The organism is Brucella gallinifaecis, from assembly GCF_006476605.1.
Classification (GTDB): domain Bacteria; phylum Pseudomonadota; class Alphaproteobacteria; order Rhizobiales; family Rhizobiaceae; genus Brucella; species Brucella gallinifaecis.
Genome location: NZ_ML636800.1, coordinates 57,672 through 115,342 on the forward strand (window position 1 = coordinate 57,672; position 57,671 = coordinate 115,342).

Genomic DNA, 57,671 nt, shown 5'->3' on the forward strand with positions numbered 1-57,671 from the left:
ACGCCGGCATCGGTCAGTGCTTCGATAAAGTGGAACACATAGGCGGGACCAGAGCCGGAAACAGCAGTTACCGCATCCATCTGCGCTTCATCGTCAATGGATGCGACCTTGCCGGAGGTCTTGAGAAGGCTTTTCACAAAAGCCGCATCGTCTTCTTTTACATTGGCATTTTTATAGGTGACAAGCATTCCCTTGCCAATGGCGGCTGGCGTGTTCGGCATGCAGCGTATGATCCGCGCTTCGCTGCCAAGATGTTGTTCGAAGAATGAAACGGGAATACCTGCGGCCACACTGACGAAAGTTGCAGTGGGTGCAAACCGTTTATAATCAGGCAGTACATCGCCCATCACCTGCGGCTTGACAGCTACCAGCACCATACGCGGATTAAGATCATCTGACAGGGAGTCTGCACTTGAACAGGCATTGACACCGGCAAGCGCTGCGCGTGTTTGCAGATTTTCGGAAGGTTCAACCACGTGAACATTCTCGGCTTGCAAAATGCCACTGTCGAGCCAGCCTTTGAGCATGGCGAAGCCCATATTGCCACAACCAACAAGAATGACTGTATCCTGCATGAGAAAGTTCCACCTTCATGAATTGATTGTTCGTACATTGTCTTTTGCCGGACCCGGTATAGCGTTGTAAGTAGCCAGTCTGCAAGCAAGTCATTTTAAGTTAGCTTAGAAAAACATGGAGGCAATGCGATCATGGCAGATTGCGCTGTGTGGTATATGCGGTGAAATAAAAATATAGCAATTTATTGAATGCTGATCTTTTATGGAGCAGATTTAAGGTGCTTTATTGAGGGGAACAATGGATCCGCTGCTAACAACAGGTGTACCGCCCGCGGAAGCTTTTACACATGTCCGTATTATTATTGGCATTATTCTTGGCCTGAGTGTGTCACGCCTCTTAAGCGGGCTTGCACGCTTCATTCAGCATCCGGGTAAGCAGAGCATATATCCGGTCCATATTGCATGGGCCGCTTTTCTGCTGTTGTCGGTTATTCATTTCTGGTGGTTTGAATTCAACCTGCGTATGATTCATACTTGGACATTTGAAATCTATTTCTTCGTGATTTTTTATGCCGGGCTGTATTTTTTGCTGTGTACTTTGCTGTTCCCCGACAGTATGGGCGACTATACTGGCTATCGTGACTACTTTATGTCGCGGCGAAAGTGGTTCTTTGGTATTCTGGCACTTCTTTATGGCGCTGATATTGTTGATACTCTTCTCAAGGGAATGGATCATTATAATCTTTACGGAATAGAGTATCCTATTCGCATTGCATTGCTGATTGTGGCAAGTCTTGTGGCCATGTTTACCGACAATCGAAGGTATCATACGGTTTTTGTGACGATTGCGCTTCTCTATGAGATCGCTTTCACGCTCCGGCATTTTGCGACTTTATCCTGAAATTTTACTGCCCGGAGTTGTCATCTTCGCTGATGACGCTTATTGGCATGTTTTTAGAATTAAGGCGGGCTAAACCAAGGTACCGTCTGTTTAAAACGGAGCATTCCCATGGCCCAACTGATTGATGGCAAGAAGCTCGCCGAGGACGTCATTTCCACGGTAAAAAACGAGACTGCAAAGCTCGTGGCTGCAACCGGGGTCGTGCCCGGAATCGCCGTAGTGATTGTCGGAGAAGACCCGGCCAGTCAGGTCTATGTTGCCTCAAAAGGCAAAAAAGCCAAGGAATGCGGCTTTGTTTCTGTCCAGCATGACCTGACTGAGAATGCATCTGAACAGGAACTTCTGGATCTGATTGATAGCTTGAACAATGATCCGGCGATTCACGGTATTCTGGTTCAGTTACCGTTACCAAAGCATATCGATTCAGGCCGTGTGATCCAGACAATCGCACCGGAAAAAGACGTTGATGGTTTTCATTTCATCAATGTTGGCAAGCTTGGCACCGGCGAAATCGATACGGCCTTTGTTCCATGCACACCCGCAGGTGCAATGATTATGATCGAGCGTGTTCATGGCCGTGATCTGTCGGGCCTCAATGCTGTTGTGATTGGCCGTTCCAATATTGTTGGCAAGCCAATGTTCAATCTTCTGCTTGCAGCCAATGCGACTGTGACCGTTGCACATAGTCATACCAAGGACTTGCCAGCAATTGCACGCACCGCCGATATTCTGGTTGCTGCTGTCGGTCGGCCACAAATGGTCAAGGGCGATTGGATCAAGCCCGGTGCAACGGTGATCGATGTGGGTATTAACCGTATTCCAGCACCTGAAAAGGGTGAAGGCAAGACCCGTCTGGTTGGAGATGTCGATTTTGCCGATGCTGAAAAACTGGCTGGTGCCATTACACCGGTGCCGGGTGGCGTAGGGCCGATGACCATTGCCATGCTGATGGCCAACACATTAACGGCCGCTTGCCGCAGCGTTAACTTCAAGAAGCCCGAATTTTGAAATCATTGAGAGGCAAAACGGCGTAAAAACCGTTTTGCCTTATTTTATGATATGCGTGTTCAGAACACCGAGGCGCCCTCATCGGCGCGTCCGGCAATGTTACGAAAGGCGCGGAAAAGTTCGCGACCCATGCCATGCTCATTGGCCGATAGATCAGGGCAGCGCTCTATGCGCTCATCAAGAACTGCGTCATTGATCAGGACTTCCAGAGACCCGTTTACCGCATCAAGACGAATAATATCATCATTGCGGATTTTTCCGATAGCTCCGCCATCGAGTGCTTCCGGTGTTACATGGATTGCGGACGGCACTTTGCCGGAGGCGCCGGAAAGACGGCCATCGGTAACAAGCGCCACGCGCTGTCCACGATCCTGCAAAATGCCCAGAACGGTCATCAGCTTATGCAGCTCAGGCATGCCGTTGGCTTTCGGTCCCTGATAGCGCACCACTGCGATAAAATCCCCTGTGAGATCGCCAGCTTTGAATGCAGCCTGCAATTCAGTTTGATCATTGAAGACTTTCGCCGGTGCTTCAATGATATGGCGCTCAGGTTTTACAGCGGAAACCTTGATGATAGCATTGCCGATATTGCCAGTCAGAACCTTGATGCCGCCACTTGGCTGGAAAGGATTGTCGATCCTGGCCAGAACCTTGTCATCGCCGCTTTTTTCAGGTGCTGGTTCGCGAATAACGGTGCCATTGGCACCAAGTTTCGGTTCAATAGCATAAGGGCGCAGGCCTTCGCCCCAGACTGTGCGGACATCTTCATGCAGAATGCCACCGTCGAGCAACTCGCGGATCATAAAACCCATGCCGCCAGCAGCGTGGAAATGGTTCACATCAGCAAGACCGTTTGGATATACACGCGCCAGCAAAGGCACCACGTCTGATATCTCGGAAATATCTTTCCATGTCAGTTTTATGCCGGCAGCCGCTGCCATGGCGATCAGGTGAATGGTGTGATTGGTTGATCCGCCTGTAGCATTTAACCCGATGATACCGTTCACGAAAGACCGCTCGTCAAGCATTTCCCCAACGGGTGTATATTCGTTGCCGCATGCAGTAATTGCCAATGCACGTTTGGCCGCTTCGCGGGTCAGGGCATCGCGTAATGGCGTGCCGGGATTGATGAAAGAAGCGCCTGGCAAATGCAGCCCCATGATCTCCATCAGCATCTGATTGGAGTTGGCCGTACCATAAAAAGTGCATGTCCCGGGACCATGATAGGATCTGGACTCGGATTCGAGCAATTGCGCACGACCGACCTTGCCTTCTGCATAGAGTTGACGGGTTTTTGCCTTCTCATCATTTGGCAAGCCGCTTGTCATCGGACCAGCCGGAATGAAAATTGCGGGCAGATGCCCGAAGCTCAAGGCGCCGATCACAAGTCCGGGAACGATTTTATCGCAAACGCCAAGATAAACAGCAGCATCAAACATATCATGCGACAGGCCGACTGCCGTTGCCATCGCTATCACGTCGCGTGAGAAAAGCGAAAGCTCCATTCCGGCAAAGCCTTGCGTGACCCCATCGCACATCGCAGGTACGCCGCCTGCAACCTGTGCGACACCACCTGCTTCGCGTGCAGCTTTGCGGATCTGATCGGGATAGGTTTCAAAGGGCTGATGCGCTGAAAGCATATCATTATATGCGGTAATGATGCCGAGATTTGGGACAACATCGTCGGTGAGCGCTGATTTGTCATTGGGACCACAGGCCGCGAAACCATGCGCGAGATTGGCGCATCCAAGGATCGAGCGGTGCGGCTTGCGCGATGCCGCTTCGCGAACACGTCCAAGATAGGCTTCGCGGGTTGGCTTTGATTGCTCAACAATACGCTCGGTGATGGTCTTTATGCGGGTATGCGCAGTCTGCGTTGTCATGGGTATCACCTGCTGAAATAATGCCAGGCTTGCCTGTGGTTAAATAGAAATATTCACAGTCCCCAACGCAAACGAGCGCGTTTCAAGGAACCGTCAGCTTGTCCAGTAGAGTTGTATTGGTTTGCGTGCGTGATGGAACACAGCGCGCACCGGCATTTCGTTTTCGTCGTCGCTGGCCAAAGCTTTTTCCAGTGTTGCCTGTTTGGCAGCACCTTCGATATGCAGGACCAGCATGTCTGCTTCCACCAGCAGTGGCAATGTCAGCGTCAGGCGCTTCTCTCCGGCACCTTCTGCGTGAATTGGTAAGACAACGGCTTTGGTTTTCGGATCAATTGCCTGATCGAGCCTGTCTGCATTGGGGAAGAACGAGGCGGTATGACCATCATTGCCCATGCCAAGTACAACAACGTCAAACGGACGGCGCAATGCATCTATGCGGCTGGCCGCAGCAAGCGCCGCAGTTTCAACAGTTGCCGCGGGATTATAAAGACCGACAAATTTCGCAACGCCAGCATGATCGCGCAAAAGATGATCACGCACCAGCTTTTCGTTTGATCGCTCATTGGTTGGTGCGACGAAACGTTCATCAACGAGCGTGATGGTGACGAGTGTCCAGTCGATCATCTTGCGCGAGAGAATATCGAACAGCTTAAGCGGCGTCGTGCCGCCGGAAACAGCGATTGTTGCCTGCCCCCGTTCAGCGATAGCGTTTGAGAGCTTGTCCGCAATTGCTTCTGAGAGCGATTGCGCCAGTTCTGTCCCGCTGGTAAAATCGTGCCGTTCGATGCTCATGCCGTACCTTTCAAGTCCATATATCCAGCGCGAACACGCTTTCATCAGATACGCGCGTTCGCCCTTTCTTTTCTGGCACAAAGACTGATCCGGAAATGTCTGTCAACGTCTCCGGTCTTTGCATTCTCAGCTTTCGTGCCAGGTCCGGCCATCGCGCTCGATAAGTGCGATCGACGAAGATGGACCCCAGGTGCCTGATGTATAGCCTTGAACCTGCTGGTTGTTCACATCCCAGCCATTGAGAATAGGATCAACCCAGCGCCATGCCGCTTCCACTTCATCACGACGCATGAACAGCGTCTGATTGCCGCGCACAACATCCATGATCAACCGTTCATAGGCATCCGGGTTGCGTTCATGAAACGACTCGGCAAAGCTCATATCCAGTGGAACATGACGAAGACGCATTCCGCCCGGACCCGGATCCTTGATCATCAGCCATTGCTTGACGCCTTCATCCGGTTGCAGGCGGATCACGAGCTGGTTGGCCACGACCTTGCCTGCATTGTCACCAAAGATTGAATGCGGGATTGGTTTGAAAGTGACGACGATTTCCGAAACACGCGATGCGAGACGCTTGCCCGTACGCATGTAAAACGGAACGCCAGCCCAGCGCCAATTATTGATTTCAGCCTTGATGGCAACAAAAGTTTCCGTGTTGCTGTCGTCGCTGCCAAGGTCTTCAAGATAGCCTTTGACAGGGCCGCCTGCAGATGCACCGGCACGATATTGCCCGCGCACTGTGACTTCTTCCACATTGGCTGCTGTGATTGGCTTGAGGGAACGCAGTACCTTGACCTTTTCGTCATGTACAGCATCGGCTTCGAGCGACGAAGGAGGTTCCATGGCCACGAGGCAAAGAAGCTGGAGAATATGGTTCTGCACCATATCGCGTAATGCGCCGGCAGTGTCGTAATAACCGGCACGGCCTTCAAGGCCGACAGATTCAGCAACCGTAATCTGCACATGATCAATATGTGCGGAATTCCACAGCGGTTCATAAAGCGCATTGGCAAAGCGCAGGGCCATCAGATTCTGAACGGTTTCCTTGCCCAGATAATGGTCAATACGGAAAATCTGATCCTCGCGGAAGACACTGCCAATAGTGTCATTGAGAGCATTGGCGGATTCAAGATCACGGCCAATCGGCTTTTCAACGATGATGCGTGTGTCGCGGGTGATAAGGCCATGCGTTTTGAGACGGCTTGCAATATCGCCGAACAAAGACGGGCTGACAGCCAGATAGAATGCACGAATCTTTTCAGGCTTCTTGCCAATTGCATCTTTCAGAGCCGCCCAGCCATTTTCAGATTTTGCATCAACTGCAACATAGGTCAGGCGAGCAATAAAAGTCTCGACTTCCTTTGCATCAATTTCGGCAGGCTTTACATGCTCATTGATGGCATCGCGTGCAAATTTGCGATATTCTTCATCACTCATGGCGCTGCGCGAAGCGCCGATGATGCGCGTTGGTTCACTGAGCTGACCGGCACGCTGGCGCTGATACAGTGCAGGAATCAGTTTGCGTTCGGCAAGATCGCCGGAACCACCGAACACAATACAATCGAAAGGCTCTACCGGTATTATCTGGCTGGTCATATATTGCTCTCTTCTACTTCTGACGCAAATCACTTTGCTCATAGCAGATTGTGATTTTTACGCAGCATTTGTCTATGATCTAATCGATTTAAATTCAATTGTCCAACATAAGATTCTCGTGAGTGCTGCCAATTATGGCTGTCTTTGCCTTCCAGTTAACCGCATATGCATAGATGACATGTTCAACATAGAGTCATATTCATGCATGAACATATCTGTGCTGAAGAAAACTTTACTGATTTGACAGGCGGATCATATCTTTCATCCGCAAAAGGAGAATGACATGAAGAGGTTGCAGGATAAGGTTGCGATTATTACAGGTGCGGGATCTGGTTTTGGTTCTGCCATAGCGCGACGCTTTGCAACCGAAGGTGCAAAGGTTGTGCTGGCCGATGTCAATGTCAAGCGTCTTGAAGACGAGCTTGCCAGCATTGGCTCAAATGCCTTGTCAGTGCAGGCTGATGTTTCACGCAAGGACGATATGGAACGGCTGGCGCGTGCAGCTTTCGATAAATTCGGTCGCATCGATATCATGGTCAATAATGCTGGTTTCACCCATCGCAATATGTCTTTGACAGATGTGGATGAGCACAATTTTGATCTTATCAATGCGGTCAATATGAAAGCGATTTATCATTCCACATTGCTTGTCGCACCGATCATGGAGCATCAGGGCAGCGGTGTGATCATTAATACTGCTTCCGCCATGGCACAACGCCCACGTAAGGGGCTGACGTGGTTTGCAGCTTCAAAGGGCTGGGTGGTGAGTGCGACGAAGGCCATGGCACTGGAGCTTGCAGAGAAAAATATTCGCGTCAATTGCATCTGCCCAGCCGAAAGCGACAGTGAATCCCTGGGCTTGTTTCTTGCAGAAGATACACCTCAGGCTCGTAAAAATCTGAAAGAAACCATTCCTTTGGGTCGGTTTTCAAAGCCGGAAGATGTGGCCGAAGCCGCGCTCTTCCTTGCTTCTGATGCGTCATCCATGGTGACAGGAACGGCACTCAACGTTGATGGTGGCTACTCGATCTAGTAGTCATTTTGGCTAGGGTCAGGACCCATTAATTTGACGGGAATGGTGTGAGGCCATCCGTTCGGATACGAGAAGGAAAGGCGAAGGAAATGTGGTTCATTTTCAAGACTTTACGACGAAGTAGGCCGGGTGGATGGGCCACATCCTTCGGACATCGAAATGACGTGACGATCTGCTGCGTCGAGCCGCTCAACCGGGGGGAACACCCCGGTCCTCACGTCTCTCCTTGCATATCTTGTCATTTCAGATGCCATTCTCATCAAATTAATGGGTCCTGACCCTAGTAATCCTTCTGGGTGGTGCGTTTGAGTGCCACCCAGTTATACACTGCACCAGCTGCAATCAGTATACTGGTGCCAATGAATACGGACGGCATACCCATTTGCCCACCGACAAAGCCACCGGCAACCGGACCCGCAACCTGCCCGACATATTGTGCGGAAACGGAAAGTCCAAGGACACTGCCAGCGATGCGATCAGGAACATTATGCCGGATGACGCTGCTGATGCAGGGCAAAAGACCGCCCAATGCCAGCCCCATCAGGAATCGTAAACCAATCAGCTGCCAGGCTTCAGTTACGAAGGCTTGCGGAATTAGCAGCAGTGCTGCAATCATCAAAGCACCAGTGATAACGCGGATATGGCCGATGCGATCTGCCAGTCGGCCAATGCGTGAGGCCGACAGGATGCTGCCGAGCGCTGCCGCGGCCATTACGATACCGGAAATCAGTGTGACTTTGCTTTGATCATCCATCAGCTGCATTACATAGACGGTAATGATCGGCTCGATCGACATATTGGCGAACATCAGCAACATACCTGTTGCCAGCATGGCTATAACCGGTCTGCGGTCGGGAACTGCCGCCCATAGCGATTGCTTCTTTTGTTCCTTGCTCCGTTTGGGTGGTTTGCGATCTTCGCGTATCAGAAATGTAGTTCCAAGAAATGTCAGGAAAATCACGCTGCCAGCCAGCCAGAAAGTTGCGCGGATACCGATGAGTGGCGGCAAGGCACCGCCCAGCAAAGGGCCGGCGAGATTACCGGCCATGATGCCGGCTGAAAGCGCACCAAGCGCCCAGCCGGTCTTGTCCTTGGGTGTTTGGGTGGCGACGAGGATCATGGAGCCGGATGAATAGCCTCCCGCAATACCGACGAACAGGCGTAGTGCAACCAGTTGCCATATATCCGTGACCATACCCATCAAAGACATGGCAATCGCCATGCCAAGGCTCGCACGGATCAGCATCAGCTTGCGTCCATAAAGGTCACCAAGCTTGCCCCAGAACGGTGCTACAATTGCTGCCGCCAGAAAGGTCGCGCCATAGGCAATACCGGACCATTGCACGATTGCAGCTTCATTGGTTACGCCCAGCTGAGCAACATAAAGTGGCAGGAATGGCAGAAGCAGTGACATGGCAACAAGCGTGGTGAACGAACCGATCAGGCATATGAGAAGGTTCTGCTTCCAGTAGCGTTCTTGTGTTTCGTTTGCTTCGATAGTGGCCATGCCGCCGTTTGAGGCGTGCTGGGTGCTCATGCAATGTTCCGTATCTTGGATGTATGGTTGAATTGTATTCTATTTTGGGATACCAAATTGGAATACACACATGCGCCCGTTCTGATTGCTTGTCAATCAGGCGTTTGCCAGAATATCGAGGGTCCAATGTCACAGATGCGTCAAGTCGAAGAACAGCTCCGCGATATGATCCTTGGACTGGATCTGGGGCCGGGAGAGCGGCTGACCGAGCGCTGGATCGAGGCGCAGTTTAATGCATCGCGCACGCCGATCCGGGCGGCGCTGTTGCGTCTTGAATCTGAGGGGCTGGTCGGGCGCGAAGGGCGTGGCTGGACTGTCTCGCCGATCAATCTTGCTGAAATTGAACAGATTGGTGTCTATCGTGAAGCCTTGGAAATTGCGGCTTTGAAAATTACGTGTGCACTGGAAGATCGTAGCGGCGCCGAAGCGATTGCTGAAATGCTTGATAGTTGCGATGCTGCGAGCACACGCGCAGAATGGCATCGTGTAGGTATGGATTTTCACATTGAGCTTGCACGTCTTTCTGGCAATGACTTTTTAAGCCGTGGTGTTCGGGATGCCATGCAGCGACTATCCCGGGCGCGTTGGCTTGAAGTCCGGGACACCGATGCGTTGGCGCGTGCCTGGCAGCAGCATCATGCAATTCTTGATTCCGTGCGCGAAGGAAATGCAGCACATGCCACAAATCTGATGATGTCGCATTTGGGCGGAAGCCGGTCTCGCCTGATCGACAGTCTTCGGGAAGACCGGCGCGGTTTGAAGGCACGTGGCTTTGCGGTGGTCACGGGCTAAAATATTTCCAGCAAAAGTGCGAAGCGGTTTTGCGTAGGATAATGAGCAAAACAGGTAATTATTACCATTCGGGTAACTTATGTCCGCCACCGTCATAACGAGTTGGCCGTCCATCTTTAATGCCCACGTCGTGTAGCAAATATTCTGGAGAGTATTTGCTGAGAACATAATGGTGGCGCTTGCGCCTGAACAGGCGCGTAATCCACGCACGCAAACCAGAAGACGGCTTTTTTTCAGGGCAAGCAACGGTAACTGCTGATGAGTGCATCTCAACATCACGCATGGTCGATCTCGATTTTTTGATAGTCTGGTTAATCTATGGCTATGTTTATTGCCGATTAACGCGTTGTCTTCCAATCGAACTTCGATTATAATGCATAAGGAGAACTTATGTATTATGGCACTGTCCTTACCGCCGCTCTCAGCTGTTCGTGTTTTTGAATCCGCGTCCCGTCATATGAGCTTTACGCGTGCAGCGAAGGAACTTGGCATGACGCAGGCTGCTGTCAGCTATCAGATCAAACTCTTGGAAGAGCGTGTGGGAGCACCGTTGTTTTTGCGCAAGCCGCGGCAGGTTGAGCTTACAGAATTGGGTAAGCGCCTTGCGCCTCAGATTAACGAAGCCTTTGATACGATGCGCACTGCATTTGCATCAGCGCGTGAAGACACACAGGGTATTTTGACAATCAGCGCTGTAATATCATTCGCATCAAACTGGCTTGTGCAGCGATTGGGATCGTTCCAGATGCAGAATCCGGCGCTTGCAGTTCGCTTGGACACTTCCAATGACGTGGTCGATTTCTCAACCTCGAATGTCGATATGGCCATTCGCAGTGGAAGGGGGAACTGGCCGGGACTTGAGGCGCATGAACTGATCAAAGCGCAATTTTCACCGATGCTTAGTCCCAAGCTTATAGACACGATCGGAGGTGTTGAAGAACCTGCTGATTTGTTGCGTCTTCGCGCGGTTGACCCCACCGATCCCTGGTGGAAAATCTGGTATAAGGCTGCCGGGATTGACAACCCATCAATACAGGGGCAGTCATTCAGCCGCTATGGTGCACAGCATCTGGAAGGGCGGGCAGCCGTGGCCGGGCAGGGAGTGGGTATCCTGACGCCTGCTTTTCACACGGCTGAACTGGCGTCAGGGCAGCTTATCCAACCTTTTGATCTTCTTTGCGATGACGGACAGGCTTATTGGCTGGTTTATCCCAAAGCACGAAGAAATATGCCCAAAATCCGTGCTTTCCGGGAATGGATTTTGGGTGAATTGTCGCAAAGGAATTAGCCCATTATATAACGGAAGAAGCCAGCCGAGCAGATGCCGATGATGACGGTTGGCAGCATTGAAAAGCGTGTCGCAGCAAAAATCGTGATTGCAAGAGCAATCAGATCAGCAGGTTTGTCTGATACGAAATCCGGTGCAATAATCGAAATCAGTACGCAGCCTGGAGCTGCTTCCATAACGGCTGCGGCCCGTTTGCTCAGCGTGCGATTGCGCAGCAGTATATAGCCTCCGATACGTGTGAGATAGGTGACGCTGGCCATCGCAAGAATGGCTATCAAGGCAATGGGATCAATCATTTTTGCCACCTGCCAGAACATAGGCGGCAATCAGGCCGGAAATAGCACCGGCTGCGACATACCAGGCGCCGGGAATTGTAAGATAGGTGAGGGCGGCAACTATAAGGCTCACCAGCCAGGGGCGAGCTGCTGCCACACCTTTCCACATACCTGCAAGCAACACAAGAAAGACAGCCGGGAAGGCCATGTCGAAACCATATGGACGCATGTCGCCCATCATCGGTCCCAAGGCTGCGCCCAATGTGGTGAAGAATATCCATGCGATGTAAAACGGAATCGCAACGCCGACATAGAATTTGAGGCTCAGGGCAGGATTAATACCTTTCGCCTTGCGGCGTCTGGCGTCTGCAATACCGATAGCCCAGTTTTCATCACACATCAGAAACAATGTCGCAAAAGCCTTGCGCTTGGGCAGATGCCGGATGAATGGAGCAAGTGCAGCCCCCATCAGCAGGTGACGACTGTTAACGAGAAATGTAATGGCGGCGATCAGCAGAATATGCGGTGGAGACGTCCAGAGCTGAATTGCTGCAAATTCGGACCCGCCCGCAAAGTTGAGGCCGGTCATCAGAGGAACTTCAACAATCGTCAGGCCTTTCTGGGCCGCTTGAGCACCAAGAACAAGCGCATAGGGAACAATGCCGAGCAAAACCGGAAAGCCGGTAGCGGCGCCCCGGCGAAATTCCGAGTTTCGCCAGGTCTTGCTTTTCCGTGGCGCGTAGGCTTGTGAAATATCCATAGAGTTACCGTTTGCGAGCCTTTCAGCTCCCCTCATGCATTGCCTGATCTATCTGACCATTGAGCAATATAGCCAAATTCCTGCGCAATCGGATTGCAAATATCGTTTATATGCATCATTGTTTGGCAGAATATGCTACAAATTTTTGCGTAAATGGAATCAAGAGCCAATGAAGCTGGATGATATTGATCGACGGATTCTTCGCGTTCTTCAGCGCAATGGCCGTATTGCCAATAATGATCTGGCACGGGAAGTAGGGTTGTCGCCGTCACCTTGCCTGCGCCGCGTAAGGCTGCTTGAAGAGGCTGGTGTTATTGATCGTTATGTAGCGCTGCTCAATCCGGCAAAGATTGGCAAGGGGCTGACTTTTTTTGTACGCATTCGTCTGGATCAGCAGGATGAGGAAACATTGCAGACTTTTGCTGCGGCAATCCTGAAATTGCCGCAGGTTGTTGAGTGCTATTTCATGCTTGGCGATTTTGATGCGATGATCAGGGTTGTGGCGGCCAATATTGAAGATTACAGGCGCTTTCAATCAGAGCATCTCAGTCGTATCAAAGGCGTTCAAAGCTTGAAAACAGATGTTCCAAGCCAGACTGTCAAACAGGTTTCTGAAATTCCCGTTTAGTATTCTGGTGGTTTTGCCTCTATTTTAGATATATTTCTTCAAAATTTGTTTTACTCTTTTCAAAGTGTATGACCGGTTTCAGGTCGTTAATCTCAACAAAGCTGCATGGCTTTGTTGAGGTTGGAAAAATTACTTTTATTGTTATGCCTTTAGGGGTCGCAATAAATAATTTAGATGGTTAGGGTCAGGACTCATTAATTTGACGGGAATGGTGTGAGGCCATCCGTTTGGATACGAGAAGGAAAGGCGAAGGAAATGTGGTTCATTTTCAAGACTTTCCGACGAAGTAGACCGGGCGGATGGACCACATCCTTCGGACATCGAAATGACTTGGTGATCTGCTGCGTCGAGCCGCTCAACCGGGGGAACTACCCCGGTCCTCACGTCTCTCGCTTTGAATACTTGGGCATATCTTGTCATTTCAGATGCCATTCTCATCAAATTAATGAGTCCTGACCCTAAGTTGCAACCGCCCTTTTAGAATTAGAATGTAATGAAGACTAAGTGAGTTTCGATGCAACAAAACCCTGTCGGATACACGAATAAAGATTGGCTGAAACAACTTGTTGAATTCAAGCCTGCAAAATGGGTGTGGGGTCGCTCGATAAGAACGGCAATTGGTGTGGGCCTGCCATTGACGATAGGCATTGCAACCAACCATGTTCCCGAATCTTTGTTCGTTTCTTTGGGTGCCATGACCTTGGCGCCTGGTGAACGCGATGAGGCTTATCAGTTCACGATTCTAAAGCTCTTTATTGCGGCGATATGTGGCGCTCTTGGGCTGATGCTTGGTTATCTTGGCTTTTTGCCATGGATTGTCATCATTGGCATTATGATGGTGCTCGCATTTTTTTCGACAATCATCAGTTTTCATAACAGCGTGCTGTCTTCAGGCTGCATGATGATTTTGATGCTCGGGACAATTGCCTTGTGTAACTCGGACATTAAATCATACATGCCCTTGGCTGCGAGCTTTATGCTGGGTGCAGTATTTTATGCATTGATGCTCGGCATAGAAGCGCTGCTTACTGAAAATTCGCCGCGTCGTAAACTTCTTACCAATTTGCTGAGTGCACTGCAAAAACTGGCACAGGCACGCGCTGATGGAACCATGGTTGAGGCGGATAGAGAACAAGTTACGACTTTGCTGAATGCGCTCTACCAGATGATGTTGCATACCCGTTTCAATGCCTGGGGAACCAGTCCACAAAGCGAACAGACCGCTGCAATTGTGCAGAAAGCAGACGCACTTTTCACGCTGATACTTGGTACAGATAAAACCGATATTTTGAATAAGACCGCAAGCAATCTCGGCCTTATGCATGATATGTTGCTGGCAAAAGGGAGTATTGACCAGCATAAGATCGTTACGAATGAGGGGCGGGTGGGTAATGCTGTTAATCAGCTTGCTGAGAGCATTACCAACAAGGGCACTTTTCTCTTGAATAATATGAATGTACAGACACCAAAGGCAGCGCCTTTCTTTGAAAGGGTGCGCATGACGGTGGATGTTATGAGTGTTGGAAGAGATACAATTCTTTCTGCACTGGCCTTTGCGATATGCTTGGGGATTGGTCTTTCATTTCACTTTGTTGACCGGGTGACGCATTGGTACTGGATACCAATGACCATCGTGATTGTCATGCGTCCAGATCTTGGCTCCGTGTTTGGACGCACAGTTTTGCGCTGTATTGGTACCAGCGCAGGCGTGCTGATCGGAGCTGCAATTCTAATTTATGTTCCGCTCGGGGTAACTTTTGTTGTGATCCTTACGGCGATAGCTTTTCTCATACCATGGGCAATCCAGAAGTCCTATGCAGTATTTTCGCTTGTATTGACGCCTCTCGTTCTGGTGCTGATCGACTATGTGAGCCCTGAAACCAAGGAAGCTAATTATGCGATCTGGCGGCTTGTCGATACACTGACTGGTGGAGCGATTGTTATTGTCTTTGGCTACCTTATCTGGCCGAAAAGAAAATATGAAACTTTTGAACGCTGTTTTAGTGCGGCAAGAGAGGCTATGGCTCATTATCTTGAGCAGGTGCTCAAGAGTGCAAAACCGGCTGACGAGAAGAGCGGGCCTGTCAATCTCGTTGCTGCACGCAGGCTTGCTTATGGTAAACTTGCTGAAATGCGTGCCACTTTGCAAAAGACCCTTGGAGACCCACCGCCGGCAGGTGTGCAGGCTATGGTCTGGTACCCGGTTATCACATCGATGGAGCGGTTATGTGATGCCATAACATCCTATTCGATAACGGATATATCAGCTGAATATACATCGCATGGTCCAATGCTCGATCAGCTTGTTGCTGAACTCAGGGCTGTCGGAACCAATAAACATCTAAACATGCCGTCCTCTGCGTCAGATGACGATTCTAACGACGTTGCTGTAAAATTCATTACAGATATGCACTCAGAGATCGCACATCTGAATGATTGGCACCATAAGGCGCTTGCTGGAAAGGCTTTATGAGTCCTGACCCAATTTTTGTTAAAACTCCGCCAGCGTTTAAAAGCGTTGGCGGAGTTTTGAGTTAAAACCTGTGATAGTTGTACAGGAGGTCATATAGATAACAGTTAGATACGATCCATCAGCGCATACCAGGACAGTGCTGCAAACAGAAGCGGTGCGCGCAATATGCGACCGCCCGGGAATGCAGGAATGCGCAAATCTTCAAAAAGCTTAAGCTTTTCACGCTGACCACTCATCGTTTCCGCATAAAGCCTGCCCATGTAATTGGCGAGTATGACGCCATGACCGGAATACCCGCCTGCGGATATGACCCCGGGCATTACTTCGCGCACAAATGGCTGGCGTGGTATGGTGATGCCAACTGAACCACCCCATGCTTGTGTAATTTCGACTTTGTCGAGCGCAGGATAGATTTCCGTAATCTGTCGGCGGATATGTTCGCTGATGTCACGCGGGTTGTCTGCTGTATAGGCTTCACGCCCACCAAACAGCAGGCGTCCATCCTTTGATTTGCGGAAATAGCGCACGACAAAGCGTGAATCATCGACCGACTCGCCACCGGGAATGACCGGACTGTTATCGCCCAAAGGCGCGGTGGCGCCCATAAAGGACCGGATCGGCATGACATGGGCGGCACTTGTTGCTTCAAGAGTGCCGCCATGGGCATTGACCGCAAGAAAAGCGTTCTTTGCTGAAATAGTGCCACGAGGGGTTTGAACTTCAACGCGACCGCTTGCTGCCGTTATCTTCGTGGCTTTGGTATTTTCAAAAATATGTGCACCAGCGGCTTTTGCCGCTTTCGCCAGCCCTATTAGCAATTTCAGCGGATGAATGTGGCCCGTAGCTGCATCATAAATACCGCCATGATAACGTTCTGATCCGAGAAGCCTAGACATTTCATTGCGTTCAACATAGCGAATATAGGGGTAATTGAACCGCGTTGCCATCACCTCCGCATGGGCCTGATACTGCTTCAGATAACGCGGTTTGTGCACGGCTGATATCTGACCGGGCATATATTCCATATCGATGTCATGGGTGCGGGCAAAGTCAAGCAAATGGAGTTTGGCTTCTTCCGCGACATCAAACAGAGCTTTTGCACGCTCAAATCCATATTGCACTTCAAGGTCTTCGGCCCAGGTGCGTTGTCCTGTGCCGAACTGACCTCCATTGCGGCCTGAGGCTCCATCACCAAAACGGGCGGCCTCAATCAGAACGACATCGGCTCCCTGTTTTGCAAGATAATAAGCGGCTGAAAGTCCTGTATAGCCACCGCCAATAACGATGACATCTGCTTGCTGCGCACCATCAAGCTCAGGATATTGTGGGCGTTCTGAAACGCTTGTTTCATACCACGACAGGCCGGGTGAAATTGGGCTTTGATAGGGTTGCTGATTGGACATGCGGGAACGCTCAGACGTTGAGCAGCAGGAATTCGCGTTCCCACGGGCTGATAACTTCCATGAAAGTTTCAAACTCGGCCCGCTTGATTGCCGCATAAGTGGTCACGAATGAATTGCCGAAAAGATTGCGCAATTCCTGATCATTTTCAAACAGTTGCACCGCTTCGATAAGGCCACGCGGCAGATCGATTTCCTTGGTGTTGACGCTGGTCGATGCCGGCTGATCTGCTTCGATCTTGTTGACCAGGCCGATCAACCCGCAGGCAAGCGAGGCAGCCAGTGCCAGATAAGGGTTTGCATCAGATGATGGAATCCGGTTTTCAACACGGCGGCCACCCGGTTCCGAGCGGGGCACGCGGAAAGCAGTGGTCCGGTTGTCATAGCCCCATTTCACATTGACCGGGGCGGACGCATCCGGCGTCAACCGACGATAGGAGTTGACATAGGGCGCAAACATCACAAGCGCATTGGGCACATGGCGCTGCATGCCGCCGATGAAATGACGGAAGGCTTCACTTTCGCTGCCATCTTCGTTGGAGAAGATGTTGCGTCCGGTTTTCTTATCGACAATCGACTGATGGATATGCATGGCAGAACCGGGCTGGCCCTGAATGGGCTTGGCCATGAAGGTTGCATACATATCATGTTTTAAAGCAGCTTCACGAATTGTCCGCTTGAACATGAAAACCTGATCGGCCAGCTCAACCGGATCCCCATGGCGCAGATTGATTTCAAGCTGTGCCGCGCCTTCTTCGTGGATCAGCGTATCGATCTCAAGTCCCTGACCTTCGGAAAAATGATAAATGTCATCGATCAGTTCGTCGAACTCATTGACCCCAGCAATAGAATAACCTTGTCCGCCGCCAATCGCACGGCCAGACCGACCAACCGGCGGGGTCAGCGGATAATCCGGGTCGGGGTTTTTGCGCACCAGATAAAACTCGATTTCAGGCGCTACGACAGGCTTGAGGCCACGTTTGTTATAGGCTGCGACAACTGAGCGTAGCACATTTCGCGGAGTAAATTCGACCGCTCGTCCATCCTGATAAACCAGATCACAGATAACCTGTGCTGTAGCATCGGATTCCCATGGTACAGCGGAGAGGGTGGAAAGGTCGGGCATCAGTTTCAGATCGCCGTCATTTTCCGGGTAATGGAAACCATGACCATCTTCAGGGTAATCTCCCGAGATGGTGGTCATGAAAACAGCCGATGGCAGCGCCAGAGAAGTATTCGATGTAAATTTTTTGGATGGCATCATCTTGCCACGGGCAACGCCGGCCTGATCGGGGGTGATGCACTCGATGTCTTCAATGTCACGCCAGGCCAGCCACTCTGTAGCTTGCTTCCAGTTCTTCACACCACGAAGCGATTTGACATAAACAGGCGTACGGCGACGCTGCGCGCGCGTTACCTTCTTTTCCGTCGTATCAGCAGACATCCAACACCAAAAAATGATTTCTTATGAGACTATGATAGCTGCGCAAGCCCGCATTGACAAATGAAGCTTGCGTAAAATAGCAAGTATATTCGGGGATTACGGTGCTTGCGATATTCTTTTGCCATGATTGACAAAACAATCTGTATTTAAAGAATTTGAGGAATTTCGTCATGTGGAAAATGCGTGCGTGGTTTGCCCGTCTGATTGTTGCGCTCTTGGGTGTGTCTCCGATAATGGGCATTCAGGCACATGCTTATGAAAAGACTATGGCCTGTATGCTGGTTGTTGAGCCAGAGAGCGGCAGGGTGCTGGTGAAAGAAGGAGAGGGTTGCGCAACCCGCGTCAGCCCGGCATCAACTTTTAAAATACCTCTGGCTGTGATGGGTTTTGAAAGTGGTATTCTTGAAAATGCGCATCAACCAGTCTGGCCTTACAGGCAGGAATATCCGTCTTGGCGTCCGTCATGGAAGCAATCAGTAGATCCGGCATATTGGCAGGACCAGTCAGTGGTATGGTTTTCGCAGGAACTGACCCGCAGGCTTGGGGAAAATAATTTTCAGAAATATACAGATCAAATCAATTACGGCAATCGTGATCTGAGTGGCGATCCGGGTAAGAACAACGGTATGCAGCGCGCATGGATCAGTTCCTCGCTTGAAATATCGCCAGAAGAACAGGTTGCATTCATGCGTAAGCTTGTAAATGGGCAATTGCCGGTTTCTGCGCAAGCAGCAGAAAAAGCCATGCAAATTCTACCTGTCAATGCTCTGGACAATGGCTGGATTGTGCATGGAAAAACCGGTTCCGGCATGGAGCGGAATGTAAAAGGTGAAATCAACCGCGAACGACAATTTGGCTGGTATGTTGGATGGGCAGAAAAAGATGGCGAAAAGGTCGTCTTTGCACGATTGAACCGCAATGCTGAGCGACAAAAAGGTGGCATGGGTGTGCCAACCAGGAATGAGGCATGGAGTGAGCTGCAAAAATTGTTAAACTAAGGCTGGTGGAACGCCAGATTTTGGGAGTATAGGCAATGCTTCCAATCGTGTTCTGGACAAAATGTCATGATCATTCGGCCGCGCCCGGCTTTGTGGAAATTATTCTTCATCCTTAAAGGTTCTATTGTTACGCGGATACTACCTCAGATTTTTGCGGTCTTTGCTCTGTCGATGGCTGTTGTCTGGGCGCATCGTGTCTTTCCTGGATGGGTTCCATCATTCAATAATGGCACTGCATTTGCGCTGCTTGGCATTGCTCTTTCGATCTTTCTGGGGTTCCGCAACAATGCCTGTTACGACCGCTGGTGGGAGGCGCGCAAGGTTTTTGGCAAACTGGTCTATGTTACACGAAGTTTTGCACGTGAGACGCTGGTTCTTGATCAGTTGCCGGGTATGGAAGGGAAGCGTGAAAAGCTGCTTCATTATATAATCGCTTTCACGCAATCCATAGTGCCCCATTTACGCCCCGATGATAAACAGGAAAAAGCCTGCAAATGGTTGACGCGTGATGAGCAACAAGCCTTTGAAGCAAGCCGTAACGGGCCTGATTTTATCTTGCGCAAGATTGGCGTAATGCTTGCAGAATTACGTGGTAGCGGACGCATTGAAGCGATTGATTTTCAGACATTGAATGCATCTGTAAATGCCCTTTCTGAAGTGCAGGCTGCTTCTGAGCGATTGCGTTTTACGCCCGTGCCTTTCGGATATACGTTGCTCTTGCACCGCACTGCCTATCTGTTTTGTTTTTTCATTCCATTTGGCTTTGCAGATATGCTTGGCTGGGGTACGCCTTTCGCAACCACACTGGTCGCTTACACATTCTTTGGCCTTGATGCGCTGGGGGATGAGCTCGAAGAGCCGTTTGGTACATTACCCAATGATCTGCCAATTGGAGCAATTGCTGACACGATCGAAATCAATCTGCGTGAAGCAATGGGTGAGACGAACCTGCCTGAACTGCCAGAGCCCAAAAATTACCTGCTTATGTAAAAAAACACCCGACTGGCAAAGCCAGCCGGGGAGGTCAGTGCAGTCAGTTCAACATGAATGAACTGGTATATCAAGCTATTATCTGTTTTTTTGGCGCATCATGGGTTTCGGGTAACAATAACTGGAATCAGAAGGTCACCCCAGTTCCCTTCGCCGCCATGATGTCGGGCAGAGCGAACCAGTTCCACTGAAACGCCAGCCTCAACCGCTTTCATGACCGACTGATTAAGACGATGCAGATCGTTGGCCAGCATACGGATGGCACTTTGCTGGTCGGTGCTCATCAATGTTGATTGCTCTTCTGCTCTTTCTTTAACACGTGCAATCGATGCCATAATATGTCTCCCTTTTTTACTCAGCAGCCGGACGGAACTGGGCTGTTTCGGTGGATTCCTTCATAGCGGTTGTCGAAGACTGGCCGCCGGTTATTGCGAGGGATACGGCATCGAAATAACCTGTGCCGACTTCACGCTGGTGTTTGGTTGCAGTGTAGCCATTGGCTTCTGCCGCAAATTCTGCCTGTTGCAGTTCAGAGTAAGCTGCCATTTGGCGGTCCTTGTAGCCACGTGCCAGTTCGAACATGCCGAAGTTGAGCTGATGGAAGCCTGCAAGCGTGATGAACTGGAACTTGTAGCCCATCGCACCCAGCTCACGCTGGAACTTCGCAATTGTTGCGTCGTCGAGGTTCTTTTTCCAGTTGAAAGACGGCGAGCAATTATAAGCAAGTTTCTTGCCCGGATGGGCCTTGTGTACGGCTTCTGCAAAACGCCTTGCCTGTTCGAGATCGGGCTTGGATGTTTCCATCCAGATCAGATCACAATAGGGCGCATAGGCAATCGCACGGGCGATACAGGGCTCGATGCCGTTTTTCACCTGATAGAAGCCTTCCGCCGTGCGGCCTGCACCATAATCAACAAAAGGCTGATCGCGCTCGTCAATATCCGAAGTCAGAAGCTTGGCGGCTTCCGCATCCGTACGGGCGATGACCAATGTTGCTGTGCCCATCACGTCAGCAGCCAGACGTGCAGCATTGAGGTTGCGAATATGGGCTGCAGTCGGAATCAGAACCTTGCCGCCAAGATGTCCGCATTTTTTCTCAGATGCCAGCTGGTCTTCATAATGTACGCCTGCGACACCTGCCTCGATAAAGGCTTTCATGATCTCGAATGCATTCAGCGGTCCGCCGAAGCCTGCTTCCGCATCGGCGACGATTGGTGCAAACCATGTATCAACTGATAGACCTTTGCCTTCTGCGGTTTCGATCTGGTCGGCACGCTGCAACGTCTTGTTGATGCGTTTTGCCAGCTCAGGCGCAGCATTGGCCGGATAAAGTGACTGGTCGGGATACATGGCTGAAGCCGTGTTTGCATCTGCTGCAACCTGCCAACCGGAAAGATAGATTGCCTTCAGGCCAGCACGAACCATCTGCATGGCCTGATTGCCGGAAAGTGCACCAAGCGCATTGACGAAATCTTCTTCATGGATCAGTTTCCACAGACGGCTTGCACCCATCTCGGCCAGCGAATATTTGATCTCTACCGAACCGCGCAGCCTTTTCACATCTTCGGCTGTATGTGCACGCTGGATACCGTCAAAGCGGCCTTTGGGTGCCGAAGGGATCAGGCTGTAAAAATCTGTCATTTCGGTGTCTCCTCACACTTGGATCAGGTTTTGTAAAAGCAGATTATCGCCGCTCTTTCTGTGACCAGATTTACAATTCAAATGCTTGAACAGCCAGTAAAAGCAGTAAAACAGGCAAATAATTGAGGTCACGCTGTCTGAAAATTGACTGCGACGATCTGTAAATTTGTAAATATTGTAAAATATGGGTTTTACAGGTATTTTGTCATGAATTGTAAAAATTACTGTTTTGGTTCGGGAGGGCTGGATGAGCGAACGCAAGATATTTGCCGGTCCACGCATAAGACGTATCCGCAATGAGCGGGGGCTGACGCAGACCTCAATGGCTGAAGCGCTTGGAATTTCGCCCTCTTATCTCAATCTCATTGAGCGCAACCAGCGTCCGTTGACAGTGCAGCTGCTGTTGAAACTTGCCAGCGTTTACAAGCTCGATCTCGACAGCCTCCAGTCAGAAAGCGGCACGATGATTGCCGGTCTGAAAGAGGTCTTTTCCGATCCTTTGTTGACGGGGGAGCTGCCGGGCGATCAGGAGCTGGTGGAGATCGGTGAGGCCGCACCCAATGCAGCCAGCGGTATCGTCAAGCTTTACCGTGCCTATCGAGAGCAACAGCAGCGCCTTTCTGATCTGTCACAACTGCTTTCGCATGAGGGGAGCGATGCGCAGCTTTCTGCAACACGTTTGCCGCTTGATGAGGTGCATGATGTCATGGCACGGCGGCCCAATCATTATCCGCGTATCGAAGAAGAGGCGGAAAGCTTTTATGGCTTGCTCAAACCCGATGGTGACTTGCTGGGTGCGTTGAAAAACTGGCTTCAGCGCGAACATGGCATCACCGTGCGCACGCTGCCTGTTGCAACCATGCCAAACTGGCGCAGACGTTATGACCGTCATTCTCAGCGATTGTTTATTTCTGAACGATTATCGCCGTTTGATCAGTTGCAGGAAATTGCCATGGAAGCAGCGCTTATTCGCATGCAGGTGATGATCGGTGCTGAAACGGAAGGGTTGAAACTCTCCTCCAGTGAGGCCAGGCGCATCGCGCGTTTTGAACTGGCGCGTTATGCGGCACAGGCATTGATGATGCCCTATCGACAGTTTCGCGATGCGGCGGTGCGAATGCGCTATGATGTTGACGTGTTGCGTTCGCGCTTTGGCGTGTCGTTTCAGCAAGCGGCAAACCGGCTGACAACGCTGCAACGGCAGGGTAATGCAGCTTTAGCATTTTTTCTGATGGAAATCGATCATGCTGGCAATCGTTTGCGCATGGTGGGTGCTGAAGGTTTTCCGGTTCGTTTTGGTGGTCAATGCCCCAAATTGCCGGTCTATGCTGCTTTTACGCAGGCCGGGCAGGTGTTGGTCGAGCCTGTTGAACTGCCCGATGGCTCCGCTTTCCTGACGATTGCACGAACGCTTGAAGGACCACAAGGCGCATTCAATGAACGCCCCCGGCGTACGGCTATTCTGCTTGGCTGTTCAATTGATGCCGGTGCCGAGACAATCTATGGCAGAGGTGATCATTCGCGTAACGAAATTGGTCTGGCCGAAATTGGTCCGGCGTGTCGGCTTTGCGAGCGGCAGGGCTGTATTACACGTGCGGAGCCGCCGCTTACTCGTCCGTTGGGACTAGATGAAATGGTGGCGGGATTGTCGGCTTTTGACTTTCAATAGTGCCTTGATATTTCAGCACCAGAGCACTTGGGTGGCATTTTTTATGTTTGTCTTGTCATCTACCGGTTGACGAATGCTGCGCAATCTAAAAAGGTGCAGCTGAAACAGTTTACCCACCCTTGAGCTGTACCGGAAAATATGGTGCAGAATGGAGCACGCGATGAGGATGAAATCCTTTCTTCTGGCGACAACCATGGCGTCTTGCCTTGCAGTCGCTGCATTTCCCGCAAGCGCGCAGGAGCGGGTCGTCAATATTTATAACTGGTCGGATTACATCGACGATTCGATCCTTAAGGATTTCACCAAGGAAACCGGCATCAAGGTCGTTTACGATGTTTACGATTCCAATGAAATTCTTGAAACCAAGCTTCTTGCCGGTGGCAGTGGTTACGATATTGTCGTGCCATCGGGTGAATTTCTTGGACGTCAGATTCCTGCGGGCGTGTTTCTGAAACTTGATAAGGACAAGTTGCCGAACCTCAAGAATATGTGGGACGAAATTTCAAATCGTGCTGCAATCTATGATCCGGGCAATGAATATTCCATCAACTATATGTGGGGAACGACCGGTATTGGCTATAATAAGGCCAAGATCAAGGAAGCACTCGGAACCGACACGATCGATTCCTGGGACGTGCTATATAATCCTGAAATATCTGCAAAGCTGAAGGATTGCGGTATTTATCTTCTGGATACATCAAGTGAAATGCTGCGTCCGGCGCTGAATTATCTCGGCCTTGATCCAAATTCTCCATCGGCTGATGATATGGAAAAGGCGCAGGAGCTTTATCTGAAAATTCGTCCAAATATTCGCAAATTCCATTCATCAGAATATATCAATGCATTGGCCAATGGCGATATCTGCATGGCGGTTGGTTATTCGGGTGATATTTTCCAGGCGCGTGATCGTGCGGAAAAGGCCAATCAGGGCGTAGAGATTGGTTATTCGATTCCGAAAGAAGGCGCTTTGATGTGGTTTGATCAGATGGCGATCCCGGCTGATTCAAAGCATGTGCCGGAAGCGCTTGAATTCATCAATTATATAATGCGCCCGGATGTTGCTGCCAAAGCATCGAATTTTGTCTTCTATGCCAATGGCAACAAGGCCTCGCAGGAATTCATCGACAAGGAAATTCTCGATGATCCTGAAATCTATCCAAGCGAAGAGGTTCTGGAAAAGCTTTTTGTGCCGACACCTTACGATTCAAAAACGCAGCGTTATGTTACGCGTGCCTGGACCAAGATCGTCACAGGCCAGTAACAGACGGATAATAAGACGGTTTTGTTTGGCAGATCGGGAATGATCGCGTCAAATTATGAAGAGCGGCTCACTGTGCATAAAGTGAGCCGCTCTGCGTCTTGTTCATGCATTTTATGCATCAATGGCAGGCTATGCCTGTAAATGTCAGGTTCCTGATAAGTCGATAGGGGAACGGAATGGAATCTTTTGGCAGTTTTCGCCGCAAATTCGCGCCCTGGAATGATCCGGCAGCGAAGCCTTATATTTCTTTTGAAAATGTGACGAAAATTTTCGGTGATTTTACTGCCGTTGATAGTCTGTCGCTTAATGTCTTCCATCGTGAGTTTTTCGCGCTGCTTGGCGCATCGGGATGTGGCAAGACTACGCTCATGCGCATGCTGGCGGGTTTTGAAGAGCCGACCTCCGGTCGCATCACGCTTGATGGGCAGGATATGCGCGGTATTCCGCCCTATAAGCGTCCGGTGAACATGATGTTTCAGTCCTATGCGCTGTTTCCGCATATGAGCGTTGAAAAGAACATTGCCTTTGGTCTCAAACAGGACGGCATGGCGAAGTCGGAAATTGATGCGCGCGTTGCTGAAATGCTTAAACTCGTAAAGCTTGAGCAATATGGCAAGCGCAAGCCGCATCAGCTTTCTGGTGGTCAGCGGCAGCGTGTGGCTTTGGCTCGTGCGGTGGCGAAGCGTCCCAAAGTATTGCTGCTTGATGAACCGCTTGGTGCGCTCGACAAGAAGCTGCGGGAAGAAACCCAGTTTGAGCTTATGGATTTGCAAGTCAAGCTTGGTTTGACCTTTATGGTTGTCACGCATGATCAGGAAGAAGCCATGACCATGTCGGATCGTCTTGCCGTCATGGATAAGGGCCGCATCATGCAGGTTGCAACTCCTGCAGAAGTTTATGAAGCGCCGCGTTCAAAATTCGTGGCTGACTTTATCGGCAATGTTAATATCATTGAAGGTGAAGTGGTGAAGGCTGCGAATGGTGAGGCCGAAATCGCCACAGAAAAATTTGGGTTCCACATTCAAACCGAAACACGCGAGCAGCTTTTTGCTGGCCAAAAGGTCTGGTATGCGGTGCGTCCTGAAAAAACTCGCATTACACGTGAAAAACCGGAAGAAACATCCGTTAATGCGATTGAAGGAGAGCTTTGGGATATCGCCTATTTTGGCGATATGACGGTTTTCCATGTGCGTCTTGATAATGGCCGCACCATCAAGGCTGCAAGTTTGAATGCCGTGCGCAAGACCGAAAATCCGCTGACTTATGATGAGCGTGTATGGGTTTCATTTGATACCGATGCCGGTCTGGTGCTGACTGCTTAAGGAGGGGAAGCAAATGCAAAAGCTGATTGCTTCCATAACCAGCCGTCTTGTGATCGCAGTGCCTTATCTTTGGCTGCTGATTTTCTTTCTGGTTCCATTCTTCATCGTTTTCAAGATTTCCTTGTCTGAAGTGACGATGGCAATCCCGCCTTATCAGCCGGTTATTGATCTCACACAGGGCTTTGGTCTTGCATGGGAACGTGTGAAGCAGCTGTCTGTCGACAATTATCTTTGGCTGATAGATGACCCGCTTTATATAAAAGCATATCTATCCAGTGTTCGGATCGCGGCCATATCGACATTGCTGGCATTGTTGCTCGGTTATCCTATGGCTTATGGTATGGCGCGTGCGCCGCAAAGCCTGCGGCCGACCTTGCTGATGCTGGTTATTCTGCCGTTCTGGACGTCGTTTCTTATCCGTGTCTATGCGTGGATCGGTATTCTGAAGCCGGAAGGCCTGCTCAACCAGTTCCTGATGTGGCTCAATGTCATTGATACGCCGCTTAATATTCTGAACACGGATACGGCAATCTTCATTGGTATTGTTTACTCCTATCTGCCGTTCATGGTTTTGCCGATCTATTCGTCGCTTGAAAAAATGGACTATTCATTGATCGAAGCGGCACAGGATCTTGGCTGCACAGCATTTTCAGCATTCTGGAAGATCACTTTCCCATTGTCACTTGCGGGTGTTGTTGCAGGTTGCTTCCTTGTGTTCATCCCGGCAGTTGGGGAGTTTGTGATCCCTGATCTTCTTGGTGGATCGCAGACGCTGATGATCGGTAAAACCATCTGGAGCGAGTTCTTCTCCAATCGCGACTGGCCGGTTTCGTCGGCAGTAGCAGTGGTTCTGTTGCTTTTGCTTATCGTACCGATTGTGATTTTCCAGCAGGTGCAGGCACGCCAGCAGGAGAAGGGGAAATAAGATGAACAACAGTTGGTCCCGCTTTAATATTGCCTCAGTCGCACTCGGTTTTGCCTTTCTTTATTTGCCGATTGTTCTGCTGGTTATTTATTCATTCAATGAATCCCGCCTTGTAACTGTCTGGGCGGGGTTTTCGACCAAATGGTATGTTGAACTTTTCCGTAATCAGGCCTTGATGGATGCGGCATGGGTCACATTGCGCGTCGGACTTTTGTCGGCCACGATTGCAACTGTGCTTGGCACATTGGCAGCGCTTGCGCTGACCCGTTATACGCGGTTTCGTGGGCGCATCCTGTTTTCAGGCATGGTCTATGCGCCGCTGGTCATGCCGGATGTCATTACCGGTCTATCGCTGCTGCTATTATTTGTGGCGATGAATTTTGACCGCGGGTTCTGGACCGTAACGCTTGCGCATATTACCTTCTCAATGTGCTTTGTGGCGGTGGTTGTGCAGTCACGTCTGTTAAGCTTTGATCGTTCGCTGGAAGAGGCGGCGATGGATCTTGGTGCTCCACCTGTTACGACCTTTATGAAAATTACCCTGCCGGTCATCCTGCCTGCCGTCGTTTCAGGCTGGATGTTGGCATTCACGCTTTCACTTGATGATCTGGTTATCGCAAGCTTTACGTCGGGCCCGGGAGCAACCACACTGCCAATGAAGATTTATTCGCAGGTGCGGCTGGGTGTGACACCAGAAATCAATGCGGTCTGTACCATTTTGATTGCACTGGTGACGACGGGAGTCATCATTGCCTCAATCGTAAACAAGCGCCGTGAAGTACAGCGCCGCCGTGATGAACAGGCGACATTCCGCATCGGTTGATTTTTATCAAATGACAAATGGGGCAGGTTATTGCCCCATTTCAATGCCTGCCGTTGATGGGGAGATGAATGGCCGGTCCCATGAGCCGCCAACAAAGAAATGCAATGGTGGTTTTATTGGCGCTGTCTGGACCTGTTCGCCATCTGTGTTTTCCTGCTGTTGCGGCAATTGACTATCAGGAAAGATAACCTCGCCGCTCAGTGCCAGACTGCGATCGACGAATGGCACGATGCCAGCAAGCTTGAGTGTGCCTTGTGCCGTGACCAATGTTGCGTTTTCCAGCGATGCAACACCATCCGAAAGGTTTGCTTTCAGATCAAGACGATTAAAAGCTAGAGAAACATTTTCCTGTCGTGCAAGGGCAAAAAAGCCCTGACTTTGCGCTTTGGAGAGAAAATCCTGAACTGAAAAGCCCTGCATCTGACCATTGTTCAACTGCACAGAAACATTACCCTGAGCATTGTCCAGCAAGCCCGACCAGCGATTGGCCGGGCCCTTCATAAACAGTGAAACATTGCCCTTCCCATTGATGAAAGGCTTGTCAAAACCAAGTGCTGCAAAGAGCTGCGAGCTATCGATGTCGGAAGCGTTGAATCGCAATTCTCCACTTGCCGTTTTGAGATCGCGTACGATCTGGAGATTGGCCTGAAGGATACCATTAAATGCCTTGGCATCACCAATATCGAACATTGCACGGCCACCTCTGATCTGCACTGCCGCAGCTACGCCAGCCATTGATACGGGGCCGGCAGTTGCAGTTTGTGCGGAAAGGCGCAGATCCAGTTCGGAGCGATTGATGAAGCTGGTATTGATTATGTCACGTTCATTCAGATCCCGTTCGCTTGGTGAACGCGGCTGGTTTTCGGGTAAAGGAACGAAGATCGAAAAAAGGCGGCGCAGGTCCAGCTTTTCAAAGGCCAGTGTTCCGGTGATTGTCGGCGTATCCTGTTCAAAGCCAACCTCGATAACACCTTTTGCCGGGCTTTCATCCGTTGTCATTTCGACATTATCGAACTTAAGGCGATGGGCGGTTGAAGTGATTGTTGAATTGAGTGAAAAACTGCCAATTTCTGTGCTGCCTGCGACGGGCGGTAGAGCGAACCAGCGCAGCGTATTGCTTAAGGAAGGCATTTTGACGCTTAAGGCGCCTTCAAAGAAACGATTATTGGAAATGTTGGCCTTGCCTTCGAATGTGATGTTCAAAGGCGTTGACAAGAAGCTTGCATTTACATCGGATGTGCCGCCAGCCAGCAGTGGCAATGCCTGTGCGGCTGTCAGGTTGAATTGGGTATTTTCACCACGCCATAATGCATTGCCGCGAAGTGTTGCAGCACTTGATGTGCGCGGCCATTCAAGGGTGGCATTGAGCTTTGTGATCTGCTGTTCTTCTTTTCGTGCAGGCTGTTGCTTTTCCGGGTAGAACGAAATCGTGCCATCACGGATGACAACACGTCCGAAAGGCTGGGAAGCCTGCTGGGTGGCAATAGTTTTGTTGTCTGCACCATTTTGCTGCAAACTGCGCTGGGCGCGTATTGCTGTGCCCAGTCGACCATTCGAATTTGCGATTGCATTCAGAAGTTCTTCAAAATTATCGACCGGGCCGCCAATATTGAAATGCGGCCTGACAATCTGGGTCTCGGAGAATGACAGCCTTCCCATGATAGCATCAAGCGGCGAAAGCTCGATTTCAATGCGGTCGGCACTCATAAAGGGTTTGCTGCTCTGGTCGGACATTTTGCTCAGTGTGACGCCGTCAAGCGAAGCACGCAAAACCGGGAATACGCGCAGCCGTGGTGCTTCGCGCAACTCAACACTATAGCCTGTCCATGCACTGATCTCCTGCGCAACACGAATACGGATAGCGTCAGTGGAGACGATGAAAGGTATGATCGCAAGCAGGGTTGCGATCGCCGCAGCACCCAGAATAACGAGCGCGATAATAAGGCGCATAAATCGAGGCCAGCGCATCAATCATCCTATCAGTGAAACATATTGCATAATTTAGCTTAGCACTTTGGCAAAGCAAAGCCACCTATGCTGATTCCTGCATAGGATTAAATGAGATTTTCCTGCTGATAGATGCTGGCATTTTGTCTGGGCTTTAAATCTTGTCCAGATCATTATGCCAGATCATTGAGCAAGAACACGTGTGGGTGGAAAAATGATTTCCACGACAGTGCCCTGACCCGGGGTAGAGTCAATTGCAAATTGTGCACGATTGGCCTCGACCATCGCCTTGGTCAGAGGCAGACCAAGGCCGGTACCTTCATTGCGCCAGTCTTTTGCACTTTCGGCCTGACGGCGTTGCAATGTGTTGACCTGACGGAATGGTTTAAGCGCCTGTTCGATTTCTGCCTTGGTCATGCCAATACCCGTATCGCGCACACGCATCACGACATCGCCATTCAACTCGTAATTGGTTGAAACAATGACCTGTCCACCTGTCGCCGTAAAACGCACGGCATTGGAGAGAAGATTGAGAGCGACCTGTTTGATCGACCGGGCATCGGCAACAATATCCGGCAGGTTTGACTGGAAGCTTGAGCGGATAATGATGCGTTCGCGATTGGCCTGTGGCTGCATCAAAGCGATGGCTTCGTCAATTGCATCATTGAGTGAAACCGCTTCGAATTGCATATCAAGCGCACCAGCTTCAATCTTGGAAATGTCGAGCAGATCATTGACCAGTGCCAGCACATGATTGCCTGAACGGTTGATGTCGCGCAGATAGTCGCGATAACGCTCATTACCGATTGGGCCGAATTTTTCATCAGACATCAGTTCGGAAAAACCAATGATTGCGTTCAGTGGGGTACGAATTTCATGGCTTATGCGTGCAAGGAATTCTGTTTTTTGACTGGATGCCCGCTCGGCCTCACGACGCGCATTGGTCAGCTCTTCCTCGGTGCGTTTCCACTGGGTTATATCACGCAAAACGGCGCAATATCCATTTGTATGAGGGAGCTTTCCCATAGTCATGAAGAGCGGAATAAGTCCGCCCTGTGCTTCGCGGCCAATCACCTCGCGCCCATCATTGAGGACACTGAGCACGCCATTATCGGAAAGACTATGGAGATAGTCCATTGCCGCCCGCTGGCTTTCGATCGCAAACAGCATTGAGAAGAACTTGCCTTTTGTCTCAGCCTGATCATAACCAAAGAGAGCTGCCGCAGAATGGTTCATCGAACGCATTCGCCCTTCAGGATCAATCAGAACCACACCATCCGTGGCTGTATCAAGAATGGTCTTGAGTTCTTCTATATGCCCCTGGAGAGCCTGGGTTTCCTGGCTGGTCGTATTTTCAACCTCTGATAATGCCGGGTTATTTGCCCGTGGCAAAAGGCTGAGCATCAAGGCGCGGCCATTACGCCAGTTAATGGCATTCAAATGCGCTTCTACCGGTTCTTCACTGCCATTTGCATGGCGCAGAACCATACTCTCAGATTTGTCGCCGTCATCAATGTTACTGTTAAACAGTGCAGCAATGCCGCCAGCTTCCTGAATTTCTGGCAGTGCGCGATAACCTGTCCGGTCTAGAAGAGCCTGATTGATATAATGAATCACATCACCAGAATGAATGATGACAGGAATGGGCAGACTGGCGAGAAGGGCTGTTTCGTCAGTGTGTTGTTTTTGGGCCGATCCTGCATCTTTTATTGCATGCTCATCGGATGATGGTGCCTCAGACACAAGGGTTACATGTTCGATGCGCTCTGCCGTCGGTTTTGGATGGCTGACGTCCTCTACCGAAGCTTCGTTTTCCTGATGCGCATTGGCAAGCCCCTGTTTGCGCAGACGATCTGCGATTTCGCGAAACGCATTGCGTTCTGTGGCGGTTAAGCCACCTTCCGGCCGGTGCTCTTTTTTATGCTGCTTTGCGTGATCAGCTTCTACTTTTCCGCGAGCGGCTGCATTGAGCAACTCGATAACCTTGTCAGATTCACGACGGCCCGGATTAGGGGTCAGTTCAAACGGAAGTGTAGGTGAGTCTGTCTCATTACGCCTTGCTTCGGGGTGGTCATCATTGGCAATTTCTTCTGATAGAGCCAGAATGTCGTCATCATCATCGGCGCTCAGCATTTCCTGGACAGTCGGCGCCGCTTCACGCTTCAAGGGTTGACCACCTGCAAGCACCATGCCGATTGCCTCAGGGTCGTCTTCTGCATCCTGTGGTCGAACGAGGCCAAAACCGCGAAAACCAACGAACTCACGATTGCGCGAGTAAACGGGCAATGCGGCAAGCTCGACCGGCACGCGCAAGCTGGTTCCTTCAACCGGCCATAATAGTTTCTTACCAGACCATGTGCTGCGCTGTTCCAGAAGTTCAGCAATGTCACCAGATGCGTCGAAACCAAAAACATTGGCGACTTCTGTAAAGCGCCTGCCAATAATATCTGCCGCATTGGGGCCAATGATATTGCCCAGTTCCGGTGATACTTCTGTAAACATCCCAGCAGCATCAATTTTCCAGATGAAACGGGCAGGTGCACCCGTAGGGTCAAAAACAAAGTTTTTGGGAGTAACGGGCGCATTATCCTGTATGACTGCCGCCAAAGCTGGCGCAGATGCCGGCGTTTTCGTGTCTACAGGCGTGAGCGTTTCTTCAAGAATGCAAATCAAATATATGGCTGGATTATCCGTAAGCCGGGTAATTGCTCCAGGTACCGATTTTTTACCGGCGCGAATGCGGCGTTTCACGATGCGCTCGGGTGCGTCATGCGTTTCGATGATCAGATCTTCAAGGGTTGAAAGAGCAATATCGAGCATCGCAAAGCGTTTGCTTGCAGAAATCATCTGGGTTTTGGCATCAAGCATGGCAATATGCGTTGTTTCACTGCCAAAGCCAGCAATAATAGCTTCAGGGGGAGATGCCTCTTTCTCCGATGCAAGCAATAGTGCTTCGACGCCATCAGGCATGGTAATGCTCGAAACATGAAGACGTACGAGTTCGGAACGAAGTCCTGCATTCAGGCGCACTGATACAATACGCGAGGCACCATTTATCTCGGTGCTGGAATCTGTGATCTGACGACGCATTGTAACGGGCAGTTCAAGTTCACTGCCAATAATATCTTCAATATGTTCAAATCCGAACAGCCTGGCACCGGGGCCATTGATCCAGAGAACTTTCGACAGGTCGCGCGTCAACACGAGCTGCGCATCGCCTCTGGCAAAGCCTTCGCGGATATGATCCAACGCGGCTATATCTATGAAGGGGTATGATCCTGACATACCGATCCTTTAACTGCTCTTCCAATGCCCCATATTAGGCTTTAACAAACTGTTAATAAGCTTCTTCTGGGCTCGGGTCCATATTTCCATTCGATATGGGCCTGACTTTCTGTTCCATTAGTTAATATGGCTATGGCAATTTTATGTGCCAGGCCATTATCAGGGCATTATTCAGCGTCGTGTGCAGTCATGCATAAAATATGATGAGCATAATCCTTACAATTTTAATGATTATTGAGTTGTTGCTAACAAACGGGGATTTCTTCGAAAAGATTATTATAATGGCTTGCAATATGGATCGATTCTCCGTATGTGACCCCTAGTTGACGCGCATCACAAGAATGTTCGTTGAGATTTAGGTACGCGGTCGTAGCTCAGTTGGTTAGAGCGCAGGATTGTGGCTCCTGAGGTCGGTGGTTCGAATCCACCCGTCCGTACCATCTAAATTCCCCTAACTTATTAATTTTATTACATAAAAAGCACTTGCGAGAAATCGCTATTGTGCTTTTCTCGGTTTTTGTTCCACATTTTGCGCCACACACGCCTTTGGGGAACGTCTTAATGTCACCTAAACACGAAGATAAACGGCCTGACAGGCACCTCCAGTAGCGCAATGGAAACTATTTTATAAGCGTCGCGTCCCCCGCGAAGTTGCTGCACTTGATGCGCCGGGTGAGCATATACGGATATCCTTCAAAATAAATGATCTGTCAGTTGCTCGTGCCAAATGTGATAAAGAGGGGACAATTCCACATCGATCATATTTCAAATCCCAACTGAAAACATTTTGCAGTTGGATACAAATCACCAATCCGATTTGAGATCACGAACTGAAAATTAGTTCCAGAAACTCTGTATTAAATCAGGAAAATTTATTTCAGCATACCGCGAAAATGCAACACTAAAGGTGCTTGTCGACCTTTTGCCTTCTATTTTGTCGGCGATCTTCTTGATGGCTATACCAACCTTGAGCTTATCAGCACGATCAGCACAATGGAAACCTTTCAGAAGATCTATCGGCCCGAGATTTACAATGCAAATTCGGTAGCTGGGGCCTGCTTTCAGCCAGATATTCAGTATCAGGACTACTCATTGACGCGCATTGTTTATGATCGTGAAGAGCGTAGCCGCCTTGCTGTTGAGCAGGGAAAACTCGCTCAGGAGCACTTCATTAAACCTTATAAGACCGTCCTTGAGCAATGGTCTGCCAATTACCCCCTTTGACGAGCCAAAACACAAGGTTACCTATCATGAAAAGACTATTGCCCACGTCGACCGCTGCCAGTTTGCCAAAGCCTTCCTGGCTTGCTGAAGACTTAATGCCAGTATTCATGAAGCTGGAATATCGAGGTGATTATTTTATTGCTTGAAGAGGATCCGTAACAGAGGCGTATTGTCCATGGTTTCGGAGAAGCTCGGTTGCCTTTTCAAAGTTGACGGCTTTGGAGAAAACATAGCCTTGTCCTAGCAGGCATCCCATTTCTTTTAGCCTCTGAGCAAGTTCCAGTGTCTCTATGCCCTCTGCAACCAGTCTTATGTCAAGGTCTTTTGCGATTTGTAAAATGCCTTTGACAATTGCCATGCTGGGATCACCGGGCGCTAAACGGGATATGAAAGATTTGTCGATTTTGATGATATTTACTGGTACTGTCAGCAGATGCGCTAATGCGGCAAAACCAGTACCAAAATCGTCGAGTGCGATGCGAACGCCTTGTTCTCTCAAGCGTTTAATGCCGGAGATTACAACGTCGTCCCGACGCCCGATATAGGCGTTTTCTGTTATTTCTATAATCAGGTGTTTTAACGGAACATGGTAGTTGCCAAAGGTTTCGGCGACAAAGTTGGAAAGATTGCCGACATAGAAGTCTGCGGCCGTTACATTTACCCCTACATGTTGAACAGGTAGATCAAGGTCAAGCCAGCGTTGAATGTCCTGTGCAACGACTGTCAGCATATGCTGTGTAATTTCTGATGCGATATGAACGTCTGAAAAGGATTCCTGAAAAACGGAAGCAGCGAGAATCTCGCCATCCAATGTTGTCATACGGCTGAGCGCTTCAAAGCCGATGATCTCGTTTGTATCAAGCCTTATAATGGGTTGGTAATGTGCTGTAATCCTTTTTTGCTCAAGTGCTTCGCGTACCTGGCGGATGGAATTGTGTCTATGGGTGATCCTCGTTTCAACACTGGGTTGATAACGCACAAAACTGCCGCGGCTGGTTTCTTTAGCGTGATAGAGCGCAAGATCAGCATTTCTGCGGACTATTTCGGGCTGTGTGTCTTGCGATGCGAGGACGGCTCCACCAATTGTTACGCGCGGAAGTATGGTCTGGCCCTGAAACTCAACGGGCGAAGACAATGCTTTAAAAGCCAGCATTGACGTGCGATTAAGATCATAAAGTGCCTTATGGCTTTGTATGATGACTGTAAACTCATCCCCACCGGTGCGAAAGGTGATATCTGGCGCAAGTGAAGTTGAAACACGCGTTGCAATTGTCTTGATCAGGAAATCACCAACTTGGTGGCCAAATGTATCATTGGTGACTTTCAGATTGTCGACATCAATGACAAAGAGTGCCCAGCTGCCGGCAAGTTCGCAGCGCAATTGTGACAAGGCATCGTCAAAAGCAGCACGATTTGGTAAACCGGTCAGTGCATCAACGGTTGCCCGGCGTTCATAACTCAGGATACGATTTTCACGTGCCATTGCCAGTTTGCAAAGCTGGGCGGTGGCATTAATCAGGCGTTGTTCAGATTTTGAGGGCTTATGTTTTTCAGTGAAATATACGGACAATGCACCAATGGGTTTGCCCGTTTCATCTCTGATTGGTACAGCGCTACAGGCATGTAGCCCAAGCGAAAGAGCCAGATCTTTATAGGTGGCCCATTTCAGATCATGTTCGATATCGGCAACTGTGACCGGTGCATTATAGTAAATAGCACTGCCACAAGACCCTACTTCAGGGCCAACTACAATATTGTTTAAAGTGTTACAATAGACTTCAGGAAAATGCGGAGCTGCGATTGTATGCAACATGCCAGCAGAATCTACTGAGCAAACCATGACACGTGCTTTGCGGAGAAGTTTTTCCATTCCTAGGCAAACACGCTGAAGAATATATTCAAGCGGTTTGCCTTTGGCTATTAACTCAAGAACACTGTTCTGGAATTTAAGCACGCATCCCCACAGACCTGTTGTTATGTAAAGTTAATTTTTACATGAAAATCATATGTTTCAAAGTCTTATTGATATAAATAGTTAATTATTAATAATTTTTCGTGCGGTAACGTAAAAATCAAAAGTTGTATTAATATTTTATAATAAAAATAATAATTAATTATTCAGATAAAATTTTCTGCATATTGATCTGGCGGTTAACACGATTAGTACTGTTTTGCTGAAAAGATAAATCTTATGATCGGCTGACTGGTTTGTTTGGTGTCGATTTCTGCAATGCCTGATTATCAGTCATTGCTTTTTTAATCATTAAAAATTGCTCGTGAAATTATGATGTCTTTTTTGTCATCGCTTTGTCATGCAGTCAGACTAGAAGTGCGCAAACCATTAAGATTGCACACTTATGTTACACAAAGCTAAAATAAATAATGATGTTGCAGTTCAGGCCGAAGGGCTAAGTTTGGCCTATGGCAGCAACACTATTCTCAAAAATATCGATCTGACTCTTCCAAAAGGTCAGACGCTGGCATTGCTTGGCCCATCAGGATGTGGAAAGACCACTCTTCTGCGCCTTGTGGCTGGTTTGCTGGCTCCGACAACAGGATCCATCACCATTAATGGTGAAAAGGTTGCCGATGCTGCAAGCCGACGCTTTGCACCGCCCGAAAAGCGTCATCTTGGCATGGTCTTTCAGGACTATGCATTGTGGCCGCATATGTCGGTTTACGGGAATGTTTCCTTTCCGCTTGAGATGCGTGGCGTTGGACGGGCTGAGCGTGAATCACGTGTAAAATCTGCATTGGACCGGGTTGGTCTTGCCGGTTTCGGTGATCGTTCAATCAGTGATATGTCCGGCGGTCAGCAACAGCGCGTAGCGATTGCGCGTGCAATTGTGGCTGAACCCGGTCTTGTCTTGTTTGACGAGCCCCTCTCTAATCTTGACCGCGAATTACGTGAAAACATGGTCAGTGAAATTGGTCAGCTTGTCGCTAATCTTGGGCTGACTGCGATCTATGTCACGCATGATCAGAGCGAGGCTTTCTCGTTGGCGCATCAGGTCGCTATTATGCGTGCAGGCGTGATTGAGCAATTGGCGGCGCCCGAGGTTCTGGTAGCGCAGCCGACAACACCGGCCGTTGCTGATTTCTTACGGCTTGGTTGCGTGATGCCTGTGGAGCGTGCGAGCGCGGGTTATCGCATTGCGCAAACAGAAATTCATTTGTCCCATGAGATAACTCCCCCACAGGCAACGCATGTTCTTTTGCCATCACGTTCAGTGCGCAGTGTGGCCATGAGTGATGCATCCATTCCTGCAACTGTTTTGCGTACGCAATTCCGCGGCGATGGGCATCTCACAACTGTACGCATCGGTTCGCACAATGAAGGGCATGAGCTGACCTATCTTGACACCGCTCGTCATTCTCCGGGCGTTCCGGTTGGTATTGCAATTGATGCGGAACAGCTTCGCTGGTTCGCTTAGGTCCTGACTCTAACTCATCACTTCACATCCCGCATCTCAGGAGAGATTTATGAAGAAGTCCCTTTTCGGCGCAAGCATGGCATTTGCTGCAGCTTTGCTCGCAAGCACGGCAGCATTCGCTGATATCACAGTTTATTCGGCTGGTCCGGGTAAGCTGATTGAAGGCCTTGCTGCCGGCTTTACCGCCAAGACCGGTACAAAGGTCAATGTCTTTCAGGCAACAACCGGCAAGGTCATGGCTCGTATTGAAGCTGAAGCGGCCAATCCTGTGGTAGATGTTTTGATTTCTGCTTCCTGGGATACAGCAACTGATTTCGCCAAGCGTGATTGGCTTGTGGCTTATACCAGCCCCAATGCTGCAAAAGTTCCTGATTTTCTGAAGAATGAAACTGCTGTTGCACAGGGCGTATCGGCGCTCGCTATTGCATGGAATCCGAATAGCAAAACGCCAAAACCTGCCGAATGGTCTGATCTGGCAAAGCCGGAATATAAGGATCTGGTCAATCTGCCTGATCCGGCACAATCGGGTGCAACATTTGAACTTGTTTCAGCACTTTCGGAAACGCAGGGCTGGGACTTGTTCAAGAACCTTCAGGCAAATGGTGCAATTGCAGCCGGTGCCAATGCTGAAGCTTTGAATCCTGTGCTTCAGGGTGCCAAGGCCGCTGTTTTTGGCGCTGTTGATTATATATCGCTTTCTGGCAAAGCCAAGGGTGAAGCGATTGATGTGATTTTCCCATCGTCGGGCACGGTTATTGCGCCGCGTCCGGCCATGATCCTCAAATGGTCGAAAAATCAGGACGAAGCCAAGCAGTTTATTGATTACATGCTTTCTGACGAAGGTCAGAAGATGGTTGCTGCTACCTATCTGATGCCGGCCCGTTCCGACGTCCCTGCCAATCGTCCTTTGATCAATGACTTGAAAATTCTGAAGATTGATGCTGCCACTGTTTATGGCAAGCGTAATGAAACGCTGAAGGAATTTAACGCGATCTTTGGCGCGAAGAAGTAATGAACGGACGGCTCTCTTCTGTGTGGGGAGAGCCGTTTATTTTTGTTGATTTTTAAAAATTGCTGTTATTTTCCGTGGCAGCAGGAATATCGCAGAGGCAATCATGAGTGCAAAGACCGCTACCGCTGCAAATCCGCTTGGGCTTGTGGCCGTCACCGGCCTCGCTATTGTCGTTGCGGTTCCGTTTGTATTCATTGTTTTGCAGGCGATTTTTCCGCAGATAGGGCAGGGCGTACTGAGTGCACCTTTTGTTCATTTGCCAGCCTTGTTTGAAGATCCGAAGCTTCTGCATATGACGGGTAACACGATCCTTCTTGGCATCAGTGTTGTCATTTTATCAGCAATTATTGCAGTGCCGCTTGCTGTGTTCCGCGCACTTTACAAAGTACCCTTTGCGTTGGTCTGGGACGTGCTGATGCTCGTACCTTTTATGATACCGCCCTATATTGCGACGCTTGGCTGGATCATGACATTGCAGCCAAGCGGTTATCTTGAGCAGCTTGCAGGTTTCAACCTGGCACCATTTCTGTTTTCGCTTGCAGGCATGACTTTCGTTATGGCGCTCAACACGTTTCCGCTGGTCTATTTCGCGGTGTCCCGGACGATTGAGGCAGTTGGTGCCCGCTATTCCGATGTGGGCCGGGTGTTCGGGGCATCACCATGGCGTTCATTTTTACGCATTACATTTCCTTTGGCGACGCCCGGACTAGCGGCAAGTCTGCTTCTCGTATTCGCATCAGCAATCGAAGAATATGGTACCCCTGCCGCTCTTGGTAGCCGTTCGGGTTTTGAAGTGCTGGTCACGGAAATCGATATGCGCATATCCGATTGGCCAATTGATCTTTCGGGGGCTGCCGTCTTTTCACTGGCGCTGGTCTTGTTATCGCTTGTAGCTTTCATGTTGCAACGCTGGATTTTGACACGCCGTTCTTATGTTACCACTGGCGGCAAGCCACAAAACAAGGACAAGCGCGATCTTGGTGCGTTCAAAGCTCCAGTCGTCATCCTGTTTGGGGTCGTTGCTTTCGCTGCCACTGGCGTGCCGCTTCTCGCAATTCTTGCAACCGCCATGTCAAAAACCATTTCCGGCGGACTGACGCTATCCAATCTTGGTTTTGATAATTTTGCGGCCATTGCCGATAATAGTGCAGGCGCCATGCGAGCATTGACCAACAGCCTTTCATTGGGGGTAACAAGCGCTCTTTTGACAGGTTTGCTGGGGGCTATTGCTGCCTATGCCGTTGTAAAAATGCGTTTCCGTGGGCGCTTCTGGCTTGATGTCCTGACAGTCTTACCAAACTCGCTTCCGGGGGTTGTGGTCGCTGTCGGTCTTATCCTTGCATGGAACCAGCCATCGCTCTTGATATCACCTTACAATACCCCCCTGATCCTGTTGCTTGCCTATTGCTGTATTCTGTTGCCGCAGCCGATCCGCTATGCAACGGCAGCTTTCCACCAGATTGGCGACAATCTTGAAGCGGCAGCACGTGTTTGTGGGGCGAGCAGTTTCACGACTTTTCGCCGGATTATGTTGCCACTGATCGCGCCGAGCCTGATCACTGCAATGCTGCTGGTTTTTGCTGTTGCAACGCGTGAGCTGGTTGCGTCCATATTGGTGGCGCCTGTTGGTATGCAGACGATTTCCATCTTCATCTGGCGGCAATTTGAGCAGGGTTCAATTGGTCTTGGCATGGCCATGGCCTTTATCGCGATATTGCTGACAACGCTGCTGCCACTTTTGCTTATGGGCCTTTTGAAGCGGACAGGTCTTGTAAAAATCTAATTCTGTCGACAAACTGCGTACAGAGATTTATCCTTTCAGCATGCCACAGAGTCTATCAAAGAGTCTGTGGCAGAGGCTGAAAGGAATAAGCAATGTCTCTCATCACCCAACATCCACATATTTCCAATGAGGAACGGCTGGCGCGTATCAATAAAATACGCTGCCGTCTTGACGAGAAAAACATTGCTGCCTTGCTGCTTGGGTCGACCGAGAGCCTGCTTTATTACACTGGTCTTGTCTGGCATTCGAGTGAGCGCTTGCTGGGAGCCGTCATCACACAAAGCGAGATCATCTATATTGTTCCGGGTTTTGAGCAGAGCCGTGTGGAGAGCCTGCCGCATCTTCCCGGTGAAATTCGCATCTGGCAGGAAGAACAAAACAGTGCATCGCTTGTTGCCTCACTGCTGAAAGCGGGTGAAACGCTTGCTGTTGACGATGCCGTACCGTTGTTTGTCTACAATGCTTTGCGCAAAGAAATCGGTGCAGAGCGCCTTGTTGATGCAGGGCCGATGATAAGTGCACAGCGTATCGTCAAGTCTCAGGCCGAAATTGATATCATCAAATATGCCATGGGATTGACATTGGAAGTGCATCGCCGCGCTCATCAATTCATTCGTCCGGGCACTGTCGCCTCCGATGTTGTGCGCTTTATTGATGAACAGCACCGTGAACTGGGCGCAAATGGGGGCTCGACTTTTTGTATCGTTTCTTTTGGCGAAGCAACCTCGTTGCCGCATGGCGCGGATGGCGAACAGTTTTATAAAAATGGTGATGTCATTCTGGTTGATACGGGTTGCCGGATTGATGGTTATCACTCCGATTTGACCCGAACCTATATGCTGGATGAGCCAACGGCCGATTTTGAACGTATATGGGTGATTGAACGGCAGGCACAGCAAGCCGTGTTTGATGCTGCAAAGATTGGCGCTGCTTGTTCCGAACTCGATGATGCTGCCCGGGCCGTTCTGGTCAGGCATGGGTTGGGGCCGGATTATCAGTTGCCCGGCCTTCCACACCGTGCTGGTCATGGTCTGGGACTGGAAATCCATGAAGCGCCATTTATCGTTCGTGGTAATCATCTGCCGCTTGCACCGGGTATGTGTTTCTCAAATGAGCCGATGATTGTTGTTCCGGGACAATTTGGTGTGCGTCTGGAAGACCACATCTACATGAGTGCAGAGGGTGCGCAGTGGTTTACGCAACCTGCCAAAGGTCCAACTGAACCATTTTCCTGATATGGCGAAAGAGCTGACAATGACGACAGGCGATAATAATGACACTCCTGAACGAAAGCGCGGTTCCGGCGGGAAGATGGTCTATGAGCTGCTGCGTGATGAAATCCTTGATCTGGTGCTGCCTCCTGGCAGCCCGATTGATGAGGTGCAACTTGCAGAGCGGTTCAAAATGTCTCGCACGCCAATTCGTGAAGCTTTGGTGCGTCTGGCAGGCGAGGGGTTGATCGATACGCTGCCCAATCGCTCTACAATGGTGTCAAACATCGATTTTCTCAACATGCATACTTATTTTGATGCACTGACTTTGATGTATCGTGTCACAACCCAGCTTGCAGCCAAAAACCATCGGCAGGAAGATCTGGATATTATTGCATTGCATCAGGCAGAATTTGCAGAGGCGGTGGAAGCGCAGGATGCGCTCGGTATGATTGCCACCAATGCCGCGCTTCATCTGGCGATCGCAGAAGCGGGGCGCAATTTATATTTTACAAGTCTTTTCAAACGATTGCTGGATGAGGGAAGGCGTATCCTGCGGCTTTACTATCAGTCCTATAATGACCAGTTGCCACGACATTTCGTGGCAGAGCATGAGGAGATGATTGCCGCAATTGCTGCACGTGACATAAAATTGGCAGAACGTCTGGCGCATGAACATGCAGAGCAGATTGTGCGCCAGGTTCAGAAACTTTTGATGCGTGATGATCGTCTGAAAATTGACCTCTGATACGGCACAAATTCTGTCGACAAATAAAATACAAGCTGATATATCAGATGTGGAGACTGATGGGTTGCCGGTATTTCCAGCGGTTCAGTCGCTCTGGTTTTGTTTGTCGCATCTCTGAAGCTGGATCGCTTTGCAAATAACGGAGATGCTTTGAGAGGAGTTTCTAGATGGCTGCCAATATTTTTTCCGGCGTGATTCCGGCTCTGATGACCCCGTGCAAGGATGATCGTACCCCTGATTTTGATGCGCTGGTGCGCAAGGGCAAGGAGTTGATCGCTGACGGCATGTCGGCTGTTGTTTATTGTGGATCGATGGGCGACTGGCCGCTCCTCACTGACGAACAGCGCATGGAAGGTGTTGCCCGTCTGACTGCTGCCGGTATTCCTGTGATCGTTGGCACAGGTGCGGTGAATACAGCTGTTGCGGCAGCTCATGCGGCGCATGCACAGAAGGTTGGTGCCAAGGGCCTGATGGTCATCCCGCGCGTTTTGTCGCGTGGTTCGGTAATTGCTGCACAGAAAGCGCATTTCAAGGCTATCCTGTCGGCTGCACCTGATTTGCCGGCTGTAATTTATAACAGCCCTTATTATGGCTTTGCCACACGTGCGGATCTGTTCTTCGCTCTGCGTGCAGAGCATAAAAACCTTGTTGGTTTCAAGGAGTTCGGTGGCCCTGCGGATATGCGCTATGCGGCTGAAAATATCACCAGTCGTGATGACGATGTTACGCTGATGATTGGTGTTGATACGGCCGTTTTCCATGGTTTTGTGAATTGCGGTGCAACCGGCGCTATCACCGGCATTGGCAATGTTCTGCCAAAGGAAGTCATTCAGCTTTGCAAGCTTTCGCAGGCTGCAGCAGCGGGTGATGCAGATGCACGTCAGCGTGCGCTTGAACTCGAACAGGCACTTGCAGTGCTTTCGTCTTTCGATGAAGGCCCGGATCTGGTGCTCTATTTCAAGCATATGATGGTGCTTAAGGGTAACAAGGAATATACGCTGCATTTTAATGAAACAGACGCTCTGTCCGACAGTCAGCGTGGTTATGTTGAAGCGCAATTCAAGCTGTTCAACAACTGGTATGCCGAATGGAGCAAGCTACCCGGCGCTGTGCAGACCTATAAGGCTTGAGAATACAATAGCTACAGCAAAGAGCGCGTTCCGGTCTGATTGAATCAGACCGGCTTGTCTCAAATATTGCTTTCACCACACATCCCGCGAAGTGTTTCATTCTTTTCGGGATGTGCTCTCATAAATACGAGACTGAAGGTTTTCTATTCATAAAGAGAGCGGGCCAGTTTTCGTATTGCTTCCGCAGTACGAGGACCAAAACCCAGCATATAAGGGCCTTCCAGAACAAGCAGTGACTGGTTTTTAGCGGCAGGTGTCTGTTGCAGAGACTTGTGTGAGAATACATCATCAGCAGTTGGCCCCCCGTTTCCGTCTGAAAGCATCATGATCACATCGGGTGCAGCTTTAATGAGCCACTCATCAGAGACTGGTTTATATCCGGTATAGACAGAAAGTGGGTTTTTTGCGCCTGCATAACGTATAATGGCGTCAGCGGCTGTATCGCGCCCGGCACCGCTCAAGCGTATGAGGCCGTGAAAGAAGACAACCTTTTTCTGTCTGCCAGCGGATATTTTAGTTGCATAAGCTGTTGCGGCATCAAAGTCGTCTATTACTTGCTGCGTTAGCAGTTCGCCCTGTTTTTCAAGGCCGAGTCTTTTGGAAATAATTGCAATCTTCCTGATAAGACCATTGCGGCTATTATCGACCGGTACATAAAGAACCTCGATTGTCGATTGATTGAGAACGTCCATTGTTTCGGGCGGACCAATGTCTTCAGAGGCTATGATGAGGTCGCTTTTTAATGTAAGAATGCCTTCCGGTGACAGGCTGCGACGATAGCCAACATTGGCTCTGTTCGCAGTTTCTTCAGGGTATTTGCTGCTTCGATCAACAGCAATCACCTTATCGCCTGCGCCAAGGGCAAATATAATTTCTGTTACATCGGGACCAAGAGAGACAATACGGTTTGTTTCCCGGCCCTGCGCGTGAACAGGCGCTTGGATGGCAAGCAGGCTACCGATAAGAAGTATCAATGCCAGCAAACACCTGCTGAGAGTGCGTGCATTATTCGGCCAGATTTGTAATGTCAGGGACACGGTCTTTTGATCCAGTGAGTACAGGGAATGGTCAAATGAACTTATTTAAGTTGAGTATAATGGTCAACTTAAATAAGTTGTATTTCCAGAGCTCATTTTGATCTGATTGAATGAGGTAGGTGTGCCTAAAATATTTGTTTGATTAATTGTCAGGTTGGCGAAGAGAATATTTTTTTACGAGACGGATATTTTGTTTTCTTGTCGACTGATCGGAAGAATTTACCAAAGCAGACAGGGCACGCGCATAGTCGAGTACAAGCCCTGGGGTCCAGGCCATTGATTCTGCTCTTTTGCGCATAAGACCGGCCGCCCATAATTCAGGAAAAACAATTGCCTGAAGTGCTTTGAATACGGGCCATCGATGCTCTCGATAGACCCCTTCAAGGGCTGCATCGAGTGCATCGGCTACTGCACTTGAGCAGTTTCTGTTCGTTAGATTATATGTATTATTTGCGCGATAGTGTTTCCAGAATTTACGCAGGCGTGCTGCATCAATATTCTTGATTTCTACCTGCACAGTCGATGGACACCAGTCAGTCGATTCAACTTCATAGCTTGGTAAAAAACGGCCAGCTACATTATTGTCGGCTGTGGCGCGTAACGTTCTGCTGAACTCATCAGGATTGCGATCAATTTCTGTTGCAGGATAATGGCTGATATAAACATCCGGGGCCATTTCCAATGCTGCGTGACCAGTCGAAATGACTCCATTGGTATCAACAGCCGCAATATAGCGATTAATTGCACGCTGGCGCAAAGGGGTCATTGCCGTGCCTGTAGGTGTCCAGACGTGGACAATAAGGCTTTTGCGATTTCGAGCAGTCCGTTTTTGAAAAAGCTGTGTGGCGCGTTGGTTAAACGGGTTTCGGCTTAGGATGCTTGTCAGGGAAGCGTCTGCTTCCAACCGCTTGATCCGAAATGCGATACTGAGCAAACCAATTCCGGTAAGAAAGAGGACGGCTCCAACATTTACTCCGACAGTGCCCTCATACCAGGTTGGCCATGGTTGAAGGGTTATAATTGCGAGCAGAACTTCTATTACGCCTCCCGCAAATCCCAGTTTCCAACGCGGGTATCGTATGACCCAGGCGCTTCCAATGCGTACAACACCATCAAGTAGAAAACAAAAGCCAAATAATACCGCCAGAGCAAAATTGCTTGCAGGCGTAGAGCTGATAATGAGTGCACTTACGCCAAGCAGAACAACTCCTTGCACTATGCGCATTCTTCGTGCTGTGCCGTAATAAGCAATAGCAGCAAAGAGGCATAATGCTGCTTCGGGTAATAATAAATAGCCAAAAAATCGTGATGGTATGATGGTTTTGCCATCAAGTGCATCAATGATGATGAGCGTTCCGCTAATAATCCAGATTACGGAGATTGTTAACAAAGTTCTCCAGTGCCGCTGAATAATTTCGCGACCCAGAAGAAGAAACAATATTCGTATCACTCTCTCACCCCGATAGTTTTCTATGGACCTTTTAGAGCATAATTATGCTTCAAATAAAAATGGTTAGAGCGGTGATGATATCGCTTTTTTATCGTGCTGCTGGGCCGAGCGGATCGAGCGGGAAGTGCTGATGCTGACGCATAGATTTTTCAAAAAGCTCTAGGGCCAATCGACATTCATGTTTTGAGGCGTGGTATGGACGAAAATTGTCCAGTTTCAGGAGCGAAACCGAAGGTGGAGTGTCGCTCCATCGAGGTTTAGCGACGCCAAAATGGGTAATTTGCGCCATATCCCTTTGGGACGTGGCGGATTTTGTCCCTGAATGCGTCGAAAAGCCCTCATGGTGTTCACACCACCTCGGCCTTTTCTTCTGTTCTGCGACAAAATCCGGCTCACGCCCCGCCCGAAAAATGAATGTCGATTGGCCCTAATCCTTTTTGAAAAGAATACGCCCCGCCCAGCCTGTAAGTACAGCCAGAAACACGGCAAACAGACCGTAATAGAAGCTGTACTTATGGGCTATATCATAGATGCTTTGTTCGACACTGGCCTTAACAATTTCAAGACTTGCATTGGCTTCGCGCAGAAAAACACCATTGCGGAACAAAAGAGCACGTGCTCGATGACGTCCGACTGGTACATTGGCCGAAAGATTAAGCGTTGCACGAAACAGGGTGCGAGAGAGAAACTCAACACCGCCGATACGTTGGCTGTAAAGCCCTTGCCGAATTTTCATCTCGCGCAATTCATTGCCGAATTTTAAAATATTCGCTGAAAGACTGGCCGGGTCTTCTGGTCTAAGGTAAAAATTGCGTACGCCAACTGAAAGTTCGCGATAGAGTTTGTCATCGGCAATATCTTGCAAATTGCGTGTTGATGCGAGCGAATAGGATAAAGGCACGCCAAGAAACGTTTCAGAATCAGCATTGACCCAGACACCGAGATAGCGTTCTTTCTTGCGTACAACGAGATCGCGCGACGGGCCTTGCAGCACGACGATAATATCATAACGTCCCTGGCGCTGGATCAGTGGGTCGGCATTATCCAGTGCACCAAAAATGGTCAGATCTGTGCCAGAAAAATTGGAAGTAATTGCAATCGTTTCCGTCGATAAACCAATTTCGATTGTTTCTTCAGACGGGTTTTGCAGTTGTGGTATATTATTGGTGTTACCGCTTGAATCGTTCTGAGCGGATGCGCATGTTGCGGCCAGGCTAAGAAAAAATGCGAATATAATCGTGAGTTTCCTCATTTTACATATCCGCAATTGAGATTGAGAACAGATTATCAGGTCGAACAAAGAGGCCAAAAGCAAGGCGCAGGCCTACAGCTAGCACCAGCAATGCAAGCAATAGACGGAGTTGTTCGCCACGCAGTTTTTGCCCTGCACGAGCACCATATTGTGCACCGATTACTCCTCCGAGCATCAATAGAAAGGCCAGTACAATGTCGATAGACTGGTTGGTTGTTGCCTGCATGACCGTGGTGAAGGCCGTTACAAATGTGATTTGAAAAAGCGATGTACCCACAACGACATTGGTTGGGACATGCAGCAGGTAGATCAGTGCCGGCACCATGATAAATCCACCGCCGACACCCATTACCGATGATAATAAGCCAATGAAAAAACCAATTCCGAGCACGGGAATGATGCTGACATAGATAGTGGAAGCGCGAAACCGCATTTTGAAAGGCAGTTTGTGGATCCATGTATGTTGTCCGGGACGGCGGATTGCACCAGCCTGTCCTTTTTTCACACGGCGCAGGGCACGAAAGCTTTCAACCAGCATCAGTCCACCAACTGTGCCAAGAAAGAAGACGTAAAGGATTGAAACGATCAGATCTAGTTGCCCCAGATCACGCAGCCACGAGAAAACGAATATACCGATCAGCGACCCTGCTATGCCGCCCGCAACCAGAAACAGTCCGAGTTTTATATCGAGTGTTCTTCGTTTGAAATGTGCCAATGCACCTGAGACGGATGAAGCGATAACCTGATTTGCGCCGGTTGCGACAGCAATTGCAGGCGGAATGTTATAAAAAATCAGCAGTGGCGTGATAAGAAATCCGCCGCCGACGCCAAACAATCCTGACAGAAAACCAACAGCAGCACCCATGCCGAGCAGAACCAGCATGTTTACCGATAATTCCGCAATGGGAAGATAAATACCCAATTCCGAACCCGGTTTGAAAACGCACAATACGCAGCCTTGTGCGGTCGCGCCATACCGCCAAGTCTGTTTCATATTTGTTAAAGCGCGTTCTTGTGCAACCAGTTAGAACAGGCTCTAACAATTTGATTTACTAGGCATCATAGCTGAAAATCATTATCGGATTTTCAAGATGCTTTCTAAGGGTTTGCTCTTTCGGCGTGATGAAGTCAAATCCTGATTGAAAATAGAGTTACTTTGCTCAATCCTGACAAAAGAAATCAGAACATTGTTGTTTATGAACAACAATGTTCTCATGTATGATTTTCTGATGCTGGAATGTAAATTTTTGATAACTGAATTATTCGAGCTGGTTCTGGCGATTACTGATGATGATCTGAATATCGTCTTTTGGTGTAATAACAGAATATGTGGATGATGGATAAAATTGCGCTTTTATCGAAATCGGATCGGACATTTTATTGTCTATTAGATGGCTCGTTTTGATTATATAAATGAACGGGTTTGTGATTGTAGCACTATAATTGCCTGTAAATCGGCTTCCTGATGTGAACCCGAAAGATGTCTCGGCATCACAGTAATATTGACCATTTGTGATGATCCAATCATAGGTGGGATCGGATCGTGTCATTGATGTTTTTTTGCCATCTGGTGTTGTAAAAGCAAGATTGAACGAGAAAGCGATGTAAATATTCTTCAGATCGATACCTCCAGATTGAATCTGGAACAAAGATTTATAAGTCTGAGTGTCATCTGCAGGGGTAAGCTGTCCTTTTAACGAGGATATTTCAAAATCGATAGCATCTCCCTGAAAACCCTTAATGTCTTTGTCAAGAATAAGGGGTATTTTTGCAATTATACCATTTTCCATTTCATTATTAATGTATATTAGCATTGTTGCCCCCTGATTATTATTTTAATATTATTTAATATCAGAATTTATCAAGCTGTTAATTATAGCAATATTTGAATATATTTGTTAAAATTTATCATTATATTGTATTGTTTTTCATGTTTGCCTTTTATAAAAATCGAGTTCACATTGTTTTTTTGCAGTAATTAATCTTTGCGAATTGTGCTTTGTTGTTTGCGTGATGAATATGTAGGTGAACGACGCATCAACCTGGTTTGCATTATTGCCGGGTCTTGCTGGCGGCGTATCCATCGTAAATCAAAGGTGCAGCTGTAATGACAGGCTTGTGTTTTTAAACAAGTGATTTCAGTTCTGGACAGCGAAACAAACTCCTACTAAAACAGGTAATACAGTTGTCAGATATCCTGACAATAAGGCAGATCAGGTTTGGAGGCCTTCTGTCTTAAAGGTGTGAGAGGAACCTTGTTCCCTATGGAGGAGACGGTGAGCGCACGGATGAAAGCGTTTGCCCGTGTTTGGTCACGTATTTCTCTGTAGTGGGCCGAAGTCAGATAATTGTAGCTTCTCATTTGAGGAAAGCTACCGGGAGGAGGATTGCTTGAATTCAAAGCATTTAATGAATGAACTTAATATTTTTTCTGCTCACGCACAAAAGAGCTTTTTGTTTGGCCAGATATGGTCTGCAAATGAAAAAAGGTTGCATCTTTTAAATAAACTTATGGGATACTTATCCATAATGCGCTGTGACACCAAAAGAGTCACCAGTAACCTTGCCGCATCCGGGATGCCCGAAAAGGTGCAAGGTAAAGGTGCAAGGCAATGATTAAGAAACTTATTGATCTGTTTTTCCGCTTCCTGGCCTTGCTTATGATATTGGCACTGGCAAGCATGGCATTAATGGTATTTGTTAATGTAGTGCTTCGTTATGGTATGAATTCAGGTATTGCCATTTCTGATGAGATGGCACGGTACTTTTTTGTCTGGCTTACCTTTATTGGCGCTGTCGTTGCGCATCGTGAAAATCTCCATATGGGTGTGGAAACGGTCGTTTCGCGCTTTGGGCGAAAGGGCAGAATTGTCCTGATGGGTGTGTCCAATCTTATTATTATGGGTGTGTCCGCAATCCTCTTTCTTGGAACTTGGGAACAGTTGCCTATTAACACATCTATGACAGCACCTGTCAGCGGCCTCTCGATGGGATGGGTTTACGGAATTGGATTATTTACAGGCGCAGGTATTTTTCTGATCTCGCTTGAACGACTGTTTCGTATCCTGACAGGCCGTGTCACCGAAGATGAAATAGCCGCTTTCGCTGGAGAACATATGTCCATCGAGCAAATGTCGGAGCGTGCCTGATGACCCTTCTGGTATTTATTGGATCGCTCGTTGGAGCGATGGCCATTGGCGTTCCTGTTGCTTTCGCGCTTATGCTTTGCGGTGTCGCTCTCATGTGGCACATGGATATGTTCAACTCGCAAATCATTGCACAAAATATGGTTTCGGGTGCAGATACATTCACTTTGCTGGCCATTCCATTCTTCATCCTGGCTGGGGAGCTGATGAATTCCGGCGGCCTGTCCCGTCGTATCATTGATTTCGCGATCGCATGCGTTGGCCATATTCGTGGCGGCCTTGGTATTGTAGCGATTTTTGCAGCGATCATCATGGCGTCGATTTCCGGCTCGGCAGCCGCCGATACTGCGGCCCTTGCCGCGATCCTTATCCCGATGATGGCCAAGGCCGGATACAATGTTCCGCGCTCTGCGGGTTTGATTGCAGCTGGTGGTATTATTGCTCCGATTATCCCTCCATCGATGGCATTTATCGTCTTTGGTGTTGCTGCCAATGTCTCGATTACCAAGCTATTCATGGCGGGAGTTTTTCCAGGCATATTGATGGGAATTTCTCTCATTATCACCTGGCTGCTTGTGGTCAGAAAGGATAAAGTAGAGGCACTTCCACGTGTCTCAGGTAAAGAGCGCCTGAAAGCCAGCGGTCGTGCCGCATGGGCGCTTGGAATGCCTGTTATTATCCTTGGAGGGATCAGGGCAGGTATTGTAACGCCGACAGAAGCCGCAGTTGTTGCCGCCATATATGCGCTTTTTGTGGGTATGTTCATTTATCGTGAGCTTAAAATAAGTGATCTTGGTCAGGTATTATTTCGTGCCGCAAAAACAACTTCTGTTGTTATGTTTCTGGTGTGCGCGGCACTTGTATCCGCATGGCTTATTACAGCAGCGAATATTCCAGCAGAAATCAGCAGCTATATCGAGCCATTGATCGACCATCCGACTTTATTGCTCTTCGTGATCATGATTTTGGTTCTGATCGTAGGAACAGCGCTTGATCTTACTCCGACGATTTTGATCCTGACACCGGTGTTGATGCCAATTATCCAGAAGGCTGGAATTGACCCTATCTATTTCGGTGTTCTCTTCATCATGAACACGTCAATTGGCCTGCTTACCCCGCCGGTTGGTGTGGTTTTGAATGTGGTTTCCGGTGTTGGCCGCGTCCCGCTTGGTCGCGTTATAACCGGTGTGCTGCCATTCCTGTTGGCCGAAATATGCGTATTATTTCTGCTTGTTCTGTTTCCTGATCTCGTTCTTGTTCCTGCCAGCTGGCTCTATTGAGCCACTGGTGTTTCATTTCTTTCTCTAACTCTGGGAGGATACTCATGAGAAAGCTTCTGATTACGACAACTGCACTGGCCACCGTTGCTGCTGCTCTTATTTCAGCGCCGGCACATGCCGAGTTTAAAAGCCGCAATATCCGCGTTTCCAATGGTATCAATGCTGACCATCCGGTTGGTGATGGTATCAAGGCAATGCAGGCATGCCTTGATGAAAAATCAGGTGGCAAGCTAAAGCTTACCGCTTTCTGGGGCGGGGCTCTGGGTGGAGACCTTCAGGCAACCCAAGCACTGCGTTCCGGTGTTCAGGAGGCCGTTGTTACCTCGTCCTCGCCATTGGTTGGTATAGTTCCGGCGCTTGGTGTATTTGACCTTCCATTCCTGTTTGCGAATGCTGAAGAAGCCTATACCGTTATGGATGGAGAATTCGGTGATCTGCTCAATGAGAAACTTGACGCAGTTGGCCTGGTTAATCTGGCATATTGGGAAAACGGCTTCCGTAACCTGTCCAATTCCAAGCAGCCGATTAACAAATGGGAAGATCTTGACGGGATGAAGGTTCGCGTCATGCAGAACAACATATTCCTGGATACTTTCAAGAACTTTGGCGCCAACGCTACTCCAATGGCATTTGGTGAAGTTTTCTCCGCACTCGAAACAAAGGCTATCGATGCGCAAGAAAACCCTTATGTAACAATCGACACTTCAAAATTCTATGAAGTTCAGGAATATGTTTCCGAAACCAAACATGCTTATACACCATTCCTGCTCCTTTTCTCAAAGCCGATTTTCAACACCTATTCACCAGAAGAGCAGGCTGCTTTGAAGGAATGCGCTATTGTTGGCCGTGATGTTGAACGTGAAGTTATCACTGAGCTTAACAAGAAGTCTTTGGAAAAGATTAAAGCTGCTGGCGTGAAGTTCAATACGATTTCACCGGAAGAACAGGCTCGTATTCTGGAAAAATCGCAGGTTATTTATGAAAAGCACAAGGCGGATATCGGAACTGATGTTGTTGATCGCGTGCAGGCGATCCTGAGCGATTTGCGTAATTAAAAGTTACCGTCGGAAATTCAATAAAAATAAAACCCGCGGGATTATTCCCGCGGGTTTTATTTTTATCAGTACAGTGAAATCTGTTGACGAGAAATGATTGCCGTCAAAAAATACTTCAAATAGAAAACCATTTTAGAGCGCCGATCTGATTGAATCAGATCGGCGCTCTAAAGTCTTTGTATTTGATGCATAATCTTATTAATCCTCGTTTCACACCGGTCGGATTATGCTCTAATCTTGAGTTTTGGCCTTTTGTTCCCGGAAGAAAATAAACAGCCCGGATCCGACAATAAGCAACGCTCCGATAATCATTCCTGTTTTGGGTAAATCGCCAAAAAACAACCATCCGAATAGGACAGCCCAGAGCAAGAGAGTATATTGAAGCGGTGCTACAGTCGCAGCATCCGAAATTTTTAATGAGCGATTAACGAGCATATGGGCGGCCATAGCCACTATGCCCAAAAGCAGCATCAGGAAAAGGTCTGCTGCTGCACCCATAGGTCGCCAGTCAAATGGTGCAAAAATCAGACCTGCTATTAAAGCCCCCATCAGTTGAAAGAAAACGAGTGTTTTATCCGGGGTATTTCGCAGGCTTCGGCCTGAAATCATCATGAAGGTAAAGGCAATCGTACCGAGAATAGAAATTATTGCCGGAGCGGTGAACATTGCACTTGATGGATTAAGTGCAATAATGACACCGACAAAGCCAACAGCTATAGCGGTCCAACGGCGCCAGCCAACTTTTTCACCGAGCAGAAAAGGTGATGCAGCCGCTACATAAATCGGAGCTGCAAGCCAGTAAGTCATAACATCCGCCAGGGGGAGGTACATGACTGCATAGTAGAATGCGAAAACTTCAAAAGTTGAGAAGAAAACACGAGCAGCCTGCATTATCGGCTTTTCAGCCTGGATAATAGGTTTCAACCCTGCACGCCAGAGGAAAGGAGCCAGAATTACAAGCGCAGCTACACTGCGGATCAAAATAACCTGACCGACGCTATAGCTGGCAACCAGCCACTTGCCCATGGCATCGTTTAAAGAAAACATCAGCATGCCAAGCAGCATCAGTGCAGGCCCAGCCATAGCCGATATTGTATGACCACTTGGTGATGATTGCGATGTGACAGACATGAATTATCCAATCAAAATTGTTCGATAGCCTGCGTCATAGGGAGTTCACGTCTGAAATCCGACGATTTACTGTAAATGCTTTGTCCAGTTCCGGGTTAAGCTCCATGCCAAGCCCCGCTCCCGGAGGCACTGTTATCATACCATTCTTCACTTCAGGTAATGCTGTTACAAGATCGCGATACCAAGTGCGATAAAAGGCGCGAACGCTCTCCTGCACCAGTGCATTGGGTGCATTGAGTGAAAGATGTGTTGAAGCGCATAGAACAACCGGGCCAGTACAATCATGCGGTGCGACAGGCAAATGCCAGGCTTCGGCCATTGCAGCAATCTTTCGCGCTTCAGACAATCCTCCGCACCACGAAATGTCCAGCATTACGACACCGGCAACGCCCGTTTCGATATAGTCACGGAAACCCCATCGGGTCGCCAGCGTTTCAGAAGCCGAAATCGGCGCCGGGGAAAAGTCAGCATAACGTTTAAGGCTTGAAAGACTATCCATTTTGATCGGATCTTCATGCCAAAATGTATTATAAGGTGCCAGTGCTTTGGCAATATTGATTGCAGGCAGAAGCTGCCACATTGAATGAAACTCGACCATGATGTCGATCCGCTCACCAACGGCCTTACGGATTTTTTCAAATGGTTCGAGTGCCGTTCTAAGATCAGCAGACGATATATATTGCCCTTTTGTTTTCTCTGCGGCAGCATCGAACGGCCATATTTTCATGGCCGTTATGCCTTCCTCGAGAAGTGAGTGGGCCAGTTCATCGGCGCTGTGTAAAAAACCGTTGAGATCATCGTAATCGTGGCCGGTCGCAAGGCCATAATTACCAGTCGTCTGTCCGGTAGTTTTCTTTATATATTCAGTCCCGGCGCAAGTATTATATGTTCGAATTTCACGCCGTGAAAAACCGCCAAGAAGCTGGGCTATGGGCTGGTTTGTTACTTTTCCAAATATGTCCCATAAAGCGATATCAAACGCTGAATTGCCCCGCACCTCCGCACCGGATGAACGAAACCCGACATAGCCGACGAGATCCGAAGCCAGTCGATCTATGTCCAGGGGATTTTGTCCGATAACTCTCGGAGCTACATATTCATGGATATAGGCTTCGACGGTCTGTGCTCCAAAAAATGTCTCACCGAGGCCAGTAATACCCTCATCAGTATGGACAAGAACCCAGAGCAGATTTGCGCGTTCGGCCACGCGCACTGTTTCCAGTGCCGTTATTTTCATCATTTCCTCCCATTACCCCGAGAAGGCTGATCGCTTCCTCTTGGTGTTACCCGCAACTTGACCGATGAAAGTATCAAATTGGTTAGTCTCGTGGGCGTTTATTGCAAAAACCCCGTTGTATCTTCATAGTTTTTTGATTTTTCTGGTCAAGTGATTGATAAATATTTTCATAGAGTCTTTCATCTTCGTTTCTGACTATATTAAAGATAAGATCGAAAATATTGTCTATTGCTTTGACTATTCCAGACGATGGAATATCTGGGGGGAGTTTATGTCGTTTCGATTATTTGATCTTTCGGGAAAAATTGCGCTGATAACCGGTTCAAGTCAGGGCATAGGTCTTGCGCTTGCAAAAGGCTTGGCTGAACATGGCGCTGAGGTCGTAATCAATGGGCGCAATCCACTCAAAGTGGAAAGGGCCGTGAGTGATTTGCGCAATGCAGGGCATATAGTACACGCATCCAGTTTTGATGTAACTGACAATGAAACCGTCAGGAAAGGTGTAAATTTAATCGAGAGTGACATAGGCGCAATTGAAATTCTTATTAATAATGCAGGGATGCAATATCGCGCACCACTTGAAGAGTTTCCTGATGATAAGTGGCAGCAATTGCTACAGACCAATATTTCAAGCGTTTTCTATGTTGGGCAGGCAGTTGCACGTCATATGATCGAGCGCAAACACGGTAAAATCATCAATATAGCTTCTGTACAAAGTGAATTGGCTCGCCCATCCATCGCGCCTTATACCGCAACCAAAGGTGCCGTGCGGAATCTGACACGCGGTATGGCAACCGATTGGGCCAAATATGGCCTTCAGATAAATGCGATAGCACCAGGCTACTTCAAGACTCCGCTTAATCAGGCATTGGTGGATAATCCGGAATTTACCGATTGGCTGGAAAGGCGCACTCCGGCAGGTCGCTGGGGTAATGTTGAGGAACTGGTTGGTGCTGCGGTTTATCTGAGCGGCGAGGCTTCGTCCTTCGTGAACGGTCAGGTGCTGCATATTGATGGCGGCATGACGGCGAGCGTTTAAGCGATAATCAATTCTCGAATGGCAATAATCTGCCATTCGAGATGTTTGTGAACCATACAGAAAATTCTGTCGGTCTTCGCGTCACCAGAGAAAATTCAGGTTCTAATGATTATGCCGTGGCGGTGTTTTTGAAAGCTGGCGGAACTTCTCAGCATCGCGGATTGTAGCACCATCGGCAAGTTGTGTGACAGTTTGTCGGTAGATCATTTGCCATGGTGTTGCATCGGCGGGTGTTGCGGGAATCCCGTCTGTTTTTCGACGCATAATTTCGACATCATCGACCAACATATCGCAACGGCCTTTATTGAAGTCGATGCGAATAATATCGCCAGTGCGCACCCAGGCCAGACCACCGCCGGCGGCGCTTTCCGGTGATGCATTGAGAATGGACGGACTGTCTGCCGTACCAGACTGCCGTCCGTCACCTATGGTTGGCAGGCTGGTAATGCCACGTTTCAACAAGTGGTCCGGTGGCTGCATGTTGACAACTTCGGCTGAACCCGGCCAGCCAAGCGGCCCGGCTCCCCGGATGACCAGAATACAGCGTTCATCAATGTCGAGCGCCGGGTCATTGATACGCTGGTGATAATCCTCGGAGCCGTCAAAAACGATAGCGCGACCATCAAAAATACCCTCGCGCCCTGGCTCTGACAGGTAGCGCTCGCGAAATTCAGGGGAGACTACACTCATTTTCATGATGGCAAAATCAAACAGGTTTCCTTTCATTACGAGGAAACCTGCACGCTCTTTGATGGGCTGTGCATAAGGGTAGATTACATCACGATCCGAAGCTTCACGGCCTTCAAGGTTTTCAGCTATGGTTTTTCCGGTAACACTTTTACAGGAACCATCGAGTTTTCCAGCCGACAGCAATTCCCACATGATTGCCGGAACGCCACCTGCTCGATGGAATTTTTCTCCCAGATATTTGCCCGCAGGCTGAATATTGGCCAGAAGGGGAACATCAAAGCCTTCATCCTGCCAGTCTTCAGGTTGCAGTTCCACACCTGCATGTTTTGCCATTGCCATGAGATGGGGCTGCGCATTGGTTGAGCCGCCAATTGCCGAATTGACTTTGATTGCATTGATAAATGATGCACGTGTCAGGATATCGGATGGACGTATGTCCTCCAGTACCAGTTCCACAGCACGACGGCCCGTGCGATAGGCCATTTGCCCACGTTCCCGGTATGCCGCTGGAATAGCAGCACAGCCGGTTAGCGACATGCCGAGCGCTTCAGCCATGGCGTTCATTGTTGATGCTGTTCCCATCGTATTGCAATGGCCTATGGAAGGCGCAGAACTCAGTGCCG

Annotated in this window: 49 protein-coding genes and 1 tRNA gene (2 of these 50 cut by a window edge); 27 read left to right on the plus strand and 23 right to left on the minus strand. The window is 49.1% G+C overall.

The annotated features are described in order from the left end of the window. A protein-coding gene (gene proC / locus FHY56_RS00280) for a pyrroline-5-carboxylate reductase (RefSeq protein WP_140903190.1) crosses the window boundary here: on the minus strand, positions 1–575 show its 5' portion. Its footprint begins 241 nt before the window's first position; the window shows 575 of its 816 coding nt (coding positions 1–575); it begins with the start codon at positions 573–575; its stop codon lies beyond the left edge, outside the window. A 238-nt stretch (positions 576–813) separates the two neighbouring features. On the opposite strand from proC, the gene FHY56_RS00285 reads away from it, so the two are divergent. Together FHY56_RS00285 and folD are read left to right on the plus strand one after the other, a co-directional pair. Further along, positions 814–1,416, plus strand: a complete 603-nt coding sequence (locus FHY56_RS00285; protein WP_140903191.1) for a hypothetical protein — start codon at positions 814–816, stop codon at positions 1,414–1,416. Between the two features lie 108 nt (positions 1,417–1,524). Then, entirely contained in the window at positions 1,525–2,424 is a 900-nt protein-coding gene (folD, locus tag FHY56_RS00290) for a bifunctional methylenetetrahydrofolate dehydrogenase/methenyltetrahydrofolate cyclohydrolase FolD (RefSeq protein WP_140903192.1), read from the plus strand. A 59-nt stretch (positions 2,425–2,483) separates the two neighbouring features. On the opposite strand, the gene edd is transcribed toward folD, so the two are convergent. The 3 genes from edd to zwf all read right to left on the minus strand — a co-directional run bounded on the left by edd (position 2,484) and on the right by zwf (position 6,698). After that, entirely contained in the window at positions 2,484–4,307 is a 1,824-nt protein-coding gene (edd, locus tag FHY56_RS00295; RefSeq protein ID WP_140903193.1) for a phosphogluconate dehydratase, read from the minus strand. 93 nt (positions 4,308–4,400) lie between these two features. After that, a complete protein-coding gene (pgl, locus tag FHY56_RS00300; protein ID WP_140903194.1) occupies positions 4,401–5,099 on the minus strand; it encodes a 6-phosphogluconolactonase in 699 nt (232 codons plus the stop codon). Positions 5,100–5,225: 126 nt separating this feature from the next. Further along, complete coding sequence (zwf, locus tag FHY56_RS00305; protein ID WP_140903195.1) at positions 5,226–6,698, minus strand: glucose-6-phosphate dehydrogenase; 1,473 nt, start codon at positions 6,696–6,698, stop codon at positions 5,226–5,228. A 283-nt stretch (positions 6,699–6,981) separates the two neighbouring features. Between zwf and FHY56_RS00310 the strand changes: the two genes are divergently transcribed. Next, positions 6,982–7,731 carry a glucose 1-dehydrogenase gene (locus FHY56_RS00310; protein ID WP_140903196.1) on the plus strand — a complete coding sequence of 250 codons (750 nt, stop codon included), beginning with the start codon at positions 6,982–6,984 and terminating at the stop codon, positions 7,729–7,731. A 280-nt stretch (positions 7,732–8,011) separates the two neighbouring features. Here the strand turns inward: FHY56_RS00310 and FHY56_RS00315 are convergent, their stop codons facing one another. Next, complete coding sequence (locus FHY56_RS00315; RefSeq protein ID WP_140903197.1) at positions 8,012–9,268, minus strand: multidrug efflux MFS transporter; 1,257 nt, start codon at positions 9,266–9,268, stop codon at positions 8,012–8,014. A 126-nt stretch (positions 9,269–9,394) separates the two neighbouring features. Here FHY56_RS00315 and FHY56_RS00320 point away from each other — a divergent pair, with 126 nt between their 5' ends. Beyond that, positions 9,395–10,060, plus strand: coding sequence for a GntR family transcriptional regulator (locus tag FHY56_RS00320; RefSeq protein WP_140903198.1), 666 nt, complete (start codon positions 9,395–9,397; stop codon positions 10,058–10,060). Positions 10,061–10,121: 61 nt separating this feature from the next. On the opposite strand, the gene FHY56_RS00325 is transcribed toward FHY56_RS00320, so the two are convergent. Then, positions 10,122–10,343, minus strand: a complete 222-nt coding sequence (locus FHY56_RS00325) for a hypothetical protein (RefSeq protein WP_140903199.1) — start codon at positions 10,341–10,343, stop codon at positions 10,122–10,124. A gap of 114 nt (positions 10,344–10,457) precedes the next feature. On the opposite strand from FHY56_RS00325, the gene FHY56_RS00330 reads away from it, so the two are divergent. Further along, positions 10,458–11,348, plus strand: a complete 891-nt coding sequence (locus FHY56_RS00330) for a LysR substrate-binding domain-containing protein (RefSeq protein WP_140903200.1) — start codon at positions 10,458–10,460, stop codon at positions 11,346–11,348. Here FHY56_RS00330 and FHY56_RS00335 read toward each other — a convergent pair. Both FHY56_RS00335 and FHY56_RS00340 read right to left on the minus strand, forming a co-directional pair. Further along, positions 11,345–11,644: an AzlD family protein gene (locus FHY56_RS00335; RefSeq protein WP_140903201.1), complete on the minus strand. Its 300-nt coding sequence runs from the start codon at positions 11,642–11,644 to the stop codon at positions 11,345–11,347. The genes FHY56_RS00330 and FHY56_RS00335 overlap by 4 nt on opposite strands. Further along, positions 11,637–12,383 (minus strand): AzlC family ABC transporter permease, encoded by a 747-nt coding sequence (locus FHY56_RS00340; RefSeq protein ID WP_140903202.1) that lies wholly within the window; start codon positions 12,381–12,383, stop codon positions 11,637–11,639. Before FHY56_RS00340 ends, FHY56_RS00335 begins: the two co-directional genes overlap by 8 nt. Before the next feature lie 169 nt (positions 12,384–12,552). On the opposite strand from FHY56_RS00340, the gene FHY56_RS00345 reads away from it, so the two are divergent. Together FHY56_RS00345 and FHY56_RS00350 are read left to right on the plus strand one after the other, a co-directional pair. After that, positions 12,553–13,011 (plus strand): Lrp/AsnC family transcriptional regulator, encoded by a 459-nt coding sequence (locus FHY56_RS00345; RefSeq protein WP_140903203.1) that lies wholly within the window; start codon positions 12,553–12,555, stop codon positions 13,009–13,011. Positions 13,012–13,525: 514 nt separating this feature from the next. After that, positions 13,526–15,484, plus strand: coding sequence for an FUSC family protein (locus FHY56_RS00350; RefSeq protein ID WP_140903204.1), 1,959 nt, complete (start codon positions 13,526–13,528; stop codon positions 15,482–15,484). A gap of 104 nt (positions 15,485–15,588) precedes the next feature. Here the strand turns inward: FHY56_RS00350 and FHY56_RS00355 are convergent, their stop codons facing one another. Together FHY56_RS00355 and FHY56_RS00360 are read right to left on the minus strand one after the other, a co-directional pair. Further along, on the minus strand, positions 15,589–16,887 hold the full coding sequence (locus tag FHY56_RS00355; RefSeq protein WP_140903205.1) for an NAD(P)/FAD-dependent oxidoreductase: 1,299 nt from the start codon (positions 16,885–16,887) through the stop codon (positions 15,589–15,591). A 10-nt stretch (positions 16,888–16,897) separates the two neighbouring features. Further along, the gene (locus FHY56_RS00360) at positions 16,898–18,328 is read right to left on the minus strand and encodes a glutamine synthetase family protein (RefSeq protein ID WP_140903206.1); all 1,431 of its coding nucleotides are present in this window, start codon (positions 18,326–18,328) and stop codon (positions 16,898–16,900) included. 170 nt (positions 18,329–18,498) lie between these two features. Here FHY56_RS00360 and blaOXA point away from each other — a divergent pair, with 170 nt between their 5' ends. Together blaOXA and FHY56_RS00370 are read left to right on the plus strand one after the other, a co-directional pair. Continuing rightward, positions 18,499–19,326, plus strand: a complete 828-nt coding sequence (gene blaOXA / locus FHY56_RS00365; protein WP_140903207.1) for a class D beta-lactamase — start codon at positions 18,499–18,501, stop codon at positions 19,324–19,326. Positions 19,327–19,392: 66 nt separating this feature from the next. Next, complete coding sequence (locus FHY56_RS00370; RefSeq protein WP_140903208.1) at positions 19,393–20,316, plus strand: bestrophin family protein; 924 nt, start codon at positions 19,393–19,395, stop codon at positions 20,314–20,316. A 98-nt stretch (positions 20,317–20,414) separates the two neighbouring features. On the opposite strand, the gene FHY56_RS00375 is transcribed toward FHY56_RS00370, so the two are convergent. Continuing rightward, positions 20,415–20,651, minus strand: a complete 237-nt coding sequence (locus tag FHY56_RS00375; RefSeq protein ID WP_140903209.1) for an SMc00767 family acetate metabolism repressor — start codon at positions 20,649–20,651, stop codon at positions 20,415–20,417. A gap of 16 nt (positions 20,652–20,667) precedes the next feature. Beyond that, positions 20,668–21,957 carry an isocitrate lyase gene (gene aceA / locus FHY56_RS00380; RefSeq protein WP_140903210.1) on the minus strand — a complete coding sequence of 430 codons (1,290 nt, stop codon included), beginning with the start codon at positions 21,955–21,957 and terminating at the stop codon, positions 20,668–20,670. A gap of 247 nt (positions 21,958–22,204) precedes the next feature. Between aceA and FHY56_RS00385 the strand changes: the two genes are divergently transcribed. The 5 genes from FHY56_RS00385 to FHY56_RS00405 all read left to right on the plus strand — a co-directional run bounded on the left by FHY56_RS00385 (position 22,205) and on the right by FHY56_RS00405 (position 27,957). Then, positions 22,205–23,626: a helix-turn-helix domain-containing protein gene (locus tag FHY56_RS00385; protein ID WP_140903211.1), complete on the plus strand. Its 1,422-nt coding sequence runs from the start codon at positions 22,205–22,207 to the stop codon at positions 23,624–23,626. 160 nt (positions 23,627–23,786) lie between these two features. Next, positions 23,787–24,887: a polyamine ABC transporter substrate-binding protein gene (locus FHY56_RS00390; RefSeq protein ID WP_140903212.1), complete on the plus strand. Its 1,101-nt coding sequence runs from the start codon at positions 23,787–23,789 to the stop codon at positions 24,885–24,887. Positions 24,888–25,063: 176 nt separating this feature from the next. After that, a complete protein-coding gene (locus FHY56_RS00395; protein ID WP_140903213.1) occupies positions 25,064–26,209 on the plus strand; it encodes an ABC transporter ATP-binding protein in 1,146 nt (381 codons plus the stop codon). 13 nt (positions 26,210–26,222) lie between these two features. Further along, the gene (locus FHY56_RS00400) at positions 26,223–27,134 is read left to right on the plus strand and encodes an ABC transporter permease subunit (RefSeq protein ID WP_140903214.1); all 912 of its coding nucleotides are present in this window, start codon (positions 26,223–26,225) and stop codon (positions 27,132–27,134) included. Position 27,135: 1 nt separating this feature from the next. Beyond that, on the plus strand, positions 27,136–27,957 hold the full coding sequence (locus FHY56_RS00405; protein ID WP_140903215.1) for an ABC transporter permease: 822 nt from the start codon (positions 27,136–27,138) through the stop codon (positions 27,955–27,957). Between the two features lie 27 nt (positions 27,958–27,984). On the opposite strand, the gene FHY56_RS00410 is transcribed toward FHY56_RS00405, so the two are convergent. Both FHY56_RS00410 and pdhS read right to left on the minus strand, forming a co-directional pair. Continuing rightward, a complete protein-coding gene (locus FHY56_RS00410) occupies positions 27,985–29,925 on the minus strand; it encodes an AsmA family protein (protein ID WP_140903216.1) in 1,941 nt (646 codons plus the stop codon). 162 nt (positions 29,926–30,087) lie between these two features. Beyond that, positions 30,088–33,189, minus strand: coding sequence for a cell-division control histidine kinase PdhS (gene pdhS, locus FHY56_RS00415; protein WP_140903217.1), 3,102 nt, complete (start codon positions 33,187–33,189; stop codon positions 30,088–30,090). Between the two features lie 363 nt (positions 33,190–33,552). On the opposite strand from pdhS, the gene FHY56_RS00420 reads away from it, so the two are divergent. Further along, positions 33,553–33,629: transfer RNA gene (locus FHY56_RS00420), tRNA-His, on the plus strand. A gap of 442 nt (positions 33,630–34,071) precedes the next feature. Further along, complete coding sequence (locus FHY56_RS00425) at positions 34,072–34,413, plus strand: putative oxygenase MesX (RefSeq protein WP_235889402.1); 342 nt, start codon at positions 34,072–34,074, stop codon at positions 34,411–34,413. A 130-nt stretch (positions 34,414–34,543) separates the two neighbouring features. On the opposite strand, the gene FHY56_RS00430 is transcribed toward FHY56_RS00425, so the two are convergent. Next, positions 34,544–36,367: a sensor domain-containing phosphodiesterase gene (locus FHY56_RS00430; protein WP_140903218.1), complete on the minus strand. Its 1,824-nt coding sequence runs from the start codon at positions 36,365–36,367 to the stop codon at positions 34,544–34,546. A gap of 403 nt (positions 36,368–36,770) precedes the next feature. Here FHY56_RS00430 and FHY56_RS00435 point away from each other — a divergent pair, with 403 nt between their 5' ends. From FHY56_RS00435 to FHY56_RS00460, 6 genes are all read left to right on the plus strand, one after another. After that, a complete protein-coding gene (locus FHY56_RS00435) occupies positions 36,771–37,847 on the plus strand; it encodes an ABC transporter ATP-binding protein (RefSeq protein ID WP_140903219.1) in 1,077 nt (358 codons plus the stop codon). A 49-nt stretch (positions 37,848–37,896) separates the two neighbouring features. Beyond that, the gene (locus tag FHY56_RS00440; protein ID WP_140903220.1) at positions 37,897–38,859 is read left to right on the plus strand and encodes an ABC transporter substrate-binding protein; all 963 of its coding nucleotides are present in this window, start codon (positions 37,897–37,899) and stop codon (positions 38,857–38,859) included. Between the two features lie 103 nt (positions 38,860–38,962). Further along, positions 38,963–40,642: an ABC transporter permease gene (locus FHY56_RS00445; RefSeq protein WP_140903221.1), complete on the plus strand. Its 1,680-nt coding sequence runs from the start codon at positions 38,963–38,965 to the stop codon at positions 40,640–40,642. A 92-nt stretch (positions 40,643–40,734) separates the two neighbouring features. Next, on the plus strand, positions 40,735–41,877 hold the full coding sequence (locus tag FHY56_RS00450; protein WP_140903222.1) for a M24 family metallopeptidase: 1,143 nt from the start codon (positions 40,735–40,737) through the stop codon (positions 41,875–41,877). 19 nt (positions 41,878–41,896) lie between these two features. After that, positions 41,897–42,601 carry a GntR family transcriptional regulator gene (locus tag FHY56_RS00455; RefSeq protein ID WP_140903223.1) on the plus strand — a complete coding sequence of 235 codons (705 nt, stop codon included), beginning with the start codon at positions 41,897–41,899 and terminating at the stop codon, positions 42,599–42,601. A gap of 167 nt (positions 42,602–42,768) precedes the next feature. Next, positions 42,769–43,731, plus strand: a complete 963-nt coding sequence (locus FHY56_RS00460; RefSeq protein ID WP_140903224.1) for a dihydrodipicolinate synthase family protein — start codon at positions 42,769–42,771, stop codon at positions 43,729–43,731. Between the two features lie 143 nt (positions 43,732–43,874). Here FHY56_RS00460 and FHY56_RS00465 read toward each other — a convergent pair whose 3' ends face one another. The 5 genes from FHY56_RS00465 to FHY56_RS00485 all read right to left on the minus strand — a co-directional run bounded on the left by FHY56_RS00465 (position 43,875) and on the right by FHY56_RS00485 (position 49,284). Next, the gene (locus tag FHY56_RS00465) at positions 43,875–44,705 is read right to left on the minus strand and encodes a heme/hemin ABC transporter substrate-binding protein (protein ID WP_235889387.1); all 831 of its coding nucleotides are present in this window, start codon (positions 44,703–44,705) and stop codon (positions 43,875–43,877) included. Between the two features lie 205 nt (positions 44,706–44,910). After that, positions 44,911–46,158, minus strand: a complete 1,248-nt coding sequence (locus FHY56_RS00470) for an HdeD family acid-resistance protein (RefSeq protein ID WP_140903225.1) — start codon at positions 46,156–46,158, stop codon at positions 44,911–44,913. A 487-nt stretch (positions 46,159–46,645) separates the two neighbouring features. Beyond that, complete coding sequence (locus FHY56_RS00475; protein WP_140903226.1) at positions 46,646–47,470, minus strand: TIGR02186 family protein; 825 nt, start codon at positions 47,468–47,470, stop codon at positions 46,646–46,648. 1 nt (position 47,471) lies between these two features. After that, positions 47,472–48,392 (minus strand): sulfite exporter TauE/SafE family protein, encoded by a 921-nt coding sequence (locus FHY56_RS00480; protein WP_140903523.1) that lies wholly within the window; start codon positions 48,390–48,392, stop codon positions 47,472–47,474. 337 nt (positions 48,393–48,729) lie between these two features. After that, on the minus strand, positions 48,730–49,284 hold the full coding sequence (locus FHY56_RS00485) for a hypothetical protein (protein ID WP_140903227.1): 555 nt from the start codon (positions 49,282–49,284) through the stop codon (positions 48,730–48,732). Between the two features lie 577 nt (positions 49,285–49,861). On the opposite strand from FHY56_RS00485, the gene FHY56_RS00490 reads away from it, so the two are divergent. From FHY56_RS00490 to FHY56_RS00505, 4 genes are read left to right on the plus strand one after another with little or no spacing between them, the layout of a single operon-like run. Further along, a complete protein-coding gene (locus FHY56_RS00490; protein ID WP_140903228.1) occupies positions 49,862–50,086 on the plus strand; it encodes a hypothetical protein in 225 nt (74 codons plus the stop codon). Then, entirely contained in the window at positions 50,086–50,619 is a 534-nt protein-coding gene (locus tag FHY56_RS00495) for a TRAP transporter small permease (protein WP_140903524.1), read from the plus strand. The genes FHY56_RS00490 and FHY56_RS00495 overlap by 1 nt, the downstream gene beginning before the upstream one ends. Next, positions 50,619–51,896: a TRAP transporter large permease gene (locus tag FHY56_RS00500; RefSeq protein WP_140903229.1), complete on the plus strand. Its 1,278-nt coding sequence runs from the start codon at positions 50,619–50,621 to the stop codon at positions 51,894–51,896. Before FHY56_RS00495 ends, FHY56_RS00500 begins: the two co-directional genes overlap by 1 nt. Positions 51,897–51,940: 44 nt before the next feature. Then, a complete protein-coding gene (locus FHY56_RS00505) occupies positions 51,941–52,951 on the plus strand; it encodes a TRAP transporter substrate-binding protein (protein ID WP_140903230.1) in 1,011 nt (336 codons plus the stop codon). Positions 52,952–53,182: 231 nt separating this feature from the next. On the opposite strand, the gene FHY56_RS00510 is transcribed toward FHY56_RS00505, so the two are convergent. Next, positions 53,183–54,082: a DMT family transporter gene (locus tag FHY56_RS00510; protein WP_168927564.1), complete on the minus strand. Its 900-nt coding sequence runs from the start codon at positions 54,080–54,082 to the stop codon at positions 53,183–53,185. Between the two features lie 34 nt (positions 54,083–54,116). Further along, positions 54,117–55,319, minus strand: coding sequence for a mandelate racemase/muconate lactonizing enzyme family protein (locus FHY56_RS00515; protein WP_140903526.1), 1,203 nt, complete (start codon positions 55,317–55,319; stop codon positions 54,117–54,119). 271 nt (positions 55,320–55,590) lie between these two features. On the opposite strand from FHY56_RS00515, the gene FHY56_RS00520 reads away from it, so the two are divergent. Then, positions 55,591–56,358: an SDR family oxidoreductase gene (locus tag FHY56_RS00520; RefSeq protein WP_140903231.1), complete on the plus strand. Its 768-nt coding sequence runs from the start codon at positions 55,591–55,593 to the stop codon at positions 56,356–56,358. A 102-nt stretch (positions 56,359–56,460) separates the two neighbouring features. Here FHY56_RS00520 and FHY56_RS00525 read toward each other — a convergent pair whose 3' ends face one another. Then, positions 56,461–57,671 carry the 3' portion of an IlvD/Edd family dehydratase gene (locus tag FHY56_RS00525; protein WP_140903232.1) on the minus strand. Its footprint extends 574 nt past the window's final position, so the window shows 1,211 of its 1,785 coding nt (coding positions 575–1,785); its start codon lies beyond the right edge, outside the window — the gene reads right to left on this strand; the stop codon is at positions 56,461–56,463.

Bases quoted from the DNA above. Each gene is read 5' to 3' on its own strand.
- FHY56_RS00485 (WP_140903227.1), bottom strand. From the start codon at position 49,284: ATGCTAATATACATTAATAATGAAATGGAAAATGGTATAATTGCAAAA.
- FHY56_RS00440 (WP_140903220.1), top strand. From the start codon at position 37,897: ATGAAGAAGTCCCTTTTCGGCGCAAGCATGGCATTTGCTGCAGCTTTG.
- FHY56_RS00435 (WP_140903219.1), top strand. From the start codon at position 36,771: ATGTTACACAAAGCTAAAATAAATAATGATGTTGCAGTTCAGGCCGAA.
- FHY56_RS00400 (WP_140903214.1), top strand. From the start codon at position 26,223: ATGCAAAAGCTGATTGCTTCCATAACCAGCCGTCTTGTGATCGCAGTG.
- FHY56_RS00345 (WP_140903203.1), top strand. From the start codon at position 12,553: ATGAAGCTGGATGATATTGATCGACGGATTCTTCGCGTTCTTCAGCGC.
- FHY56_RS00350 (WP_140903204.1), top strand. From the start codon at position 13,526: ATGCAACAAAACCCTGTCGGATACACGAATAAAGATTGGCTGAAACAA.
- pgl (WP_140903194.1), bottom strand. From the start codon at position 5,099: ATGAGCATCGAACGGCACGATTTTACCAGCGGGACAGAACTGGCGCAA.
- FHY56_RS00475 (WP_140903226.1), bottom strand. From the start codon at position 47,470: ATGAGGAAACTCACGATTATATTCGCATTTTTTCTTAGCCTGGCCGCA.
- FHY56_RS00375 (WP_140903209.1), bottom strand. From the start codon at position 20,651: ATGGCATCGATTGCACGTGTTAAAGAAAGAGCAGAAGAGCAATCAACA.
- FHY56_RS00340 (WP_140903202.1), bottom strand. From the start codon at position 12,383: ATGGATATTTCACAAGCCTACGCGCCACGGAAAAGCAAGACCTGGCGA.
- pdhS (WP_140903217.1), bottom strand. From the start codon at position 33,189: ATGTCAGGATCATACCCCTTCATAGATATAGCCGCGTTGGATCATATC.
- edd (WP_140903193.1), bottom strand. From the start codon at position 4,307: ATGACAACGCAGACTGCGCATACCCGCATAAAGACCATCACCGAGCGT.
- zwf (WP_140903195.1), bottom strand. From the start codon at position 6,698: ATGACCAGCCAGATAATACCGGTAGAGCCTTTCGATTGTATTGTGTTC.
- FHY56_RS00395 (WP_140903213.1), top strand. From the start codon at position 25,064: ATGGAATCTTTTGGCAGTTTTCGCCGCAAATTCGCGCCCTGGAATGAT.
- FHY56_RS00445 (WP_140903221.1), top strand. From the start codon at position 38,963: ATGAGTGCAAAGACCGCTACCGCTGCAAATCCGCTTGGGCTTGTGGCC.
- FHY56_RS00455 (WP_140903223.1), top strand. From the start codon at position 41,897: ATGACGACAGGCGATAATAATGACACTCCTGAACGAAAGCGCGGTTCC.
- FHY56_RS00500 (WP_140903229.1), top strand. From the start codon at position 50,619: ATGACCCTTCTGGTATTTATTGGATCGCTCGTTGGAGCGATGGCCATT.
- FHY56_RS00410 (WP_140903216.1), bottom strand. From the start codon at position 29,925: ATGCGCTGGCCTCGATTTATGCGCCTTATTATCGCGCTCGTTATTCTG.
- aceA (WP_140903210.1), bottom strand. From the start codon at position 21,957: ATGACAGATTTTTACAGCCTGATCCCTTCGGCACCCAAAGGCCGCTTT.
- FHY56_RS00320 (WP_140903198.1), top strand. From the start codon at position 9,395: ATGTCACAGATGCGTCAAGTCGAAGAACAGCTCCGCGATATGATCCTT.
- FHY56_RS00385 (WP_140903211.1), top strand. From the start codon at position 22,205: ATGAGCGAACGCAAGATATTTGCCGGTCCACGCATAAGACGTATCCGC.
- FHY56_RS00315 (WP_140903197.1), bottom strand. From the start codon at position 9,268: ATGAGCACCCAGCACGCCTCAAACGGCGGCATGGCCACTATCGAAGCA.
- FHY56_RS00405 (WP_140903215.1), top strand. From the start codon at position 27,136: ATGAACAACAGTTGGTCCCGCTTTAATATTGCCTCAGTCGCACTCGGT.
- FHY56_RS00520 (WP_140903231.1), top strand. From the start codon at position 55,591: ATGTCGTTTCGATTATTTGATCTTTCGGGAAAAATTGCGCTGATAACC.
- FHY56_RS00325 (WP_140903199.1), bottom strand. From the start codon at position 10,343: ATGCGTGATGTTGAGATGCACTCATCAGCAGTTACCGTTGCTTGCCCT.
- FHY56_RS00515 (WP_140903526.1), bottom strand. From the start codon at position 55,319: ATGAAAATAACGGCACTGGAAACAGTGCGCGTGGCCGAACGCGCAAAT.
- FHY56_RS00335 (WP_140903201.1), bottom strand. From the start codon at position 11,644: ATGATTGATCCCATTGCCTTGATAGCCATTCTTGCGATGGCCAGCGTC.
- FHY56_RS00285 (WP_140903191.1), top strand. From the start codon at position 814: ATGGATCCGCTGCTAACAACAGGTGTACCGCCCGCGGAAGCTTTTACA.
- blaOXA (WP_140903207.1), top strand. From the start codon at position 18,499: ATGTGGAAAATGCGTGCGTGGTTTGCCCGTCTGATTGTTGCGCTCTTG.
- FHY56_RS00460 (WP_140903224.1), top strand. From the start codon at position 42,769: ATGGCTGCCAATATTTTTTCCGGCGTGATTCCGGCTCTGATGACCCCG.
- FHY56_RS00505 (WP_140903230.1), top strand. From the start codon at position 51,941: ATGAGAAAGCTTCTGATTACGACAACTGCACTGGCCACCGTTGCTGCT.
- FHY56_RS00310 (WP_140903196.1), top strand. From the start codon at position 6,982: ATGAAGAGGTTGCAGGATAAGGTTGCGATTATTACAGGTGCGGGATCT.
- FHY56_RS00370 (WP_140903208.1), top strand. From the start codon at position 19,393: ATGATCATTCGGCCGCGCCCGGCTTTGTGGAAATTATTCTTCATCCTT.
- FHY56_RS00510 (WP_168927564.1), bottom strand. From the start codon at position 54,082: ATGTCTGTCACATCGCAATCATCACCAAGTGGTCATACAATATCGGCT.
- FHY56_RS00450 (WP_140903222.1), top strand. From the start codon at position 40,735: ATGTCTCTCATCACCCAACATCCACATATTTCCAATGAGGAACGGCTG.
- FHY56_RS00390 (WP_140903212.1), top strand. From the start codon at position 23,787: ATGAGGATGAAATCCTTTCTTCTGGCGACAACCATGGCGTCTTGCCTT.
- FHY56_RS00330 (WP_140903200.1), top strand. From the start codon at position 10,458: ATGGCACTGTCCTTACCGCCGCTCTCAGCTGTTCGTGTTTTTGAATCC.
- FHY56_RS00360 (WP_140903206.1), bottom strand. From the start codon at position 18,328: ATGTCTGCTGATACGACGGAAAAGAAGGTAACGCGCGCGCAGCGTCGC.
- FHY56_RS00355 (WP_140903205.1), bottom strand. From the start codon at position 16,887: ATGTCCAATCAGCAACCCTATCAAAGCCCAATTTCACCCGGCCTGTCG.
- folD (WP_140903192.1), top strand. From the start codon at position 1,525: ATGGCCCAACTGATTGATGGCAAGAAGCTCGCCGAGGACGTCATTTCC.